Raw genomic sequence first — 57,671 nt, 5'->3', positions numbered from 1 at the left:
AACAAAAATACTGTTGTCAAACCCAACAACTTCCCAGTTAGAGAATGTTAAGTTACCATCTAAAAAGTTTTGAGCAACAGCGTTGTTATCTAACTCAACATCTTTACCAGCAGGAAACCCTTTAGCAAATACGTTGTTAGTAGCACCAGTAGCTTTACTTCTGTAATCAGCATACTCACCACCAGAAGTAGTTTCGTTACCAATTAAAGTTAAGTCGTTTATTGTAAATTTACCATCAAAATCTGCGCTTAAAGTAGCTTCAGAACCTTCTCTACCGTCAATTTCTAAACCGTGGTCAGAAACATCACCTAAAACAACAACAGCGTTTGTAATAGTACCAGAGTAACCTTGGTCAATATCTAAAGCGTCATCACCTTGAGCCCATACTAATAAGTTTGAGGCATCAACATTTCCACCAAAAAACTCAATACCATCATCAACGTTAGCAATAACTTCAATATGATCTAGAGTAGTACCAGCACCAACACCACCTAAAGTTAAACCGTTAATTTCGTTTCCTTCCCCAATTAAAGCACCACCATGACGGATAGATACGTATTGTAAAACACCAGAGTCATCATTAAGGTCATCACCACCGTAAAGACCAAATGTATCATCAGCAGGAATACCTTCAATTTGAGTTTCTTCTAAATCACCTTTTAAAGAACAAGGTGCGTAACCAAGAATTAATAAACCACCCCATAAACCTCTGTTTGCAGCAGATAAGTTTGTACCAGCAGTTTCACCTGGTTGAATGTTATCACTTTCTGAAGTGAAAATAATTGGAGCACTTGCAGTACCAACTGCATTAATTTTACCACCTCTAGCAACAATTAAAGCAGAAGCTAAAGATCCTGTACCAGCTCTACCTTTAATGATAGTACCAGCTTCGATAGTTAAAGTTGCACCAGATTCAACTACAACTTTTCTGTCTAATACATAAATTTTGTCGTTAGTCCAAGTTTCATCAAGTACAATACCACCTGCTTTAACAACAACTTCAGCGCCATTAGAACCGCCATTACCTTGGTTTATTATTGTAGTTTCTTCAATAATAATAGGTGTGTCATCATCTTTAAAACATCCAGTAAATACTAAGGTAGATGCAATTAAAAGTGTTAAAATTATTTTTTTCATGAGTTTTAAATTTTAGATAATTTTTTTATTCAATTTGATGCCGCAAAGAAAGCTACACTATGTAAATACGGTGTTACCTTGGTATTAAAGAACAGTAATAAAAGTGTTATGTTAGTGTTACTAAAAACAGGGTGTTTTGCTTTAAAACGAAACAATTTGTTAACATTAATTAACGCAGCTTTTTTGTTTTGGTGCGCGGGTAAAATATGTAGCTGAGAACAAGTGAAGCTAGGAATTACCTTAATTGTTGGTTTTAAATATGTGCTTGTTAAGTGTTAAAACAAGAGTTGAAAAATAAGTGTTACCCGTTGTTTGATGCAGTTTCAATAGGAGGTAAAGTAAAGGCGCCTAATGATAATTTAACTTCAGCAGGAAATTGCTCATTCACCTCAATTTGAATTTCTTTGGTTTCGTAACCAGCAAAGTTGCAAATTAAGGTGTATTTTCCGCTTTCTAAATTTTCAAAAAGAAAAGCGCCTGAAATATCTGAAGTAACATTTAAGTTAGTGCCTTTAATAGAAACATTAGCAAAAGCCAATGGTGTGTTATCCAGTTCTTTATCTAAAACTTTACCAACAATTAAACCTGTGTTTTGAGCACACATAACTGCTGATGAAAATATAAAGAATAAGGCTATTAAATGTTTCATTTTTAACTGCTTAAATTTTGAAATGCAAATAACTTATTTTTCTCACGTTTCAATGTTACCTAATTGTTAATGCTATTTCATTTTTAAGTTACCGTAATGTTAAGAAGTTTAAGATTTTATTTTTCGTTAATTTCTTTATCTTGCCAAAGCTTTAACCAATAACTATGAACTGGGAACAATTACTTTCTTTAAAACGCTTTGGCGATACCTATAAACGCTTACGAAAAGAACAAGACCAAACGCGTGTGGGTTTTGAGGTAGATTATGACCGAATTATATTTTCGCAAGAGTTTAGAAGCTTACAAGATAAAACACAAGTAATACCACTATCGCAAACAGATTTTGTGCACACACGGCTAACACACAGCTTAGAGGTAAGTGTTGTAGGCCGATCGTTAGGGCGTAAAGTAGGTCAAAAAATTTTAGAAAAATACCCGTATTTAAAAGAAGTACATGGTTATACAATAAATGATTTTGGTGCTATTGTGGCGGCTGCAGCTTTAGCTCATGACATTGGAAATCCGCCTTTTGGCCATTCAGGAGAAAAAGCTATTGGCGAGTTTTTTAAAACAGGTAAAGGGCAACATTATAAGGCGCATTTAACAAGCCAAGAATATCAAGACCTTTGTGATTTTGAAGGTAATGCCAACGGCTTTAAAATAATAACCCAAAACAACCTAAGGCTTAGTTATGCAACTTTAGGAGCTTTTATGAAATACCCTAAAACATCGTTGCCTAAAAAACCAACTAATCATATAGCCGACAAAAAATATGGTTTTTTTCAATCTGAAACCGCCTTGTTTCAAAGTGTAGCAGATGATTTAGGTTTGCTAAAACGAAGCAATACTAACATGAGTTATGCACGCCATCCGTTAGCGTTTTTAGTAGAAGCCGCAGATGATATATGCTACACTATTATAGATTTTGAAGATGGTATAAACCTAGGGCTTATTGAAGAAGAATTTGCCTTAGAGTACATGTCTAAAATTATTAGAAATAACATAAAACCCGAAAACTACTATAAGCTATCTAGCAAGCAAGAGCGTATAGGCTATTTAAGAGCGCTGGCTATAGGAACTTTAATAGATGAAGCAGCAAACATTTTTATGCAATATGAAGATGCTATTTTAAATGGCACTTTTGATTGTGCATTGCTTGATAAAAGTAAATACGAAGCCCAAATAAATGATATTATAAAAATTAGTATTGATAAAATTTACCAATCTGAAGAGGTTATAAATAAAGAAATTGCCGGATACCAAATTATAAATAAGCTACTAGGTGTTTATACCAAAGCGGTAAATAATAATTTTGACGGTAATGCTTCTAACTATGATAAGCTTATTTTAAAAGGACTACCTAAAACCATAGATTTCACAAATGAATCTCTTTACAATAGGCTATTAGCAGTCTGTCATTACGTATCATTACTATCCGATAGTAAAGCCATCTTAAATTTTAAAACCATTGAAGGCGTTACTTTTTAGGAAGTTGACACTAAAAAATAGATGAGAAATCTAAGTTTATAATGAGCTGAATGTTGTTTTCTCAAAAGTTATATTCAATTTCTATAAAGCATATCCTTTTTGTTTGGAAACTTAAAAAATATTTAAACTCTAAAGAGGTGTAGTTTGTAATAAAAAGCCAGACGAAGTACCAATATAATGTATTTTTAGATTCTATATTCACATAAAGCATTTTAATTTTTTTGATTAAATGCTAGTCTAACTTAAATATAATATTTCAAGTCCATCAATAGGAAGGGATAATTTTATATTATTAAATTTTCGGTAACGCTACCGTTTTTCGGAAGCGTTACCGAAAGCGTTTTTATCGATTTTATATGTGTAAATGTTTGTTTGTTAAGCGGTTGTGATTATTTTAAATCATTATAAATCTAAACTATAACTAAATAAACTAATTATGAAAACGACAAAAACATTAATTGTTGTAATTTTTATCTTATTAGCATGTAAATTTTCTTTACATGCGCAATTACCCGCAGAAATAGATAGTTCTTGGGAAATGGTATGGAATGATGAATTTAATGTTCCTAACAATCAATTAGAGCAAAAGTGGGGGTTTCAAAATGGTCCTAGTGGTCATATCTTGAGCGGTAGGTATAGAGATAATGTAACTACTAATAATGGCGTTCTAGAAATAGAATATAGACATGAACAAAAGAATGGTCAAGATTATACATCTGGGAATATGTGGACCAATCAGGAGTTTCAGTATGGATACTTTGAGTGTAGATACAAATATGCAGCAGCAGGTGCAACTAATAATTCATTTTGGATTATGAATAGGAGTTATGAGAGTATTACTCCGCCAGGTAGAGGTTTTGAACTAGATATTAATGAAGGTCATTTCCCAAATGAAGTGAATACAAATATTCATAAGTTTGATGAAGGTTTTGCAAACAGAACTACCGATTCTAAATCGTATGTATATGGTGTTGAGCCAGGAGTGAGTTTACCATTAGAAATTCCGATTACAACAAAAAAGATACGATTTTCATCCAATAATAACGCTCATTTCCATATCAGAGAACTTCGAGTGTATAATGACAATAACAGGAATTTTCCTGATGTATATTCTGAAACTGCAGACAGTGATGTGCCAGGGCTTGTTAACCATGCCAGAGCTAGTGGCACACAAATTACGGTTAGTGGCACATACAGTACTGCGTATAACCATGATAAAGCAAATATGGTTGATGGTAATGTAGCTGTTAATAGTTGGGTTAGTCAAATAAATGGCCAAAAATGGGTTGAATTAGAGTGGTCTCAAAATAAAACTGTAGGATGTGTTCAATTTATTAATGGATGGGATGGTCCAAATTGGAAAGGCCTCATATCAGATTATAAAGTTGAATATTGGAATGGTTCATCATGGGTAACAATTGCTGAGACAGATACAGCTGGCGCGACCAATTTTGCAGAGGTTTACCATACATATGGATTTAAATGGGATGAAAATGAATTTGTATGGTATTTTGATGGAGAAGAGATTCGTCGTACACCAAACACCCACGCTTATGGTTTTGCGCCAATATGGTTAAGTGGTGCAGTTATAGCATGGTCTGGTCCTGTAGTGCCTAGTGAAATAGATGGTACAAAAATGAGAGTTGATTATGTTCGTGTCTATAAAAAAAAGAATAACCCGCCAAGTGGTTCAGATACTTTAACTTCAATAAATAGTGGGGCAACTTCTGTAAGTCAAGGGCAAATAATAACCGCCACTGTAGAGTATGATGCATTAACAACTAGAGATTTGAGAGTAAACCTTAAAAGTAACAATGGAACACTTTATGGGCATCAAATAAAAACTGTTGGGGCAGGTAGTGGTACAGAAACTTTTAGTATCACAACAACTGGCGTACCTGTAGGGTCAGGTTATAAATTAGAGACTTATATGAGTCCGCAAGGGGGTGATTGGAATAACAGGGTTGCAGGAATTATTTCAACGCCTAACAATATTTCTGTTACACAACCAGCCCCTGCTACAGATGACATTGTTTCCATTACTGGACCTAATTCGTTTAGTCAAAACCAAAATATATCAGCTACTGTAAACTATAGCACTACAACAGCAAGAGATTTGAGGGTGAACTTTAAAAGTAGTAACGGTACGCTTTATGGCCATCAAATAAAAACGGTTACAGGTAGTGGCAGTGAAAATTTTAGTTTTACAACTACAGGAAATCCACCTGTGGGGAATGGATATATACTTCAGACGTATATGTCTCCTGTAGGCGGTAACTGGAATAATAGAATTGGAGATGCTGTTGAAAAAACTAATATCTCGGTAACTTCAGAGTCCTTGAAAACTAATAGTGCGAAGTCAAAATCTGCTGAAAATGATTTTGCCTTATTTCCTAATCCAGTAAAAAATGAACTTAGAGTGATGCTTCCTAAGGGTGATTTAAAAAATAATGCTTATTTGTACATTTACAATAGTTTAGGAAGTGAAGTAATGAAAAAATCTATAACTAATAGCGATATCACTTTAGGGTTAAGTAGTATTCCAAGTGGAATGTATATTATAAAAGTTTTAAATGGAAATGCTTTATTTACAGAAATTTTTATTAAAGAATAACTCCATTTAAATTAATGCTTTCCCAAGTATATTTTGGGAAAGCATTAATTCATGTAATAATAGTTGGAATTATGAGGGGTGTTTTTGAGTGTAAAATATTGATTTCGTAATTTAAGGATATAAAACACTCTGATTTAGGGTGGCTAAAGTTTTTTTAGAAGAAGAAAAACTTATAAAAATTGTTTTAGTGTAAAAGTCAAAGAATCAACATCTAAACCAACTAATTTCTGCAATTCATTTACATTACCATGTTCAATAAAATCATCAGGAATACCTAATATTTTAATGGTGTTTTGGTAATTGTGTTCCGAAGCAAATTCTAAAATAGCACTTCCTAAGCCACCTTTAATGGTGCTATCTTCAACAGTTATAATTGTATGGTATTCTTTAAAAACACGGTGCAGTAGAGCTTCATCTAAAGGTTTTAAAAAACGCATATCGTAATGTGAAACATTTAAATCTACAATAGCTTCGGTTACATTTTTAGCAACACTCCCAATACTTAAAACAGCTAGTTTTTTACCTTGTTTTAATTGAATCCCTTTGCCAATGTCTATTTTAGAGAATGGCTGTTTCCAATTTAAAGTAATACCTCGACCGCGAGGGTATCTAATTGCAATAGGCATCTTTAAACCTAATTGGGCTGTATACATTATGTGGCGTAATTCAACTTCATTTCGGGGAGCAAAAATGATAAGGTTTGGTATGCATCTTAAATAGGCTAAATCAAAAACACCGTGGTGTGTAGCACCATCTTCACCAACTAAACCAGCGCGATCTAAACAAAAAATAACGGGTAACTTTTGTAAAGCAACATCATGTATTACTTGGTCATAGGCACGTTGTAAAAAAGTAGAGTAAATGTTGCAAAAAGGAATTAATCCTTGGGTTGCCATACCAGCAGCTAAGGTAACAGCATGTTGTTCAGCAATACCAACATCAAAAGCGCGTTCAGGAATTGCATCCATCATGTATTTAAGTGAGCTGCCTGTTGGCATTGCGGGTGTAATTCCAATAATTTTTTTGTTTTCTTTGGCTAGTTCTAAAATAGTGTATCCAAAAACATCTTGGTATTTAGGTGCTTGTTTTAAATCTAGTTTTGGTAATAAATCGCCTGTTTTAGCATTAAATTTTCCTGGGGCATGGTATTTAACTTGGTCTTTTTCAGCTTGTTTTAAGCCTTTGCCTTTAGTGGTAATAATGTGCAGTAATTTGGGGCCTTCAACACTTTTTAAGCGTTCTAATTCTGAAATAATTTTATTAATATCATGGCCATTAATAGGGCCTGAATAATCAAAATTTAAAGCTTCAATTATGTTATTACGTTTATTAGTGCCTTTTTTTACGTTTGTTAAATATTGTTTTAGTGCACCAACGCTAGGGTCTATGCCAATAGCGTTATCATTTAAAATTACCAATAAATTAGCATTGGTAACTCCGGCATGGTTTAAACCTTCAAAAGCCATGCCGCTAGCAATAGAAGCATCTCCAATTACAGCAATATGGTGTCTGTTTTCGCCTTTTAATTTTGAGGCAATGGCCATGCCTAATGCAGCAGAAATAGAGGTTGATGAATGCCCAACACCAAAAGTGTCATACTCGCTTTCGGTTCTTTTAGGGAAACCGCTAATACCTCCTAATTGTCTATTGGTTTCAAAAATGGCCTTTCTTCCAGTTAAAATTTTATGCCCATAGGCTTGGTGTCCAACATCCCAAATTAATAAGTCTTCGGGTGTGTTAAAAACATAATGTAGTGCAATAGTGAGTTCAATAACGCCTAAACTGGCACCTAAATGCCCTTCTTTTGTAGCTACAACGTTTATAATAAATTGGCGTAACTCTTTGGCCAAAAGCGGTAAATCTTCTAGTGTTAAAGCACGTAAGTCTTTAGGTGAGTTTATATTTTCTAATAATTTTTTTTGCACACAACAAAAGTAAAGATTGAAATTGTATTTTTGACATTATGATACAACCTTTTGATGATACTTATTTTATGAAGAAGGCCTTACAAGAAGCGGAAATGGCTTTTGATAAAGGTGAAATTCCTGTAGGTGCGGTTATTGTAATTGATGATAAGGTAATTGCACGCGGACATAATTTAACCGAAATATTAAATGATGTTACCGCCCATGCCGAAATGCAGGCCATAACAGCTGCTGCTAACTTTTTAGGTGGTAAGTATTTGCATAATTGTACCTTGTATGTAACCTTAGAGCCTTGCCAAATGTGTGCTGGCGCTTTGTATTGGAGTCAAATTTCTAGAGTGGTTTATGGTGCTAGAGATTTAGAGCGTGGTTGTATTAATTTGAATACCAAGCTACACCCTAAAACTAAAATTGAAGGCGGTATTTTAGCTGAAGAAGCTAGCGAATTGTTAAAACGTTTTTTTGTAACGAAACGTAATTTAAATTGATTTGTCACCCTGAGTTTGTTTCAGGGTCTCACAACAAGGTCTAAAATTAATATTTTTTATCGTCTTGAGACTCGCGCATTTTGTCTAGGTTTTCCTTTGTTAACATGTAGTCTTTAACATCTTTATCTTTCCAACGGTAATATGAAAATAGCGGAAAAACACCTAAAAAAAGAATAACTACACCAAAGCCAATAAGTTTTTGCGAATATTCTAAATTTGTTAAAAAACCTGTAGCAATTAATGCAACCGAAATTAAAAAAAGTATAAGTGTAAGCTGTTTCATTTTAGTGTGTTACGTTTAATAGCTGACGGCGATAAGCACTTAATAATTTTGATTTTGATATGTAGCCATAATATTTGCCGCCTTTAATTACTGGTAAATTCCAAGCTCCCGAAGTTTTAAATTTCATCATAATATCATTCATAGAATCTTCATCATAATTAATAATGCCAGCATCGGCATGCATAAGGCTTTCGGCGTTTACTTTATCATACAAATCTGTGTTAAACATCATGTGTCTTATATCATCAAGCCTTATAACACCTAAAAATTCATTATGTTCATTTACTACTGGAAAATGGTTTCTAGATGATTTTGCTACGGCATTTTTAAGAATGTGTTCTAGTGTCATTTCAGGTGTTAAAATAACAAAGTTAGTTTCAATTACCTTATCAATTTCTAGCATCATTAACACATTTTGGTCTTTATTATGTGTTATCAATTCGCCACGATTTGCTAATTTCAAAGTGTAAATTGAATGTGAAACATAATATTTTGTAATAGCAAATGAAATGGTAGATACTACCATTAGTGGTACAAATAATTCATAGCCGCCAGTAATTTCGGCAATTAAGAAAATTGCTGTTAGTGGTGCATGCAGTACGCCTGCCATTAAACCCGTCATGCCAAGTAATGTAAAGTTTGATTCTGATACGTGAAACCCAAACCCAATATTGTTAATTACTTTTGCAAAAGCATTACCAAGTGCACTACCCATTACCAATGTTGGAATAAAAACACCACCTACACCTCCGGCTCCAAAGGTGGTTGTCATGGCAATGGCTTTAAAAATAGTAATGCCAAAAAGTAATGCAATAACAATCCATATGTTACTTAAATCTAAGCTAAAAGGTGTTTCCCCAATAGCTGCTAAATGATCTCCTTTTAAAAGGTTATTCATAATTCCGTAACCTTCACCGTAAAGTGGCGGAATAATATAAAGCATAGTGCCTATAGCTAAACCGCCAATAACTAAGCGTTTTGCTCTGCTTTCAAACTGTTTGAAAAAGTTTGTTATAGAAAAAAATACTTTTGAAAAGTAAACCGACATAAGTCCTGTAACTAAACCAAGTACAATGTAAAATAGAATATCATTAATTTGAAATTTATCAATAAGTTCAAACCGTAATAAAACATCGGTGCCTAAAAAGAAGTATGAAGTAACTACAGCCGAAACCGATGCTAATAATAATGGAATTAATGATGTAAAAGCAATATCTAAAGTGAAAATTTCAATAGCAAATACTATAGCAGCAATAGGTGCTTTAAACATTGAAGCCATAGCGCCTGTGGCTGCACAGCCAATAAGTAGCATACGGGTTTTAGTATTCATATGAAACAACCTAGCCGCATTAGAGCCTAAAGCAGCACCAACACTTACCGCAGGACCTTGTAACCCCACAGAACCACCAAAACCAACCGTTAATGGTGCGGTAATTAAACCTGCATAAATATTATATCTGGGAATAATACCATTGAGTTTTGAAATAGCGTGCAGTGTTGTAGAAATACCATGGCCAATATGTTTTTTTAGCCATGTTTGTTTTATAATATATACCAATAGCAGCCCAATTATTGGTAGTATAAAATAAAGTGAACTTTGGTAGTCTTTAAAAATGTATAGGTTGAAAAAATACCTAATATAATGTGTTAAGTTTTTTAATACTACGGTGCCCATACCAGCTAAAAAACCAACTAAAATACTAAGCATGTAAATAAACTGGCGTTCAGAAACATGTTTGTATCTCCAAATTAGAAATTTTCTTAAAAGGCTTTTGGCGTTTAAAGGCATTTTTAAAATTACTAAAAAATCCTGCGCAAAGCAGGATTTTTTTTGTTATGATTTTATATTAAGTTTTAAGCTTAATTCTTCTAGTTGTTCATCATCAATTGGTGCAGGTGCATCTATCATTACATCGCGCCCAGAATTGTTTTTAGGGAATGCAATAAAATCGCGTATGGTTTCTTGTCCGCCTAAAATAGCTACCAACCTGTCTAATCCAAAAGCTAAACCACCGTGTGGTGGTGCTCCGTATTGAAAGGCATCCATTAAAAAGCCAAATTGTGCTTTAGCTTCTTCTTCAGTAAATCCTAAATAATCAAACATTAATGCTTGGGTTGCTTTATCATGAATTCTTATTGAGCCGCCACCTATTTCATTACCGTTTAAAACTAAATCGTATGCATTTGCTTTTACTGCGCCTGGGTTGGTTTTTAACAATTCAATTTGCTCTGGTTTTGGAGATGTAAACGGATGGTGCATGGCGTGGTAGCGTTCAGTTTCTTCATCCCATTCAAGTAACGGGAAGTCCATAACCCATAAAGGTGCAAATTCATTAGGTTTGCGTAGGCCTAAACGTTCAGCCAATTCCATACGTAAAGCGCTTAATTGTGCACGTACTTTATTAGTGTCTCCTGAAAGCACACAAATTAAATCGCCTGCTTTAGCATTGGTAACTTCAGCCCATTTAGCTAAATCATCTTGATTGTAAAATTTATCAACTGATGATTTGAATGATCCATCATCATTACATCTACAATACACCATACCTAAGGCACCTATTTGCGGACGCTTTACCCAATCAATTAATTTATCAATTTCTTTACGGGTGTAACTGTTTCCTCCTGGAACTGCAATACCAACAACTAATTCGGCATTGTTAAATACATTAAAATCTTTATGTTTAGCAACGTCGTTTAATTCCCCAAACTCCATTCCAAATCTAATATCTGGTTTGTCGTTTCCGTATAAACGCATGGCGTCATCGTATTGTATTCTTGGGAATTTATCAACTTCAACACCATTAATTTCTTTAAGTAAGTGGCGTGTTAATCCTTCAAAAGCATTTAAAATATCTTCTTGCTCAATAAAGGCCATTTCACAATCTATTTGTGTAAACTCTGGTTGTCTGTCAGCGCGTAAATCTTCGTCTCTAAAACATTTTACAATTTGAAAATATTTATCCATACCACCAACCATAAGCAATTGCTTAAAGGTTTGTGGAGATTGTGGTAAAGCGTAAAATTCACCTTCATTCATACGTGATGGTACCACAAAATCGCGGGCACCTTCAGGTGTAGATTTAATTAAATAAGGTGTTTCAACCTCAATAAATCCTTGGTTAGATAAATAGTTTCTAACTTCTTGGGTTACTTTGTGCCTAAATATTAAACTGTTTTTAACAGGATTTCTTCTAATATCAAGGTAGCGGTATTTCATGCGCAATTCTTCACCACCGTCAGTGTCATCTTCAATAGTAAAAGGTGGTAAAATAGCTTTGTTTAGAATGTTTAATTCTGAAACTAAAATTTCAATATCACCTGTTGGAATATTAGCGTTTTTTGAGGCGCGTTCAATAACAGTACCGGTAACTTGAATAACAAACTCTCTGCCCAAATGTTGTGCTTGCTCAATAAGTGTTTTTGAGGTGCGTTCTTCATCAAAAACTAATTGGGTAATACCGTAGCGGTCTCTTAAATCTACCCATACAATAAAACCTTTGTCTCTAGATTTTTGTACCCAACCGGCAAGGGTTACTTTTTTATTTATGTGTTCAGCTCTTAATTCGCCGCAGTTATGACTTCTATACATTGCTAAAAAATTGAAATGCAAATTTAATGAAATACCTATAGGTTTTGTGTGAATTTAAAATGATTTTTTAATAGATGTTTAGTTTTTGAGTGACTTCTTTTGATTTTATTATTTGCGGTAAAACCGTATTATTGGTGTTAAAAAAATAAATTTTAAGCGCAATACATGGTAATATGATAAATAATTATGATATTTATAGAAACTAATTCAAAAATTATACATTATGAGTAAAGTGTTACATTTTAAAATGTATTTGTTTGTTTTGTTACTTTTTCCAATCACCATTTTTTCACAAGGAAAGATTACAGGGGTTGTAACAGACGGCGCTAACAACTTACCTTTGCCAGGAGCAAATGTTATTGTTAAAGGTACAACAACAGGAACTACCACAGATTTTGATGGTAATTTTAGCCTTAATGTGCAGGAGTTTCCTGTTACATTGGTGTTTTCTTCTTTAGGTTTTGAAGCTTTAGAAAAAGTGGTTAAAACATCGGGTGTTGTTAATGTTACTTTAAAAGAGTCTGCAACGTCTTTGGAAGAGGTAGTAATAACGGGTTTAGCTAGTTCAACAAAAAGATCCAATTTAGCCAATACTGTGGCTTCAATTTCAGCAGGAGATTTAACAGGTGTAACAGCCCAAACAGAGTTTGGTAGTTCATTGTCTGGTAAATTTACAGGTGCTGAAATTAGAGCAAATTCAGGAGCGCCTGGTGGTGGTATATCCATGAGGTTAAGAGGTGTTACTTCTATATTTGGAAACCAACAACCCTTATTTATTGTAGATGGGGTTTATGTAGATAACTCTTCAATAGGTTTGGGTAATAATATAGTAAGTGAAGCATCTGGTGGAGGTAATACATCATCTACTCAAGATGATGCTTCAAACAGAATTGCTGATATAGACCCAGAGGATATTGAAAGCGTTGAAATATTAAAAGGCGCATCAGCTGCCGCAATATATGGTTCTAGGGCAGCAGCTGGAGTTGTTATTATAAAAACCAAAAGAGGTAAGCAGGGAAAACCAAAGGTTACGTTTTCACAAACAGTAGGCTTTAGAAGCCCTACGCAATTACTGGGCTTGAGAGATTGGGATGCAGATGAGATTACAAATTTAGGCGGAGATCCAAGTATTCCTTTGAGAGATTATGAAGCTGAAATTTTTGACCATACAAGAGTATCAACAACATCTAGGTTTACCACATCTGGAGCCAATGAAAAAACAGACTATTTCTTTGGTGTTACTCATAAAAATGAGCCAGGACTTGTTGATAATACAGGATATAACAAAAGCTCTATTAGATTAAATATAGGTCAGAAATTTAATGATTGGTTAGATTTATATGTAACCACAAATTATATTAACTCTGATGCAGATAGAGGTTTTTTTAATAATGGTAATGCTAATAGAACCGTTGGTTATGCATTAGCTTTTACATATCCATGGGAAGATTTATCACCAGTTGATGGAGCTTATCCTGCAGGAGGAGCAGGGTCTAATGCTCTAGAAACAGTTGCTTTAACTACTAACGAAGAAAAAGTAAATCGTTTTATAGGTAGTGCCACTACTAATATAAGGTTATTGAACACTGATAATCAAAAATTAAAATTAGTATTACAAGGCGGTTTTGATCAGTATACATTAAGAACAAGAAGTATATTTCCTCAAGCATTAACTTATTTTAGATCGCCAACATCTTTAGGCGGTGTTTCAATTCAAGGTACTACAGTAAATACAAACTACCAGTTGTCAGCCTTTTTAGTTCATAATTTAGATTTAGATAATGGGTTAAGTTTTACAACGCAATTAGGAAACTTTTTCCAAGATTTTGATAGAAATACTTTAGTTACTGTTGCAACAGGTTTAAATGGCTCTCAAACTAATTTAGATCAATCAACAAATGTTTCAACAGATCAAACTATAATCCCTCAACAAGACACAGGTTTCTTTGGTCAAACAGAAATAAACTTTGAAGATAAAATAATTGGAACTGTTGGTATACGAGCTGATAAGTCTACAAATAACGGAGATTCTGATAAGTTTTATTATTACCCAAAAGCCAATATTGCGTTTAATTTACACAATTTTGATTTTTGGAATATTGATGCATTAAGCACATTTAAACCAAGAGTAGCTTATGGTGAGGCAGGTAGTTTTTCTAATTTTAGAGATAGATTTACAGTGTTTGATGGTGAATTAATTGGAGGGAACTCAGGGTTATCTCCAAATAGTTTATTGGGAAATACAGAAGTAGGGCCTGAAAGACAAAAAGAGCTAGAGTATGGTTTAGATTTTGGATTGTTTAATAACAAAATAAATTTTGAATTTACGGTTTATAAGAAAATGGTTGATGATTTATTGCTTGAAGTTAATTACCCATCATCATCAGGTTTTACAACTAAAATTCAAAACGCTGCCGAACTTGAGAATCGTGGTATTGAATTAGGTATAGACGCCAATGTGGTGGCAGAAGAAGACTTTACTTGGAATACAAATATAAGGTGGTGGAAAAACAAATCTGAAGTTACCAGATTAGATGTCCCTAGTTTTACTGAAGGAGGATTTGCATCCTCTTTAGGAACCTTCTTAATTCAAGAAGGAAAAAGTGCAACACAAATAGTTGGTACATATGATGCTGATGCCTATACAGCCGAAGAAATAGCAGCAAGAGACCCTGAGGGTGATGGGTTTTTTGTATATGGTAATGCTGAACCAGATTTTCAAATGTCATGGTCTAATCAATTAAGTTATAAAAACTTTGATTTATCATTTTTATGGCACTGGAAAAAAGGGGGTGATAATATAAACCTAACTACCTTATTATACGATTTAGCAGGAACTACTTGGGATTATGATGATACAGGTATCGATCCCTCAGGAACATTAACAAACGGAGCTTACAGAGCAAGCCAAGGTTTTGTTAACCCAGACCCATTTATTGAAGATGCAGGTTATTTAAGGTTAAGAGAAATAGGGTTATATTATACCTTGCCAGAGGGCTTAGTAAAATATACTAGTAAAATAAGAGTTGGTATATCTGGTAGAAACTTAATTAATATTTTTGATTATAATAGTTATGATCCTGAAGTTTCAAACTTTGGTAATAATGAGTTAGGTAATAATGTTGAGGTAACACCATATCCGGCCTCTAAGTTTGTCAACTTACATTTAAACGTTAACTTCTAAAAAAAAGATTATGAAAAAAAGATTTATAAAAAGTATATTACTTTGTACTACTTTATTGTTGATGTGTTGTGAGCTAGATGAAGTCACTAACCCCAATGCAGCAACCATAGATAGCGTGCAAAATGGAGCCACACAAGCCGATATACAGTTGTTAGCTGTTGGTTTAGAGTCTGTTATGAGAAATGATCTAGAATATCATTATGATACAGTGAGTATTTTAGGTAGAGATTATTATGATTTAACAAGTGTAGATCCCAGGTATACAGGAGAATTACTAAAAGGCCCTTTAGATAATAATGGGTTTTTAACAACCAGAGCTTATGCAGCTTGGTATAAAATTATAAAAGCTGCGAATGTTTTAATTGAAGCGGTAGAAAACTCTGCAGCAGGTTTTGATGATGAAGTTAAAAACAGTTATTATGGTTATGCTAAAACAATAAAAGCTTATGCATTATTAATGGTGGCTAACAGGCAATACACAAATGGTATTCGTTTAGAAGTTTCAGATCCTAACAACCTTGGCCCAATTGTAGATTATGCTGATGCTCTTGCAGGAATAAAAACAATGCTAGAAGAGGCAGCAACAAATTTAAGTACTGCTGGTGATAGTTTTGATTTTTCTTTAAGTTCAGGTTATGATGGTTTTAATACACCTGAAACTTTCATGCAATTCAATAAAGCTTTGCAAGCAAGACTAGCACTATATCAAAATGATAAAACTGCTGCATTAACTGCGTTATCAGATTCGTTTTTTGATATGGATGGTGATTTGTGGAATGGACCTGCTCATGTTTTTGGAGCTACAGGTAATGATATTTTGAACAATCAATTTCATATTTTAGTTAATAGTGGTATAGGTGATGCTTTTATGGTGCACCCTAGTTGGGTTAATGATGCTGAATCAGGTGATACTAGAGTTTCTAGTAAATCGCAACTTTTTGAGCCAGGAACTAGAACTTTTGATGGTTTAACTTCAGATTATCAAGTGGCTCTTTATAAAAGTAATGTAGACCCTGTATATTTAATTAGAAACGAAGAGTTGCTTTTAATTTATGCTGAAGCTCAAATAGGAACAGATGCTAATGCTGCTGTTGAAGCTATAAATGTAATAAGAAATGCAGCAGGTATAGGCAACTATACTGGAGCTACAGATGACGCGTCACTTCTTGATGAGGTCTTAAAACAAAGACGATATTCTTTGTTTGCTGAAGGACACCGTTGGGTAGACTTAAGAAGATTAAATAGATTTAATGAAATTCCATTAGACAGACCAGGCGACGATAGGATAGACGCTTTCCCAACACCATTTACTGAAACAGGTTTTTAACCTTATAATATTTCAAAATAAAAAAAGGCGGTGTTATATAACAATAACACCGCCTTTTTGGTTTTAAACTTAAGCATCTTCAAGTCTTTTATCCATATTAAACACGTGTTTTTCAGTGTTTAAATCTTCAAATACTCTGTCTTTGTATAACCACATTTTAAATTTAGTTACCAAGTAAAATAAAATAGGTACAACAATAAGTGTTAAAAATGTTGCTACTAATAAGCCATAAATAACTGTCCAAGCTAATGGCCCCCAGAAAATTACGTTGTCTCCACCCATGTAAATATGCGGGTTAAACTCACTAAATAATGTAAAGAAATTAATGTTTAAACCTGTTGCTAGTGGTATTAATCCTAAAATAGTGGTAATGGCAGTTAGTAATACAGGGCGTAAACGGGCTTTTCCTCCTTTAACAATAGCTTCTAAAAGTTCGTTATTAGGTATGTATGCATTTTCTTCTAAATCATGCTCTACCTTTTTTCTGTCAATTAAAAGTTGTGTATAATCTAATAAAACAACACCATTATTTACAACAATACCAGCTAATGATATAATACCCATCATAGTCATCATGATAACAAATGAGCTTCCTGTTGCAACAATACCACCAAATACGCCAATTAAACTTAAAAATATAGCTAGCATAATAATGCCTGGTTTAGAGATAGAGTTAAACTGAAATATTAGTATAAAGAATATTAAACCAAGACCCGTAAAGAATGCACCCATTAAAAAGGCCATTTGTTTATTTTGTTCTTCAATTTGCCCAGTATAATCTATTTTAACGCCATCTGGTTTTTCAGTAAAACCATCCATTTCATCTTGAATTTTAGAAACAATGGCGGCAGCATCAGTAAAACCAGGTGCTAATGCAGAGTAAAGGGTTACAACACGCCTAACATCTTTATGTTTAATAGCGCTAAAGCCAGAACTGTTGCTTTGTTTTGCAACGGTTGAAACAGGTATTTCTTTTACTTGGCCAGAAGCCATGTCTCTAAACGTTATTTTCTGATTGAAAAGCGCGCTAGTGTTATAGCGGTTTTCTTCATTGAAACGCACGTAAATATCATAATCTTCACCATCTTTTTTGTAAATGCCAGCTTTAGCCCCAAAGATAGAATTACGTAATTGCTGGCCTACTTGTCCGGCGCTAATACCTAATTCACCTGCTTTTTTTCTATCAACAGTTACTTGCATTGATGGTTTAGATTTGTTTACATCAATTTTAAGTTCATCAATACCTTGAATGTTTTTAGTGTTGATAAAATCACGCATTTTTTCGGCAGTTGTAATTAATTCTGCATAATCTTCACCTTCTAATTCTACATTAATAGGGTAACCTGCAGGTGGCCCAACAGCGTCTTTTTCTACAGAAATGGCTACACCAGGATAAATATCTTTTAAGTTTTCTTGTACTTTTTTTAGAAGCACATTACTATCGGCGCCATCTCTAAATTTATACTCACGCATGGTGGCCGTAATTTTTCCTCTATGTGGCATTTCAGCTTGCGATCCACCATCGGTTTGAGGGTTTCCTGCGCCTTCGCCAACTTGCGATACGGCACTTTCAGTTAAAAAATTGAAATCGCCATTCATATAAGCATCTTGGTTTATAATTGTGTAAACACGCGCTTCAATTTCTTTTGTAATAGCGTTAGTTTTTTTAATATCTGTACCTTCAGGATATTCAATGTAAACTATAATTTGATTTGGTGTGTTGTCAGGGAAAAACTCCACTTTTGTGCGTTGGCTACCAACTGAAGCGCCAAAGCCCATGAATGCAATAATTAATAATACAAACGTACTAACAGTTATTATTATTGGTTTTTTTCCGCCTAAAGCAAAACGTAATGATTTTTCGTACCAGCGTTCCCAAATGGGAAGTATTTTATTTTGAAAACTGTTTGACCAATTTCTTAAAAGTAAACGGTAAACCCACAGCATGATTACTGTAACAATCATTAGTGTGCCTAAACCACGGTAAGCGCCACCAAATATTAATATGATTAGGCCAATACCGCCAACAATAGCTGATATTTTTATGATACTTTTTAGTGGCATTTCTTTGTCTTCGGTAGTCATGAATTCTGAAACCATTACCGAGTTGAAAAAGATGGCTACAAATAAGGAAGAGCCTAATACAACAGAAAGGGTTATAGGGAAATAAATCATGAATTGCCCCATGACACCGGGCCATAAACCTAACGGAATAAAAGCTGCCACGGTTGTTGCTGTTGAAATAATGATAGGGAATGCTATTTCGCCAATACCTTTTTTAGCAGCTTCAACTCTACTCATGCCCTCTTCATCCATTAATCGGTATACGTTTTCAACTACAACAATACCATTATCTACTAGCATACCTAAGCCCATAATTAAACCAAACAATATCATAGTATTCATGGTGTAACCAAACATATTCAAAATCATTAAAGACATGAACATAGACATTGGTATGGCAAAACCGACAAATAAAGCGTTTTTAAAGCCTAAAAAGAACATTAAAACGGTAACAACTAGTATGATACCAAATATGATGTTATTTACTAAATCATCAACCTGACCAATGGTTTTTGATGACTGATCATTGGCAATGGTTACTGTTAAATCTGGTGGGAAAACGTTTTCAATGGCATCATCAACAATAACACGAATTTTATCGGCTGCATCTACCATGTTTTCACCGGCACGTTTTTTTACGTCAAGCATTACAACTTCATGACCAAACTCACGGGCATAAGTAGTTTTATCTTCGTCTTTAAAGCTTACTTTTGCTACATCTTTTAAGTAAATAGCGTTGTTGTTTTCAGATTTTACAACAAAGTTTTCTAATTCACTTGGGTTTTCAATTTCACCAATAATTCTAATGGTTCTGCGTTGGCCACTGCTAATTAAATTGCCTGCAGACATGGTTACGTTTTCACGGTTAATGGTGTTTATAATATCATCAAAACTTACTTGTGCCGCCATCATTTTGTAAATATCAACAGCTACTTCAACTTCCTTTTCTTGCGCCCCACGAATGTCTACTTGCTTTATTTCAAGTAGGCTTTCAATTTCGTCTTCTAAATATTCGCCAAATTCTTTTAATTTACCAACAGGGTAATCTCCAGAAATGTTAATGTTTAAAATGGGTATTTCTTCAGACATACTTAAGTCGAACACGTTGGGTTCTACTTTAGCGCCGTTAAATGTTGGCCAATCTTCACCTGCAGTTTCAGAGTCTACTTCGTCTTTTACCTTTTGTTTGGCAGCTTCAACACTTATGTTTTCATCAAATTCAACTACAACTATAGAGTAATCTTCTTGTGATGTTGAGGTTATTTCAATAACGTTGCTAACGGTTTTTAGCTTGTCTTCAATAGGGTCTGTTATAAGTTTTTCAATATCTTCGGCAGTGTTACCAGGATATATAGAACTAATGTAGATTTTAGTTTCTTTAATTTCAGGGAAATTTTCTCTAGGCATACTAAAATAAGCACTTGCACCTAAAAATAGAATAAGCGCTATTAAAACATACATGGTTGTTTTGTTGTTTATAGCCCAAGATGATAACCCAAATTCTTTATCTACTTGTTTGTTGTTTTTCTTTTTTGTCATTAGTCTATAGTTTTTAGACGTTTGTGAATTTAGGCCTAAATGGATAAGATTTTTACATCTTGCCCGTCTTTAACGCTTCTTGCGCCTTCATCAATAATTTCATCGCCACTTTTTAAGCCTGAAAGCACTTCAATGTTATCACCTTGTGTTTTACCAGTTTTAATTATTACCCGTTTGGCTTTTGCCATAGCGTCTTTTTTATTAGAAATAATATATACATATTGTTCGCCTTCAGCATTTTCAGAAATGATACTTTGTTTAATTAAAATGGCATTTTCGCTTGTGTAATCATTTACCTTTAGTTTTGCAGTTAGGTTAGGTTTTATGTTGTTGTTTTTGTTGTTTATGGCAACTTCAGCTTTGAAAGTTCGGTTTGCGGGATTGATAAAATTTCCTGCCTGACGAATTTTAGCCTCAATAGTTTTTCCTAAAATAGGAAACTCTACTTCAACATCTTTACCTGGAATAACGTTTGAAATGTAGCGCTCAGGCACATCAGTTTCAATATACATATCTTGTAAGTTTACAATTCTGAAAAGCATTGATTGCCCTGGAGCTACAACTGTACCTTCTTCAGTAATTACGTCATCTATTGTGCCAGTAAAAGGCGCTCTAACTAGTGTTTTGCCTACTTGTTGTTGTAATTGACTAACGGCTTGCTCTTGTGCTTCGTAAGCCGATTTTGCTTGCAAATATTGAATTTCGCTACCTATTTTTTGGCTCCAAAGTCTTTCTTGACGTTCAAAAGTAGTTTTAGCTAAATCTGTTTGAATTTTTAACTGCGCTAATTGTTGACTTAAACCACCATCATCAATTTTAGCAAGTATTTGCCCTTTGCTAACTTTTTGCCCATCTTTTACGTATACTTTAGTCAATAACCCAGAATATTCAGGGTAAATAACCACATTTTGTTTTGTGCTTACGTTTCCTTGTAGCTCAACGTAGTGGTTAAAAACAGTTTCTTTAGCGGTAAATGTTGTAATTAAAGGTACTTTTTCTAGCGGATCTAAAATTTTTATTTCTTTTTCTAATTGCTTTAATTGAGTAGCAATTTCTTGAGCAGCCACATCAAGTTCGTTTTTCTTTTTTCTAATAAGCTGTAAATCTTTTGAAGCAATAATATCTTCAACAGATTGTTTTTTGCCTCCACCACAAGATGTTAATATTATGGCGCTAAATACGGTTAAATAAATATATTTCATGATGGGTTATTGTTTTATATTTAATAAGTTTTTAAGTGTTGCTTTTTTGTTTATTACATCAATAATAGCTTGTAAATACTCTTGTTGGCTTGTGTATAGTTGGGTTTGGGCTTGCCTTAAATCAAAACTACTAGCAATACCTTCTTTATATTTTATGGTATTTTTGCGTTCAATTTTTTCGGCTAGAGCTAGGTTTTTTTGTTTGTTGTTGTAGGTATCAATAGCTAACTGGTAATCATTTTTAGCGTTTTTAAACTCAATAGATAATTGGTTTTCAGTATCAATTAAGTTGTTTTTTGCAATATCCCATTGAATTTTAGCGCGTTCTCTTCTTGCTTTACCCCCAAATGATGTGAAAATTGGAACGGTAAGTTTTACGCCTCCTGCGGTAGTAAACAACCAGTCTTGTTCTGGTTTAAAGTAGTTTGAAAACGAGTTGCTATAGCCTAGGTAGTTTGATGTAATAAAGGCATTTAGTTTAGGTAATTGTTCAGACTGTTCAAGTTTGTATTCTAAGCGTTTACTTTCAACATCATTTAAGGCTATTTTGTAATCTATATTATTACTTACAGGGTGTGTGTCACTTATTAAATTTAATGCTATGTTTTCTAGCACCAAACTATCTAGTGTGTCAGTTAGTGTTATGGTTTCGTTTTGGTTTATGCCTAATAATATTTTTAAATAGCCTTTTGAAATATCAAACAAAGTTTCTAAACTTCGTAAGTTGTTTTCTAAACTAGATAGTGTAAGTTGAAGTTGCTCTACATCTTCTTCTTCGGTTAAACCATTTTCAAATATTTTTTGTGTTTCGTTTAAGTTTTCAGTTAAAACTTTAATGTTATTTTTTGTAATAACAATGCTTTCTTTTGTTAATAAAGCATTATTGTAAGCGCTAACCACGTTAGTTTCTATGGTGTTTACAGTTTTGTCTTTTGCATTTTTTGATATTTCTAAAAATACTTTGTTAGACTGTAAACCTACAATATAACCACCATCAAAAAGTAATTGGTTTAAAGTTACGCTAGGCGTTAAATTATGCTTTGGAAATAAAAACCTAAATGGGTCATCTTCTGGTAATGTATTTATATCAAAAGGTGTTTTAATATTTATAGAATAATCTACAGCACCATTAATTTGGGGTAAGCCGCGTGCAGTGGTTTCCCAAACTTGTTGTTCGGCGGCTAAAATATCTAGCGCTGCATTTTTTATAGTTCGGTTGTTTTCTAAGGCATAATTTATGGCCTCTTGCAAAGAAAAACTATGTTTGTTTTCTTGTGCAAAAACACCATGTATACATAGAAAACTAAAAAATAATACTAATTGGTTTTTCATGTTTTTATGATTGATTTGACTTTATGTATTTGTTTAATATTTCAAAACCCTTATCGGTTACAATGGCTCTTAAATGGTATTCTAAATAACTTTCAATAAGGTATTCCATATCATATTCTGTTGAAGGAAAAAGCGATTCGTCTTTTATACCCATCATACCGTTGTAATACATTCTTGCAATAAAATCTACGTTAATACTATCTCTAAACAAACCCGTTTTTACGCCTTTTTCAAGGCTGTTTTTTACAGAGCCAAACATTTTATTAAACTGTTTAACTTTTAGCTGATTGAAAATATTGAGATAGTATTTTTTTAATTGGTATTGTGGAGATGTTTTTTCGTTTTTTAAATGTTGTAAAACAAATAACTTAATATCGTAAAGTTCTTCAATTGGGTTGGCCGATGTGTTATAAATACCATCAATACCTTGGCAAATATTCTCAAAAACAGAAAATGTTACGGCTTCAACCAATTTAGTTTTATTAGCAAAATGTACATAGATGGTTTTTTTTGATATGCCCATTTCATTAGCAATATCATCCATTGTAACGCTTTTAAAACCAAGTGTTAAAAATAAATTTGCGGCTTTATCTATAATTTTCTCTCTCATAAGTGGCGCAAAAATACTTCAGGAAACTAAAAAAACAAAAAAAGTTTCCTAAGTTTTACTTTTTTTTAACACTAACTTTACTTGAAGTGTATTTAATACGGCTAATTAATTTATTTTTGCCACATGTTATCAATAGAAAAATACCAAGAAGCCTTTTTAAATTTTTTAAAAACAAACAATTTTGAAAGGCAGCCAAAAGGTTTGTATAATCCTGTAAATTATATTTTAGGTTTGGGTGGTAAGCGCTTAAGGCCTGTTTTAACACTTATGTGTGCCGATATTTTTCAAGGCAGTTACCAAAAGGCATTAAAAGCAGCCATGGCGGTTGAGGTGTTTCATAATTTTACATTGGTACATGATGATATTATGGACGATGCGCCCTTAAGAAGAGGAAAGGTTACCGTACATGAAAAATGGGATATAAATACAGGTATTTTATCTGGCGATGCTATGCTAATTTTAGCGTACCAGCTTTTTGAAGATTATGATGCTAATACTTTTAAAGCACTTACAAAGTTATTTAGTGAAACCGCATTGCAAGTTTGCGAAGGCCAACAATATGATGTAGATTTTGAAACCAGAAATGATGTAACCATTGCAGAATATTTAACAATGATAGAGTATAAAACAGCTGTTTTAGTAGCAGCTGCAATGCAAATGGGGGCAATTATTGCTGAAGCAGATATTAAGAACCAACAAAGTATTTACCAATTTGGACGCAATTTAGGCATAGCATTTCAGTTGCAAGACGATTATCTTGATGCATTTGGAAACCCCGAAACCTTTGGTAAACAAGTTGGGGGCGATATTATAGAAAACAAAAAAACCTATTTGTATTTAAAAGCATTAGAGTTTGCTGATGCCAATGAAAAACAAAGGCTCATTCATCTATTTAATACTGAAACTACAAAAACGGAAGAAAAAATATTTGCTGTAAAAGAATTATTCAAATCTACCGGCGCTGCAAAAGCAACTAAACAAGCTGTGGCAGAATATACTAATAAAGCTTTTAAGGTGTTAGAAGTTTTAGATATTTCAGAAGATAAAAAGCAATTATTAAAAACTTTTGGCAGTAACCTAATGCGCCGTAATGTGTAATGCAGTTGCCAACTACATTTAATAATTTAATAGAAGAAGCTAATAGGCTTAATTTGTATAAAAAACTTGTAAAACAAATTAATAAAGATTTTTTATATGCTAATGTAGATTTAGATTTTCATGAAGATATTTTGCCTTCAAGTTTAAAAATTATGCTTCATGAAACTGTTTATAAACTCATACAAGAAAAATTTGCCGATTATTTAAACTTACTCTACATAGTTGATGTGTCTGAAAAAGCCGTAAAAGCTTTAAGTGGTGATGATGTTGTTAAATTAGCTGAAAACGTATCATTTCTTATCTTAAAACGCGAATGGCAAAAGGTGTGGTTTCGTAATTGCTATTAATTTATAGCGTTCTAAAATATTCAAGTATAGCCCTAGCGTCAGTTTCAGTTAAATCTTGTTTTGGCATTATTGTGCCATCAAATTCATTAAATAATGCTTTTGCAAGCGTATCTTTTTCAATCATTTCAATAGGGTTTAGTAATATGTTCATAACCCATTCAGGTGAGCGCCTTTTTAAAATATCTTTTGGTGCTGGTCCAATAAATTTTTTATCGGTTTTATGGCAAGCGGCACATAATTTTTTAAAGCGTTCTTTACCATGTGTAGCCATGGTTTGGTTTATTGTATGTTGTAGTGTAATGCTGCTAATGGGGCCAATACCCTTATTGGTTAAATGTATTTGTTTTGATGGCGGCACATTATCAGTACTTTTGTTTTGTGTTTTGGCGGTTTCTGTACTTTTTTCTTGGTACGTAAAACCATTGTTTTCTTTTTGCTTTTCTTTACAAGCTAAAACGGTTAAACAAATAACAAGTAGTAGTTTAAATAATGGTTTCATAAGTTGCTATTAGGTTTTTAGCAAATTTAAAAACATGCACAACCAAAAATTATGATAAATATCAACTTACAATTGTTATAAGCTTGTTAAAATATAGTTTGTTCTATTTGTTAAAATTTAAAATTATTTTTGCGTTATTTATCATTTGTTTTGGTAAATATGTAATTTTTATTAAAAACCATTGAAAAAGATTAAATAATTAACAATTTATAGAATGTAATTGTTAAAAGTAGTTTAATAGCTTTTAATTATTGTAAAACAAAGTCTTAATTTTTATAAAAGTTGTATTTTTGATGAATGTTTTTTAAGACGAGTTAGGATAAAAAAATAATGGACAGATATTCCTTTTTAAATGCAGCACATACGGCTTATTTTGCCGATTTGTATGAGCAATATTTACAAAACCCTGATAGTGTAGAACCTAGTTGGAGAGCTTTTTTTCAAGGGTATGATTTTGGTAGCGAAAGTTATGGTTTAAATGGTGAAATACTTGAAGGTGTTTCTACCCAAATGCCAGAGCAACTTCAAAAAGAGTTTCAAGTTGTTAAACTTATTGATGGTTACAGAATGCGCGGGCATTTGTTTACTAAAACAAACCCCGTTAGAGAAAGACGTACTTATAAACCAACTTTAGAGCTTCACAATTTCGGGCTTTCCGAAAACGATTTAGATACCGTTTTTAACGCCGGTGAAGTTTTAGGGCTAAAAGCACAAACACTTCGTGAAATACTAAAACACCTTGAGTTAATTTATTGTGATTCTATTGGTGTTGAATACATGTATTTGCGTAACCCTGAGGTTATTAAGTGGTGGCAAGACAAGCTTAATGTTAATGATAACCATCCGCAATACTCAGCCGATACTAAAAAGTATATTCTTTCAAAACTAAACCAAGCGGTAAATTTTGAAAACTTTTTACAAACAAAATATGTTGGGCAAAAACGTTTTTCTTTAGAAGGAGGCGAGTCGTTAATACCAGCAATTAGTAATGCGCTTTACAATGCAGTTGAAAAATACGGTGTTAAAGAGTGCGTGTTAGGTATGGCGCACCGTGGTAGGTTAAGCACACTAGTAAATATTTTTAGAAAACCATTACACGAACTTTTTAGTGAGTTTGAAGGTAAAGATTTTGAAGATCAAAATATTGATGGTGATGTAAAATACCACTTAGGTTTAACGTTAAATAAAACCTACCAAAACGGAAAAAACATAAAAATGAATTTAGTGCCTAATCCTTCGCACTTAGAAACTGTTGGTCCGGTTGCAGAAGGTATAACACGCGCTAAAATAGATAACGATTATAACGGCGATGACTCAAAAATACTACCAATATTAGTACACGGTGATGCCGCCATTGCGGGTCAAGGTATTGTGTATGAGGTAGCGCAAATGAGCAAGCTAAACGGCTACAAAACTGGTGGTACCATTCATATAGTTGTTAACAACCAAATAGGGTTTACAACAAACTATCTAGATGCGCGCTCAAGTACATATTGTACTGATGTTGCAAAAGTTACACTATCACCAGTAATGCACGTAAATGCTGATGATGCCGAAGCTGTAGCGCATGCTATTGAAATGGCGTTAGACTACAGAATGCGTTTCAAAAAAGATGTGTATATAGATTTGTTAGGTTACAGAAAGTATGGGCATAATGAAGGAGATGAGCCTAGATTTACACAGCCTAAACTTTATAAAAATATAGCAAAACACCCTAATCCGTTTAAAATTTATTCAGATAAATTAATTGCAGAAGGTACTATTAATAAAACATATTCTGAAGCAATAGTTGCTGAGTTTAAAGAGCGTTTAGAAAGCGAATACACTAAAGCAAAAGAAGCTGATGCATCAAAAGTGCGTGAGTTTATGGAAGAACGCTGGACAAACTTTACACGCCGCGGTTTAGATGCTATGTTAGAAGAAACAAATACAGCATACTCTGAAGAAGGATTAAAACAAATTTCAAAAGTAGTTTCAACAGTGCCAGAAGGTGTTAAGTTTTTACGAAAAGCTGAACGCATTCTTCAAGGTAGAGAAAAAATGGTTTTTGAAACCGATACTTTAGATTGGGGAATGGCCGAAACTTTAGCCTACGGAAGTTTACTTGAAGAAGGTTTTAATGTTAGAATTTCAGGGCAAGATGTTGAGCGCGGTACCTTTAGTCACCGTCACGCTATTTTACGTGATGAAATTTCAGAAGAACGTATCAATTTATTAAACACAAACCCAAATAATAAAGGCGAAATGTACATTTACAATTCGTTTTTATCTGAATACGGTGTGTTAGGTTTTGATTATGGTTACGCCATGGCAAACCCAAATACATTAACCATTTGGGAGGCTCAGTTTGGAGATTTTAGTAACGGTGCTCAAATTATTTTTGATCAATATTTAAGTGCTGCTGAAGATAAATGGAAAGCCCAAAATGGTGTTGTGGTGCTATTACCTCACGGTTATGAAGGTCAAGGTTCAGAGCATTCATCAGCACGAATGGAACGTTATTTACAATTATGTGCTAATGATAATATGATTGTGGCCGATTGTACAACACCTGCAAATTTTTTCCATTTATTACGCAGGCAAATGAAGCGTGATTACCGTAAGCCATTAATTGTTTTCACACCAAAAAGTTTACTAAGGCATCCAAAAGCTGTTTCATCAATAAAAGCTTTAGCTAACGGAAGTTTCCAAGAGGTAATTGATGATACAATTACACCAGAAACAGTTAAAAAAATGGTGTTCTGTACAGGTAAATTTTATTATGAATTATTAGAAGAAAGAGAGGCGCAAAATAGAAACGATGTAGCTATTGTTAGAATAGAGCAATTATTCCCGCTTCACACTAATAAAATACAGTCTATAATAAACCGTTACCCCAATGTAGAAAAATATGTTTGGGCACAAGAAGAGCCAAAAAATATGGGAGCATGGGGTCATATAGCACAACGCTTAAACTTAGTTAAGTTAGAGGTGTGCGCAAGACCATACAATTCAGTACCGGCCCCAGGTTCTAGCGCCAGAGATAAAGCAAGACAACGTAAAGTTATTGAAGACGTTTACAATATATAAGTTAAATAAGAGCAAATTATACAATTAAAATTATTACAGAGATGATTTTAGAAATGAAAGTACCATCGCCAGGAGAATCTATTACCGAAGTAGAAATTGCTACATGGTTAGTAGAAGATGGAGATTATGTTGAAAAAGATCAGGCTATTGCCGAAGTAGATAGTGACAAAGCAACGCTTGAGCTTCCTGCCGAAGTTAGTGGTACCATAACACTAAAAGCAGAAGAAGGTGATGCCGTTGCTGTTGGCGCAGTAGTTTGCCTTATTGATACAAGTGCTGAAAAACCAGAAGGCGATGCAGCTGCCAAAACTGAGGACAAAGACGAAGTACCAAAAGCAGAAGCTAAACCAGAACCAACAAAACAAGATACAACTTATGCCACGGGTACAGCAAGTCCTGCTGCTAAAAAAATATTAGCAGAAAAAGGTATAGAAGCTTCTACAATACAAGGTACAGGTAAAGATGGCAGGGTAACTAAAGATGATGCTATTAAAGCAGTGCCATCAATGGGAACTCCAACAGGAGGTAGCCGTGGTACTTCTAGAAGTAAAATGTCTATGCTACGCCGTAAAGTAGCTGAACGTTTAGTTGAAGCTAAAAATACAACCGCCATGTTAACAACGTTTAACGAAGTTGACATGTCTCCAATATTTGCTTTAAGAAGTGAATATAAAGAAACATTTAAAGCTAAGCATGGTGTTAGTTTAGGGTTTATGAGTTTCTTTACACTGGCTGTTGTGCGTGCATTAAAAATGTATCCGGCGGTAAATTCTATGATAGACGGTAAAGAAATGTTATCATATGATTTCTGCGATATTAGTATTGCAGTTTCTGGCCCCAAAGGGTTAATGGTACCAGTAATTAGAAATGCCGAAAACTTAAGTTTTAGAGGTGTAGAATCTGAAGTTAAGCGCTTAGCATTAAGAGCTAGAGATGGCCAAATTACGGTTGATGAAATGACAGGAGGAACTTTTACAATTACTAATGGTGGTGTATTTGGTAGTATGTTATCTACACCAATAATTAACCCGCCACAAAGTGGTATTTTAGGAATGCACAATATTGTTGAGCGCCCCGTAGCTGTTAATGGTAAAGTAGAAATTAGACCAATTATGTACGTAGCATTATCTTATGACCATAGAATTATTGATGGTAAAGAAAGTGTTGGGTTTTTAGTGGCTGTTAAAGAGGCTTTAGAAAATCCTATTGAAATATTAATGAACAATGATGTTAAAAAGGCTTTAGAGCTTTAATAACAATTGTTTAATTAATAAAAAAACCTGTTAGATTTCTAACAGGTTTTTTTATTAATTAAATGTTATAACTGATAATGGTTCATTGGCATTTAATATAAGTAAGTGCGTTTTCCCTTTAATTGTAATTTTTTCAATAGCCAAAGCATCATTATTATTAATTACTGTATTTGGGTGCAAGATATTTAATGAATTGGTGTCATTTCTTGATAGTATATAGCCTTTGCTGGCATCATACCTAATGGTTTCAACCTCTGCGTTGTAAACACCACCAATACCTATTATCTCAGGTGTTTTATCATTGTTTATATCAATAAATTCAGCATCTGATGTTGGAGCAAATTGTGCCTTTTTTGGTAGTTTTGTAAACTCTAAATTACCATTGTTGTTCTCAATAAAATATGAACTAAAACTTGTGGCTTCAAGATGAAGGGCGCTTTCTAAAGTTTCTTTACCATAAACGTCAAAAAGATTTGAATTAGCAAATTGTTTATAGGTTTCAATTTTTTCTTTTATAAATGGTGTTTGTTCAGTTGAGCATTCTTTGCCTCTAATGGGGTATAGTTGACCTTGTGAAGTTTTACTTAAAGCAAAATCATAACTGTTGTTATCGTCAAAATTATTTGCATAGATGTGAAGAGGTGATTTTTTTGATGGATGAAATTTATTGTTCTCACCAAAGTTGCCTACTAGGTAATCATCATCACCATCATTATCAAAATCAAAAGCTTTTATAGTTTGATACCAACCATTTTCAGAGTTTATATTGTGTTTAGTGAAACGGCCATTATTGTTGTTAAATACTGTTATTGGCATCCATTCTCCAGCTATAATTAAATCGTTATCACCATCGTTATCATAATCTGAAAATAGGGCATCATTAACTAAGCCTGTGTATTTTGCAGCTTCAGCTAAATTGTTTATAACATTTACAAAGGAACCATTTTTATTTTCTAATAAATATGACTGTGGAATTTTTGGATACTCTCCAGGTATAACACGTCCTCCAACAAATACATCAAAATCACCATCATTATCAAAATCATCAATAGCAATAGCTTTTGTAACGGTAAGCATTTTAGGAAGTAATCCTTTTTTAAATAAACCTTTACCGTTATTTATGTACAGTCTATCTTGTAATAGTTTGCTGTTTTTTGGTTGGCTATAATTTCCAGATGATACATATAAATCTAAATCACCATCATTATCAGCATCAAAAAATTTGGCATTATTGTCATTAAAAGCTTTATCCTTTATAAATTGAGGTTGATTTGTTTTGTTAAATGTTCCGTTTTCATTTTGAATGTAAAGTTCAGCTGGAAATCCTATGGTGTTTCCTATAAAAATATCATCAAAACCATCATTATTTACATCAGCAACAGCCAAAGCGTTATCTATGGTTGATTGTTTTTGCGGAAGTAATACTTGAAGTTTAAAATCATTAAAACGTACTTGTTTGTGTTTATATGTTATTCCAATATTTTCAGAAGGAATTGTTTTAAAAATATCATTAATTTTTGTTGGCTTAAGTATTTGTTTTTTGGCATTTTTAAATGAAAGTAGCAAAGTGTTGTTAGCTTTTACATTTTTTAGTGTTTGTGTGTTTGTGTTATTCCAAATTACTTTTACACTATCAATAGTTTTTAATTTGCCTAACCCAAAATTTAATGTGTAGCTAATTGATGATTGAAACCCCCTGCTTGGGTATTGTTCTTTTAGTTGTTTATTGTTTTTACTGTAAACAATTACTTTGGCGCCAATAGCATTTACATTGTTTTTGGGGCCTTCAAACTTTACTTTTAAATAATTGTTTTTAGTATTGTTTCTGTAAATTGAAGCAGGACTTGACTGGTTATTAATAATTAAATCTAAATCACCATCATTATCTAAATCAGCATAAGCAGCTCCGTTTGAATTTACTTTTTCATCAAAACCATAACTAGATGAAACATCATTGAAGGTGTAATCTTTATTGTTTATAAACATGTAGTTTGCTAGTTTGGTTGATGGTAGCATCTTAATGGCTTCATCTAAGCTTTCAATTTTCCCTTCTTTAAATTTTTTTCTAAAAGTTTTCCTAAAATCTTGATTGCTTATATCGTGTTTTATACCATTAGCTACAAACAAATCGTTATAACCATCGTTATTAAAATCGGCAAGTAAGGGAGCCCAACTCCAGTCTGTTTTGGCAATGCCAGCAAATTGGCCAATTTCGCTGTATAGACCTTGTTGTGTGTTTAGTTGTAGGGTGTTAGACATGTACTGATAATGAAAGCCATTTTCTACCATTAAATTAAAATTAGCAGTATTCATAGTTGCCATGTTTTCTTTACCACGTTTACGATCTGCTGCAAGCATATCTAAAACAACTAAATCAGGTAGTAAGTCGTTATTTACATCGGCAAAGTCTGAGCCCATGCTATTTGTAGAAATATGCTTAAACCTATTTAAAATATCATCAGTAAATGTTCCGTTTTTATTATTTAAGTAAAGAAAGTCTGGTTCCCAAAAATCATTAGCAACATAGATATCAGGCCAACCATCATTATTAAAGTCGCCTATAGAAGCACTAAGTCCCCAAGCATTATTCTCAATACCAGCTGACCTATTAACACTGTAAAACTTACCATTATCATTTCTTAATAGTTCGTCTGAGTCTTTTAATAGTAGCCTTTTTATATTTTGGGATGTTAAGTGTTTTTCAGAATTAAAATCTATTCTGTGGTTTACTATATAAACATCTAAATCACCATCTTTGTCATAATCAAAAAAATAAGCTTGTGTAGAAAAACTACTGCTATTTAATCTGTATTTAGCTGCTTCTTCTTTAAATGTATTATTTTTTTGGTTTATGTAAAGTTTGTTTTTTCTTGAAAATTCATTTTTTAATGAACCTGATTTGCATACATAAATATCTAACCAACCGTCATTATTAATATCAACCATGGTAACTCCTGTAGACCAGCCATTGTTGTCTTTAACATTGGCAGTTTCAGTAATATCTTCAAAAACAAAATTTCCTTTGTTAATATATAGTTTGTTGCTGTTTTGGTTTGATGTGAAGTAAATATCTTCTAAGCCATCATTATTAATGTCGCCAACCGCTACACCACCTCCATTATAGATGTATGTGTAATTAAGAAAGTTGAATGCTTTGTTTTCTTTAACTGTATTTGTAAATGCTATGTTAGAGTGGCTCTCTGGTATTAATGTAAATGCAGTATTTTTATTAGAGGTATAAGGTTTTGGTTTGTTTTTGCAATTAATAACTAATAACGCAAATACAAGTAGCGGAAGGTGTTTAATATTCATTTTAGTTTAGCTTTAATTACTTTCTGCTTAAAGTTAATAAAGTTAAATGAATTAATAATGAATGATTTAAAAAGTAAAAAGAGAATACTAGGTTGGTAGCATTCTCTTTTTTTGTTATGAGACTAACTCAAATAAAAAGTAGATAAATGTTTATGGAGATAATTATAAGTACAAGTATAGTTAACCCAACTATACAAAATTTTTGTAACACATTATTTTGTTTGTTCATCACTTCCATTAGATAATAGCATTTAGGTTTTAGGTAAAACTCTACGCCATTACAGCGTAGAGTTAAAAATAATTCTATCTCTCAAAAAAGAATTATGTATAGCTTAATAGCACCGTAAAATTATACTTTGTAGTAATGAAAACAAATAAGCAGTTGTACGTATTTTTGTGTAAAAGAGATAAGTTTTTAAAAAGCGAAAGCCCTAGGTTTTAAATAACACTAGAGCTTTCTTATTCTCCCTAAGAACTAATTAATAGCACTGTAAAACTAAGTTATATGAAGCTAAAAAAAAATACGCAGTTCTACGTATTTTTATAAATGCGCTTTATTTAGGTTGGCCCAAATAGATAATGATGTTGGTTTATTATCTAACCCAAGTTTAGCTACAATATTACTACGGTGTTTATCTACTGTTCTGACCGATATTGATAATTCTTCGGCAATATCTTGGCTTGTTTTGTTTTCTGAAATAAGTTTCACAATCCTTAATTCAGATTTTGTAAGCTTTTCTAAATCTTTTAAATGGCTATTTAAAGGGCTAGTATTAAGAAAAGATGCAATTTCTTCACTAAAATAAGGTTTATTGTTAACTACATGTTTAATACAAGTTTCAATTTCTTCAATAGCAAACTCTTTTAAAATGTAACCATAAACATTAAATTTTCTTGCTTGTTCAAAAAGTTCTTCTTCTTTATCAAAAGTTATTAAAATAACTTTGGTGTTAAGGTTGTTTTTTAAACATTCTTCGGCTATTTCTAAACCTGTTTTGTAGGGCATTCTAATATCTAAAATGGCAATTTCAGGTTTTAATTTAACTATTAAGTTGTAGGCTGCTTTACCATCGGTGGCACTGCCAACAATATTAAACCCTTTTGAGGTTAAAAAATCGGTTAAGCCTCGTAGTAAAAGCGGATGGTCATCAGCTATAACAATTGATGTATTCATTTTTAGTTTAGAGAGATAGATGTGTTGGTAAAATTCTAGAATTTAGAACTAAACCTTTAAATATAGGTATTTCTTTTGATAATCTATTATGGCTTTTCCTTTTTTTAAAATATCGGCACCAATAATGCCATCTACAGGTTTCGCGTTATGATTCATTAAAGCGGTGTTCACATGGGTTAAATTAAAAAGCACTAAAATTACTTTGTTATGGCGCCATTTGCCAATTTTAACTTTATTTTTTTTTGACACTTTTGTTTCCATATTTGTAGCGCCAGCACCAGCAGCTTTAATAACGGAATCTTCAGCAATTAATTTAAAGGTTTCAATAGCTTCAAAACCAACACAAGAGCTTGAAGCGCCCGTATCTAAAATAAAAAGTCCTTTTTGCCCATTAATTGATACTTTTATTTCAAAATGATTAGTTTTAGTGAGGTGAAGCTTTACTTTTGTGTAGCCTTGATTTAGTAAAAAATCACGAAGAGAGTTGTCCATTAAACCTTAAATTTATGCCATAAAAATACTATAATAAAAACGATTATTTTTACTAAAAATTATAAATACAATACTTTTGATAATTACTGATACCCATACACACCTATACAGCGAAGCCTTTGACGAAGACAGACATGAAGTGATTAAAAGAGCCTTGGCTGCAAATGTTTCAAGATTTTTCATACCAGCAATAGATTCAACATACACAGCATCAATGTTACAGTTAGAAAAAGATTTTCCTAACAACGTATTTTTAATGATGGGCTTACACCCAACACACGTAAAAGAAAATTTTAAAGAAGAATTATTGCATGTTGAAAACATGCTTGCTAAAAGACATTTTTACGCTGTTGGCGAAATTGGTATAGATTTGTATTGGGATAAAAGCACTTTAAGCATTCAAATAGAAGCCTTCAAGCATCAAATTGCATTGGCAAAAAAATATAAGTTGCCTATAGTAATTCACTGCCGTGATGCTTTTAATGAAATTTTTGAAGTTTTAGAAACTGTAAATGATGAAAATTTATTTGGCATTTTTCATTGTTTTACGGGCACTTTAGAGCAGGCACAACAAGCAATTGCCTACAATATGAAGTTGGGTATAGGTGGTGTTTCAACATTTAAAAATGGAAAAATTGATACATTCCTAAATCAAATAGATTTAAAACATATTGTTTTAGAAACCGATGCACCTTATTTGGCACCAACACCACATAGAGGAAAAAGAAACGAATCCTTATATATTATTCAAGTTTTAGAAAAACTATCAGAAATATATGGTGTTTCAAAAGAAACTATAGCAAATATTACAACTAAAAACTCTAAAGACGTATTTGGTATTTAAAAAATGAAACAAACAAAACCTAATATATTACTCATTTACACTGGTGGAACCATTGGTATGGTTAAAGATTTTAAAACAGGTGCATTAAAGGCATTTGATTTTAAAACGCTTTTAGAAAAAATACCCGAATTGCAGTTGTTGGATTGTAACATTGAAACCGTATCAAACAAACCTATTGACTCTAGTAATATGAATCCGGCCTATTGGGTGCAAATAGCAGAATTAATAGAAAGTAATTATAATAGCTTTGATGGTTTTGTAATATTACATGGTAGTGATACTATGAGTTATACAGCTTCAGCATTAAGTTTTATGCTAGAAAATTTAGCAAAACCCGTAATTTTTACAGGATCGCAATTGCCTATTGGGCATTTACGTACTGATGCTAAAGAAAACCTAATTACATCAATACAAGTAGCATCATTACAAAAAAATGGTATGCCTATAATCCAAGAAGTATGTTTATATTTTGAGTATAAGTTGTATAGGGGTAACCGAACCACAAAAATAAACGCCGAACATTTTCAGGCATTTGCTTCACCAAATTACACAGAGTTGGCAGAATCTGGTGTGCATTTAAAAATAAACGACGAATACTTGTTTAGGCCCCAAAAAAATGAAACTTTTAAAGTACATAAAAACTTAAACAATAATATAGGTTTAATAAAAATGTTTCCAGGTATTACAAAGCAAATAGTTGAAAGTGTTTTTAACGCACCAAATTTAAAAGGTGTAATTTTAGAAACCTACGGAGCTGGAAATTGTACTACCCAAACTTGGTTTATAAATTTACTTGAAGAAAATATTAAAAAAGGTATTCATGTAATAAATATTACGCAGTGTACAGGTGGTAGTGTTATAATGGGGCACTATGAAACAAGTAATATGTTAAAAAAAATAGGCGTAATTTCAGGAAAAGATTTAACCACCGAAGCGGCTATATCTAAATTAATGTACCTCGTTGGTCAGAATATTTCCAAAGAAATGTTCAAATCTACCTATGAAATGGCATTAAGAGGAGAAATGACCTAAAATTAACGTTGTAAAATTTTAAGGTTTAAAGAATTTTTTGTTATTTCATCCCCCGTAATTAATACGATTGAAATATTTAAAGAGAGGTGGCCGAGTGGTCTAAGGCGCACGCCTGGAAAGTGTGTATACCTCAAAAGGGTATCGAGGGTTCGAATCCCTTCCTCTCTGCTGGTATTTTTTTTACATTAATTGCTTTTTTTATATCTTTAACACTTTAACTAATAAAATTAAGATCGAGACATGAAAAGATTATTTTCTATCCTAGCCATTACAGGAATGATGGTATTTGGAACTGCTAATGCAACTACAATTGCAACTACAACTACAGCTACAACAGTGGCTACAACAATTCAAGAAGATGCAGCTGCAGATGCTGGAGAGGAACTTGGATTTCACCAAGAATTAAAAAAGAGATTTATTGAAGGAGGCCCAGGTTTTATGGGTATTGTATTGTTATGTTTAATTCTAGGTTTAGCAATTGCTATTGAGAGAATTATCTTTTTAAATCTTTCTACAACTAATACAAAGAAATTAACTCAAAACGTAGAAGATGCTTTAGCTTCAGGAGGTGTAGAAGCAGCTAAAGAAGTTTGTAGAAACACAAAAGGCCCTATCGCGTCTATTTTCTATCAAGGTTTAGATAGAACTGATGAAGGTATTGAAGCTGCTGAAAAAGCTGTTGTTGCTTACGGTGGTGTACAAATGGGACAATTAGAGAAAAACGTTTCTTGGATTTCATTATTTATTGCTTTAGCACCAATGTTAGGTTTCATGGGTACGGTAATTGGTATGATTCAGGCATTTGATAAAATTGAGGCTGCAGGAGATATGCAACCATCATTAGTTGCTGGTGGTATTAAAGTAGCACTTTTAACAACAGTATTTGGTCTTATTGTGGCTATTATTCTTCAAATTTTTTACAATTATATTATTGCTAAGATTGATAGTATAGTTAATGATATGGAAGATGCTTCTATAACATTAATGGATCTATTGATCAGAAATAAAAAGTAATAGTATAATTAAATAATATTTGAATTATGAATTCACAAAAAATAATTAGTATCATAATGGGTATTGTAGGGGCGCTCTCTGCTGTATTCCTATTTATGATCATCAGCACAGGCGATGAAGCCATTAAAGCTGGAGAAGCAAGTGGAGCAGTAAACTCATTTATGTATATTGCCTATGCTATTTTAGCACTTATTGCAGTTATCGTTTTAATTTTTGTTATAAAAGGCTTATTTGCTGGTAACATTAAAAAAACATTATTATCTGTTGGTGCTTTCTTAGCAATAGTTGTTATCTCTTATGCGATATCATCTGGTACAGATTTAGATTTAAAACCTTTTATTGAAAAAGGAGAAGATGTAACTGAGGCTACATCTAAAAACGTAGGTGCGGGCTTATATACATTTTATGTGTTAGCTATTTTAGCAATTGCATCTATGGCGTACTCAGGAGTTAAAAAAATATTTAATAAATAATAATTATGGCAAAAAGAGCAGCACCAGAAGTTAATGCGGGCTCCATGGCCGACATTGCCTTCTTATTATTAATATTTTTCTTAGTAACAACAACTATTGAGGTAGATTCTGGTATTAACCGAAAATTACCTCCAATGGAAGAGTCTGAGGACAATGTAATAATTAAGCAAAAAAATATCTTTACAGTATTACTTAATGGTAAAGACCAATTGCTTGTTGAGGATGAATTAATGGAGTTGAAAGATTTGAGAGCAGCCGCTATTGAGTTTTTAGATAACGGCGGAGACGGATCTTGTGATTACTGTAGTGGTAAAAAAGACCCAGCTTCATCTGATAATCCTGATAAAGCAATCATTTCATTAAAAAATGAAAGAGAAACCACTTATAAAACATACATTGCTGTACAAAATGAATTAGTTGCAGCTTATAATGTTTTAAGAGATCAAAGAGCTAAAAAGCTTTACGGAACTTCTTTTTCTGAAATGGAAGCAAACTATAAAGATGTTAATTGGCCAGGGAACAAAGATAAACTGAAAGAGAAGATAGACAGAATAAAAACTGAATATCCGCAAAAACTTTCAGAAGTACAATAATTTAAATTTACTAATATGTCTAAATTTAAAAAGAAAAAAAGCGGCGCTTTACCGGCTATATCAACAGCATCTTTACCTGATATTGTTTTCATGTTATTATTCTTTTTCATGGTTGCAACAGTAATGAGGCAAAATACCTTGATGATTGAAAATAACTTACCATTTGCAGATCAGGTTGAAAAGCTTGATAAAAAAGATTTGGTTATGTATATATATGCAGGAAAGCCAAGTGACAATTACAAGCAATATGGTACAGAAGCAAAAATTCAATTAAATGATAAATTTGCTGATGTTAATGAAATAGCAGCATTTATAGCAGCTGAAAGAGCTTCTAAAAGAGAAGAATTAATTCCTTTTTTAACTACAGCTTTAAAAGTTGATAGTGATGCAAACATGGGGTTAATAGGTGATATTAAGCAAGAGTTACGCAAAGTAAATGCACTTAAAATTAACTATACTACCAAAAAAGGTAGTGTGTTAGGTAACAACTAGTTTACACTCTTAATTTTATAAAAAAAGGCGTTTTGAAATTCAAAACGCCTTTTTAAATTTATAGCGTTTTATTATAATAACTTAACTGATGAAGTTTTTTATAGCCATCATTTTTATTTTAGGATTCTCATCGCAAAATGTTGCTCAAAATATTAAAGAGCAAAAGCAAGTTGTGGACTCGTTGTATAAAGAAGATCAATTTTATGCTGGTGTAACTTATAATTTGCTTGCTAACAAGCCTAAAAATATGAATCAAAACGGCTTTTCTCTTGGGTTTCATATAGGCTATATTAAAGATATACCAATAAATAAACGCCGAAATATAGCATTGGCATTAGGCTTGGGGTACTCCTCTAATTCATACAACCAGAATTTGTTAATTAGTGAACAAAGCAGTACCACTAACTATTCAATTTTAAATGATAACTCATTTTCTAAAAACAAGTTTTCAAATCATTTAATTGAAATACCTTTTGAATTTAGGTGGCGAACATCAACACCCACAGATTATAATTTCTGGAGAATTTATACAGGTTTTAAAGTTGGCTATATTTTTAGTAACTCAGTAAAGTATAAAGGTGAGTTGGGTGATTTTAAACTTAAATCTGTTGATGATTTTAATAAATTTCAGTACGGTTTAACGCTAAGTGTAGGCTATAATACTTGGAATTTACATGTGTATTATGCATTAAATAATATGTTGAATGATAATGCCACTTTAAATAATGCTACAATAGATATGAATGCCGTTAAAATAGGCCTTATGTTTTACTTTTTATAGCCAATACGGTATTAGTATTAGCTGAGGTAACAAACCAATAAACAAGCCCATTACAAGCTCTTTTAGTGAATGTGCCTTAACATGAAGTCTTGATGTTGCAACAGCACCTATTAAAACACTCATAAACGCTAGTGTGTTGTTAAGGTTTAAGCTAAAATGAATGCTTAAAGCAATAAAAAACATAAATACACCACTTACAGCAATTATATGAATACTGGCCTTAAATTTAAATAAAGCAAGTGTTAAGCAAGCCATTGTAGATATTAAAATACCCACAAAAAAATAGTAAAGTTCTAATACTTGCGTAGGCGGTATTATGCGCTGCAAAACTATAATAATTACAGCACTGTTAAGCATTAACGGATATATGCGCTCTCGGGTGGTTTTTAGGTATATAGATTTTACTAAGCCTAAAGTTTTTAGTAAGAAATAAAGTAGAATTGGTAAAACAACAGTTAAAATTGATAGTGAAACTAACTTAGCCCAAACAATATCTTTTGGGTAATCTCTTGGTGTTATTAAAAAATAATAAATAACACCAAATAAAGGCATTAATAACGGATGAAAAACATACGAAATGCTTCTTAAAATAACGTTCATTATATTTTTTTTCGAAGTCTAGCCACCGGAATATCTAGTTGCTCTCTGTATTTTGCAACCGTTCTGCGGGCAATTGGGTAACCTTTATCTTTTAAAATACCAGCTAAAGTTTCATCAGTTAAAGGCTTTTTTTTGTCTTCTTCTTCAATAACTGTTTCAAGTATTTTTTTAATTTCTCTGGTAGAAACATCTTCACCTTGATCATTTTTCATTGATTCTGAAAAGAATTCTTTAATCAATTTAGTACCATAAGGTGTATCAACATACTTACTATTAGCAACTCTTGAAACGGTTGATACATCCATATCAATTTCATCAGCAATGTCTTTTAAAATCATAGGTCGTAACGTACGCTCATCACCAGTTAAAAAATAATCTTTTTGATAATGCATAATAGCACTCATGGTTACAAACAAGGTTTGTTGGCGCTGTTTTATGGCTTCAATAAACCACTTTGCAGCATCAAGTTTTTGTTTAATGAAGATAACAGCATCTTTTTGAGATTTCGATTTGTCTTTAGAATCTTTATAACCCTTAAGCATGTTGTTGTATTCTCTAGATACATGCAATTCAGGAGCGTTACGTCCGTTTAAAGTTAATTCTAATTCGCCATCAACAATTTTAATGGCAAAATCTGGCACAATATGTTCAATTATTCTATTGTTGCCAGCGTATGAACCACCAGGTTTAGGGTTTAAATGTTCTATTTCAGAAATAGCATCTTTTAGTTGTTCTTCAGAAATATCAAACTTTTGAAGTAATTTTTTGTAGTGTTTTTTTGTGAACTGCTCAAAAGCTTTTTCAATAATATTTATGGCTAATTCTACGTGAGTCGATTTTTCTTTACGGTGTAATTGAATGCTTAAGCACTCTTGAAGGTTTCTGGCCCCAACACCGGCAGGATCTAATTGATGTACAATTTTTAAAACGGACTCTATTTTATCTTCGGTGGTATACACGTTTTGTGTAAAGGCTAAATCGTCCATGATATCAGAAATAGACCTTCGGATGTATCCGCTTTCATCAACACTTCCTACTAAAAATACAGCAATATCACGCTCTTCATCATTTAATCTGTAGGTGTTTAATTGGTTTATTAAGTGTTGTGTGAATGATGTACCTGCAGCGTAAGGCATGGTTTTATCGTCATCATCACTACTATAATTATTGGCGTGGGTACGGTAATCAGGTATTTCATCGTCACTTAAATATTCGTCAACATTTATGTCTTCGGCATTAATAGACTCGTTATCATTAAAATCATCACTATTATCAAATTCAGCATCAAAATCATCCTTAGATTCTTTACCGCCTTCAAGTGCTGGATTTTCTTCTAATTCTTGTTTTAAACGCTGCTCAAAAGCTTGTGTAGGCAGCTGAATCAATTTCATTAATTGAATTTGCTGCGGTGATAGCTTTTGCGATAATTTAAATTGTAAATGTTGCTTGAGCATATTTTGATTGGGTTTTACTCAATTTAGAGTAGTTAAAAGTATAAAAATTCTTTTAACTACAATAGCTATACCATAATCAAAATAAAAGTTAAAATTCTGCGTTATGCGGAGTTCTTGGGTATGGTATTACGTCTCTAATATTACTCATGCCAGTTGCAAACATTACTAAACGCTCAAAACCTAGGCCAAAACCAGAGTGTACAGCGGTACCGTATTTACGTAAATCTAAATACCACCAAAGTTCTTCTTCAGGTATATTTATGGCAGCCATTTTTTGTTTTAAAACTTCTAAACGCTCTTCACGTTGTGCACCGCCAACAATTTCGCCAATGCCTGGAAACAATATATCCATAGCGCGAACGGTTTTACCATCATCATTTAAGCGCATGTAAAAGGCTTTAATATTTGCTGGGTAATCAAATAATATTACAGGGCATTTAAAGTGTTTTTCAACTAAAAAGCGTTCGTGTTCACTTTGTAAATCGGCGCCCCATTCATCAATTAAATAATTGAATTTTTTCTTTTTATTAGGTTTGCTGTTGCGTAAAATATCAATAGCTTCGGTGTAGCTTACACGTTTAAAGTTATTATCAGTAACAAACTTTAATTTTTCAATAAGCGACATGTCGTTTCTTTCGGCTTGCGGTTTTGTTTTGTCTTCATCTTGCAAGCGTTTATCTAAAAACTCTAAATCTTCAGCATTGTTTTCTAGAATATATTTAATTACATATTTTAAAAAATCTTCAGCTAAATCCATGTTTCCTGCTAAATCCATGAATGCAACTTCAGGTTCAATCATCCAAAATTCTGCTAAATGGCGTGATGTGTTTGAGTTTTCGGCTCTAAAAGTTGGCCCAAATGTGTAAACTTTACCTAAAGACATTGCGTATGTTTCGGCTTCTAATTGTCCAGAAACAGTTAGGTTGGTTTCTTTACCAAAAAAATCTTGGGTGTAATCTACCTTACCATCATTGGTTTTTGGTATGTTATTGTGGTTTAAGCTTGTTACTTTAAACATTTCGCCAGCACCTTCGGCATCACTACCGGTAATAATTGGTGCATGCATGTAGTAAAAGCCGTGTTCATTAAAATATTTATGAATTGCAAATGAAAGGGCAGAGCGTAAACGCATCACAGCGCTAAAGGTGTTTGTTCTGGTGCGTAAATGAGCGTTTTCTCTTAAAAATTCAAACGAGTGTTTTTTTGGTTGAATTGGGTATGTATCGGCATCACAATCTCCTAAAATTTTTAAGGATGTAACTTGAATTTCAACACTTTGTCCTTTGCCTTGGCTTTCTACTAAATTTCCTGCAACCTGTATGGCAGCACCTGTGGTAATGCGTTTTAAAAGAGATTCATCAAAATTTTCAAAATCTACTACACATTGTATATTTTTTAAAGTAGACCCGTCATTTAAGGCAATAAATCTGTTGGCTCTAAAGGTTCTAACCCAACCTTTAATTTCAACTTCTGTATGTACAATATCTTGAGATAATAATTCTAAAACGTTAAACTGCTGCATTTATATCAAAATTTTGAATGTAAATATAAAAAAAGCCTTTCGGCTTCCAAGTTTAAAATAACTAAAAATTAAAATTCTATAACTAAAAATTAAGAAAAAGTTATTTTTTGAAATCGTCATCGGCATCATCTTCCTCAGGAATGATGTTAATTGGCGGTTTTCGTAAAACTTCTTTATTAGCAATACTACGCTCTAATGATAATAAAAGTGATGGTAGTAACAATAAGTTTGAAAGCATTGCAAAAAGTAATGTAGCAGATACCAGTGCGCCTAATGCTACAGTGCCGCCAAAACTTGAAATGGTAAATACCGAAAAGCCAAAAAACAATACAATAGATGTGTAAAACATACTTACACCGGTTTCGCGTAATGCACCGTAAACCGATGTTTTAATTTTCCAGTTATTTGCTTGTAATTCTTGTCTATATTTTGCCAAAAAGTGAATAGTGTCATCAACCGAAATACCAAAAGCAATACTAAACACTAATATGGTTGATGGTTTTATAGGTACGCCTAAATAGCCCATTAACCCAGCTGTAACTAGTAAAGGTAATAAGTTAGGAATTAGTGATACAATAATCATTCTTGCCGACCTAAACATGTATGCCATAAATAATGATATTAATAAAATGGCTAATGATAATGATATGGCTAAATTTTTAACTAAATATTTGGTGCCTTTTTGAAAAACTAAAGCTTTACCCGTCATGGTTACATTGTAGCGTTCTTTTGGGAATACTTTGTTTATTTTATTTTGAAGATTTTCTTCAATACGTTCCATTTTATCAGTGCCAACATCTTTCATAAATGTTGTAATTCTGGCATATTGCCCTGTGCTATCAACAAAATTATTAAGCAAATCTACGTTTGAAGATGAGTTTTTTGCGTATGATAAAATAAAGCTATTTTCTTGTGAGGTGGGTAATTGATAATATTTTGGATTGCCGTTGTAATATGCTTGTTTTGAGTATTTAACTAAGCTAACTACTGATATGGGTTTTGATAACTCGGGTGTTTCAATAATTAAGTCTTCTAACTCATTCATGCGTTTAAGTGTAGAGAGTTTCATAACACCTTTTTTGCGTTTGGTATCAACTACAAATTCTAAAGGCATAATGCCGTTAAATTCTTCTTCAAAAAAACGAATATCTTTAAAAAACGTTGCTTCTTTGGGCATGTCTTCTACTAAACTACCCGAAATACGTATTTGATAAATACCAATAAAACTAACGGTTAAAAGTAATACAGATATTGCATAAATAGCAATGCGCCTTTGTTTAACCATCCATTCCATCCAGTTTACAAAACCACCAATCCAGCGTTTATTTAAATGCTCTAAATGCCTGTCTTTTGGGTGTGGTAAAAAGGTGTAAATAATAGGTATTATTAACAAACAAAGTATAAATATGGCCAAAATACTTAATGATGCTACTATACCAAATTCTTTTAATAAGGTGCTTTCTGTAAGAATAAAAGTTGCAAAGCCCGATGCCGTTGTAACATTTGTCATTAAAGTGGCATTACCAATTTTAGTAATAACACGCTGTAAACTTTTTACTTTGTTACCGTGTAATTTTACTTCGTGTTGGTATTTGTTTATTAAAAAAATACAATTAGGTATACCAATAACAATAATTAATGGCGGAATTAAAGCTGTTAAAACTGTAATTTCATAATTAAATAACCCAATTATACCAAGTGTCCACATAACACCAATACAAACCACAATTAGTGAAATGAAAGTAGCCCTAAACGATCTGAAAAAGAAAAAGAAAATAACCGAAGTTACCAATAAAGCAGCAATAACAAACCAGTTAATTTCATTAATTATTACTTGAGAGTTTAAGGTGCGAATGTATGGCATGCCCGAAACTCTTACATTTAAATTGTAAGTAGTTTCAAAAGTTTCAATATCATTTTCTAAAATATTTAAAACAAAGTTTTTTCTGGCAGGAGTGTTTACAATATCTTTTTTAAGATAAATGGCGGTTCTAACTGTTTTTGTTTGTTTATTAAACAAAAAATTATCGTAAAACGGATATTGATTAAATAATTGGTTTTGAAGTTTTTCAATTTGCTGTAAAGAAGCCACAGAATCTTTAATAAAAGGCTCTAAACTAAATTTTTCGTTTTCAGTATCTTTTACAAGTTTTTGTAAATCTTTTATAGACACTACGGTTTCAACCTCGTTATATTTTTTAAAACTTTCAGATAATTTATTCCAAGCATTAAGTTTTTCAATAGTAAACAGGGTAGTATCTTTAACGCCAAGAATTATTAAGTTGCCTTCTTCACCAAAAATTTTTAAAAAATTATTGTAAGTAATATTTACCTCATGGTCATCTGGTAGTAAGTTAGCTTCAGTGTTGCTAAAGCGCATGTTATCCCATTGGGTACTAAAAAAAACTGTAGCTGCAATTATAGCTACAAGAATACCAATTTTGTTGCGCAAAATTAGTCTTGCAATAATATCCCAAAAGTCTTTGCTAAATAGTTTAAACATACCTTATTATGAAAGCAGCGCAAAGGTAGAAAAAACAATGTATTAAGCTACCCCAAATAGCCATAATGTTAGGTTAAATGTTTCAGATTAATTTTTTTTAAATAAAATTATGAAATGTATGTAATTAGTAATGAGTGTTTTAATGAAAACGAATGCTTTTTTATTTGTTAAAATACTGATATTAAGCATTTTAATTTTTTGGCATACAATTTGGTATTAAATTAATACAGCGTAAGCCGAAAAGCTTAAGAGTAGGCAAAACTAAAATACCCCAATCATGAAAACTAAAATTACTCTGTTAAGCATATTTTGCTTATTTTTTACATTAACTACGTTTGCTCAAAAAAAGCATGGTCCTTTAAGCTTTATTAAAAATAAGGTTACTATTGAAAAATACCATAATGCTGAAGATTTAAAAAATATGCCTAAAGGCGAAGTGTTGAATTTGTATATGGAGCGAGTTGAGGCTTTAACACAAATAATTCCTTACATGGCGTTTGCAACAAAACCGGGCGTTACCATGGCAACTTTAGGTATACCAAATAGTAATGAAAACAGAAAACAATTAGAGGCACAACATGAAAATGCCGAAAATTATTTAGAAGGCACTGTTGAGTTTCAAAAAGTATTATTACCGTATTCTGATACCAGTAAACTAGTTGCAGCCGTTTTGTTTTATGAAAGCATTATGAAATCTATTCACAGCTATGAAGATTTCTATTAATGGTTTCTAATACTTTATTTACCAACTATCATTGGTTTTTTTCAGTACTACAGCTGCTGTAAATGATGTTCGGTTGGTGTTAAGTTTTACTTTCTTATTATTAAGCCTTGTTTTTACATAGTTAATTATTTTAGGTTGTTGCGGGTATACGTTTACCACATTAATTTTGTGATTACCATCAATGTTAAACTTAATAATAATTTTTACATCTTTTTCTAAAAAGAAGTTAGGGTTGTTTAAAAGCATTGCAACTTTTACACGCAGTTTATGCTCGGGGTCTGTTTCACTTAAAGTATTAAAAGCATTGCTAGTAATTACATTAAAAAATAAAAAAAGTAGTAGTACACTTTTTGCCATAATTTAAGTTTTAGGTTAAGGTAGATTAAGGGTAGCGCAAATATATTTTTGTAAACTATTATTGCTATTTCTTAGGTGTTATTATACTTTAACCTAAACGTTACTTATTTATTTGTTTTTTGTAATGCTATTAACAAAAAATTTACATGGTAATATTGAAAGTGAATTTAAATGCTACATTATCAGTAAAAGAAGGTAAATGGTAAGCACCGTAACGATATGTGAAGCTTAAACCAAAACCAAACAAGAGTTTGTTTATTTCAAAGCCCGACTCTAAATAACCTTTATCTAATGTATTGAAGTTTATGTTTTCGTGTTTTTCAGGTTGTTCCATATCACCAAGGGCAAACCGTGTAATTAAAACTAGCTGTGGGTTGTTACGCTTATAAACATCAAAAGGTTTTAAAAAATGTTTAAACTGAAATGTTGTAAACTTATCAGAAAAAAACTCATTAAAATACATGGTTTCAAAACTATTTAAACCCGCTACCGAAAAGCGTTGCATAATAGTTTGTTTTGTAATATTGTTAGGGTAAGCATGGTACATATGTGTTATAGGTACATTGCCATTGGCTAAACCAGCAACTAGCGTAATTTCAGAGAAACTATCGTTATCAGTTACAAATAACCTGTGTAAAGCTCTAAAATCTATTTTAGAAAAGCTAAAATCACTATTAAAAGCGTTTCTCAAACTTTTTGAATACTGTAGTGAAAACTTTGGGTATCCAACAACGGTTTCGGCATAATCATTTTCACTATTAAAACTACTAAACGGACTCCATTGAAAAGATGCTTTTGCCATTGTTAACCTAAATTTTGTTAGGCTTGTGTTATTTAAATTGTAGCTATAGCTATATGTTGGTTCAATTTTGCTAACCGAAAACTCTACCTCAGATGTTAGTTTGTTAAATAATTGATGCTCTAAATTTACAGCTTTTGTAATGTGTTTATGAAACAAATCAATGTTTAATAATCTAGGTTCAAAAAACTGAAAAAAGCGTCCGTCAGTTAAAAATTTGGTGCTTCCTGTTTCTTGTACATCATCGGTGTATGAAATGTTTAACCAGGTGTTTGTTTTTGGTGCTATTTTTAAACCGCCACCAATACTATATTTAAATCTGTGATCATTAAAGCCGTAAACGGAATAGGCATTAATTCTAAAACTTTCAGAAAATGCTTTGTTTGTAACACCACCAATACCAGTTCTTATGCCTTCATATTGGTTGAATTTTATAAGATATCTTAAATCGAAATTAAAATATTTTGTGGGTAAGTAGCCATTTCCTAAATGTTTTAAAAAAACAGCTTTTTTTGTACTGTCTTGCTCAACAGTTGTTTCTTCTTTTAAAGATGATTGTGCATTAATTATGTTAAAACAAACTATTGCAATGCATAATAAACAATGTTTTAACATATATAAATTAAGGTGTTTAAAATTATGAAGTAAAAAAAAGCGGTTTTTTAAACCGCTTTTTTTTATATTTTTTAAACGGTCATTATTTCTTTTTCTTTTACACTGTAAATACTGTCAACCTTTTTAACGTAAGAATCTGTCATTTCTTGTATATCAATTTCAGCATTTCCTTTTTGATCTTCTGAGGCGTCTTCTAACTTTTTAATGTCGTTATTGGCATCTTTTCTAGCATTTCTAATACCAATTTTAGCATCTTCAGCTTCAGCCTTAGCTTGTTTAGCTAAGTCTTTTCTGCGCTCTTCAGTTAATGGTGGTACGTTAATTATAATGGTTTCACCATTATTCATAGGGTTAAAACCTAGGTTTGCTAGCATAATACCTCTTTCAATTTCTTGTAGCATAGCTTTTTCCCATGGTTGTACAGTAATGGTTCTACCATCGGGTGTGTTTACGTTTGCTACTTGGTTTAGTGGTGTTTGCGAGCCGTAATAATCTACCATAACGCTGCCTAACATGGCAGGACTTGCTTTACCAGCTCTAATGTTAACTAATTGTTTTTCTAAGTGTTTAATAGCACTATCCATAGATTCTTTAGTGCTGTCTAATATAAATTGTATGTCTTCGTTCATTAGTATTAATTTTTTAAAGCGAAATAGTTCAAAAATTACGCCAAATTTATACGTTAACTACGGTGCCTATTGCTTCACCTGATACTACTTTTAATAAATTTCCTTTTTTATTCATATCGAAAACAATTATTGGTAATTGGTTTTCTTGACTTAAAGTGAATGCTGTTGTATCCATTACTTTCAACCCTTTGCTTAAAACTTCATCAAAAGAAATAGAGTTGAATTTTATAGCTTCTTTATCTTTTTCAGGGTCTGCGGTGTAAATACCATCAACACGTGTGCCTTTTAAAATAACATCGGCTTCAATTTCTATAGCTCTTAAAACAGCCGCAGAATCTGTTGTGAAATATGGGTTGCCTGTACCACCACCAAAAATAACTACGCGTCCTTTTTCAAGGTGTCTCATAGCTTTTCGTCTAATAAAAGGTTCAGCTACTTCATTAATTTTAATTGCTGTTTGTAATCTGGTTGGTAGGCCAGCATCTTCTAAAGCGCTTTGTAAAGCTAAACCGTTAATTACTGTAGCTAACATACCCATGTGGTCTCCTTGTACTCTGTCCATGCCGTTACTAGCCCCAGCAACACCTCTAAATATATTACCACCGCCAATTACTACGGCTACTTCAACACCTTTATCGGTAATTTGTTTTATGTCTTTAGCGTATTCTGCTAAGCGTTCAGGGTCAATTCCGTATTGGCGGTTACCCATTAAAGCTTCGCCAGATAATTTTAGAAGTATTCTTTTGTATTTCATTACATTGTTTATGAGGTTGTGCAAATATACAAATAGATTTTACACAGAAATATTGAAAGTTTATTTTAAGAGTATAAAAAAAGCGGAATCAAAATGAATGATTCCGCTTTTTTTATATTTATAAAGTTAATTACCCTAAAGTAACACGTTTAAATCCTGAGATTTCAACATCGCCATAAGAAGCTACATATTTTTCAACTGATACTTTATCATCTTTAATAAAGTTTTGGTTTAATAAACATTGTTCTTGGTCTAAAGTTGTGTTATCAGAAATGAAACGTTGCATTTTACCTGGTAAAATTTTGTCCCAAATTTGTTCTGGTTTCCCTTCAGCTTTTAACTCAGCTTTAGCATCTTCTTCAGCTTGTGCTAATGCTTCAGGAGTTAATTGTAGTTGAGAAATGTATTTAGGTACGTTTTTAAGTGTTTTACCTAAACGCTCTAACTCTTCATTATCTTTTTCAATAGCTGCAATTCTGGCTTCAGTTTCAGAAGCAACGTAAGCAGGATCAAAATCTTTGTAAGATAATGTAGTTGCTCCCATAGATGCAATTTGCATTGCTACGTCTTTAGCTAATGTTTCAATATTATCAACTACGCTAGAAAAACCAACAACAGCAGCAATTTTGTTAATGTGTACGTATGAACCAACGTAAGCAGCTTCAACTTTTTCAAAAGCATTGATGTCTAGTTTTTCACCAATAACACCAGTTTGTTCAACTAATTTATCAGCAACAGTCATACCCTCAAAATCAGCAGCTAAAAATTCTTCTTTAGTTGCACAGTTTAAAGCAAGTTCACCTAATTTATTAGCAAGTGCTAAAAAGTTTTCGTTTTTTCCAACAAAGTCTGTTTCACAACCTAAAACTATAGCAACACCAACAGTGTTATTATCATTTACTTTTGCTACAGCAGCACCTTCACTAGATTCACGGTCTGCTCTTTTAGCAGCAACTTTTTGTCCTTTTTTACGTAAAACCTCAATAGCTTTATCAAAATCACCTTCAGCTTCAACTAAAGCTTTTTTGCAGTCCATCATACCTGCACCTGTAGCCTTTCTTAGTTTGTTAACTTCAGCGGCTGTTACTTTTACTGTAGTACTCATAGTAATTATTATAATTTAAAAAAGTCGTTCAATTTATTTCTGCAAAGAAAAGAACTAAACGACTTATTTGTGTTGTGTAAATGTTATTATTCTTCTTCCTCTGCGGCTACTTTTTTAGTAGGAGCAGTTTTTGTTTTTGAAGCACCTTCTGCTGCAGCTTCTTTTTCTGCTTTACGCTCTGCTAAACCACCAGCAACTGCTGCTGTTACATGCGTTAAAATTTTATCTATTGATTTAGAAGCATCATCATTTGCAGGTATTACATAATCAACTTGACGAGGGTCAGAGTTGGTATCAACCATTGCAAAAATTGGAATGTTTAATTTTTGAGCTTCTTTAATAGCAATATGCTCACGCTTAATGTCTATAACAAATAAAGCACCTGGTAAACGTGTCATGTCACTAATTGAACCTAAGTTTTTTTCTAACTTAGCTCTTAAACGGTCTACTTGTAAACGCTCTTTTTTTGAAAGTGTGTTAAATGTACCGTCTTTTTTCATTCTATCAATAGAAGCCATTTTTTTAACAGCTTTTCTAATAGTAACAAAGTTTGTTAACATACCACCTGGCCATCTTTCAGTAATGTAAGGCATGTTAATAGCGCTAGCTTTTTCAGCAACAATATCTTTTGCTTGCTTTTTTGTAGCAACAAATAATATTTTACGTCCTGAAGCAGCAATTTTTGCTAATGCAGCGTTTGCTTCTTCAATTTTAGCTGCGGTTTTGTAAAGGTTTATAATATGGATACCGTTACGCTCCATGTATACGTAAGGCGCCATATTTGGGTCCCACTTACGTGTAAGGTGTCCAAAATGTACACCTGCTTCAAGTAATTCTTTTACTTCTACTGCCATTTTTGTAATAGTTTACGTTCTGTTGAATTAGCAATGTTCCAGTTGGCTTTTAGTTTAAAACTATTGGCTGTTGGCTTCATTTAGATGCTAAACTAAGTCCTGCTTTTGGCAAGGAACAACAATAACTAGTTTTTTATTTGTCCTGATTTATTTCAGGAAATTAATTGTTTTAATTTAAAGTTTATTTTAAAGACACTTTTGCTAGGCATAGCGCCGTAAATAAACTTTGAAAAAGTGAATTAACGTTTAGAGAACTGGAATTTCTTACGCGCTTTCTTCTGACCGAATTTTTTACGCTCTACCATTCTTGGGTCTCTAGTTAATAAACCTTCTGGTTTTAAGATAGCTCTGTTTTCAGCGTCCACCTCGCATAAAGCACGAGAAACGGCTAAACGAACAGCTTCAGCTTGACCAGTAATGCCACCTCCATATACATTAACTGTAATATCAAAGTTGCCATCATTGTTAGTCAAAGCTAATGGTTGCTTTACTTTGTACTGTAAAGTAGCAGTAGTAAAGTAATCCGCTAAGTCTTTTTTGTTTACTGTTATGTTTCCCTGTCCTTGGGCAACATACACACGAGCAACAGCCGTCTTTCTACGGCCAATTTTGTGAATTACGTCCATTATTTGAATTCGTTTAAGTTAATTGCTTTAGGTTTTTGAGCTTCGTGTTTGTGCTCAGTACCTACAACAACTGTAAGATTACGGAATATAGCTGCACCTAATTTGTTTTTAGGAAGCATTCCTTTTACTGATTTTTCTACTAATCTTGTTGGGTTTTTACCAAACATTTCAGTAGCAGTTAAACTTCTTTGTCCACCTGGGTAACCTGTATGACGGATATATGATTTATCTGTCCACTTGTTTCCCGTTAAGTTGATTTTTTCAGCATTAACAACAATTACGTTGTCGCCGCAATCAACGTGTGGTGTGAAGTTAGGCTTGTGTTTACCTCTTAAAAGTTTTGCAACTTTAGAAGCTAAACGACCAAGCGTCTGACCTTCAGCGTCAACTAAAACCCACTGTTTATCTACAGTTGCTTTGTTTGCTGAAATAGTTTTGTAGCTTAATGTGTCCACACTAATTAATTTTATTTATTAAACATTCCTCTCTAAAAAAGAGTTTGCAAATTTACGATTATATATTTGATTACCAAATTCTAATTACATGTTTTTTTTCATTGAAAATCAGGCTGTTTAAAAAGTTTAAATAGAGGTTTGTTTATTAATATCCTTCAATTTGTCATTTACACATTTATTAAATACGTTATTAATACAATTAGCCTTGATAAAAAATGTTAGCTTTTTGAAGTTAACAGCATTTATAATTTATACTGCTATTAAAGTTATAATTTGATGAATATACAAAGTATTGAATGCTAATTCACGTAACTACTTATAACAATTATTAGAGGTATTGTGAAAAATTAGTATTACTTCAAAAAAAATCAAAGATTTATCTTTCGGCTTTTAGTAGTTTTGCGCCTTTAAAATTAAAGCTATGATTTCTGTAGATAATTTAGTTGTAGAATTTAGTGGTCACACCTTATTTAGTGATGTGTCTTTTACTATAAATGAGAATGATAAAATTGCCCTTATGGGTAAAAATGGTGCTGGAAAATCTACAATGATGAAAATTATTGCTGGTGTTCAAAACCCAACAAAAGGTAATGTTAGAGCACCAAAAGATGCCGTAATAGCTTATTTACCTCAGCATTTATTGACCGAAGATGATACATCAGTTTTAGAAGAAGCATCAAAAGCATTTAGTCACGTTTTTCAAATGCGAGATGAAATGGATGCGCTAAATAAGCAACTTGAAACCAGAACGGATTACGAATCTGATGAGTATATGAAAATCATTGAGCGCGTATCAGATTTGGGTGAAAAATATTATGCTTTAGAAGAGGTTAATTACACCGCCGAAGTAGAAAAAGCGTTGAAAGGTTTAGGTTTTAAGCCTGAAGATTTTAATAAACCAACAAGCGAGTTTTCTGGTGGATGGCGTATGCGTATTGAGTTGGCGAAAATTTTACTTCAAAAACCTGATTTAATTCTGCTTGATGAGCCAACTAACCATATAGATATTGAATCGGTAATTTGGCTAGAAGATTTTTTAGTGAATAAGGCCAAAGCAGTGGTCGTGATTTCGCATGATAGAGCGTTTGTAGATAATATTACAAACCGAACTATTGAAGTAACCATGGGTCGTATTTACGATTACAAAGCAAATTATACCCATTATTTGCAGCTTCGTGAAGATAGACGAGCGCATCAAATAAAAGCTTATCAAGAACAACAGAAATTTATAGCCGATAACCAAGCGTTTATTGAGCGTTTTAAAGGCACCTATTCTAAAACCAATCAGGTGGCATCTCGTGAGCGCATGCTAGAAAAACTTGAAATTATTGAGATTGATGAAATCGATACATCGGCTTTAAAGTTACGTTTTCCAAAAACACAACGTTCGGGCGATTATCCTGTAACGGTAAAAGATGTATCTAAATCCTATGGTGATCACGTAGTGTTTAAAAATGCAAACATGTCGATTGCGCGTGGCGAAAAAGTGTGTTTTGTTGGTAGAAATGGTGAAGGAAAATCTACGATGATAAAAGCCATTATGGGGCAAATTGATGTAGAGGGCACTTGCGCACTTGGTCATAATGTTCAAGTAGGTTATTTTGCGCAAAACCAAGCCGCACTTTTAGATGAAGACTTAACTATTTTTCAAACGGTTGATGAAGTTGCCAAAGGCGATATTCGTACGCAAATAAAAAATATTTTAGGTCGTTTTATGTTTAAAGGCGACGATATCGATAAAAAAGTTGGTGTGCTTTCTGGTGGTGAAAAAACCAGGTTAGCCATGGTGAAGTTGCTGCTGGAACCTGTAAACCTCTTAATTTTGGATGAGCCCACTAACCATCTCGATTTAAAATCGAAAGATGTTTTAAAAGATGCTTTAAAAGAATTTGATGGTACTTTAATTTTAGTATCTCACGACCGTGATTTTCTTCAAGGCTTATCAAAAAAAGTGTTCGAATTTAAAAATCAACGTGTTATTGAACATTTTGAAACTATTGATGACTTCTTAGAACGTAACCGTATTGAAAACATTAAAGCCCTCGATTTATAATTTTTTCACTAAAATATACTGCTATTGTGTTGCATTTGTGTGGTTTAACAGGCGTGTTTGCAATTAAGTAGTAATTTCTATTTACCTTTGTGCCGTTATGCAAGAAGAATTAAGACTTTCTAGTTGGTTACCTACCACAAATAAAGAGGTGAAAATTCGCGGATGGGAAGAACTTGACGTTATCCTATTTAGCGGTGATGCTTATGTAGATCATCCAACCTTTGGTCCTGCAGTAATTGGACGTTTGTTAGAGAGTTTCGGACTTAAAGTGGCTATCGTGCCACAACCCAATGTTAACGATAATCTTCAGGATTTTGTTAAGTTGGGTAAACCGCGTTTATTCTTCGGTGTAACAGGCGGTTGTATGGATCCTATGATTAGCAACTACAATGCTAATAAAAAACGTCGCGATAAAGATGCCTACACGCCAAATGGCGAAATTGGTTTTAGACCAGATTATGCATCTACGGTTTATAGTAAGATTTTAAAAGAAAAATGGCCAGATACACCAGTTTTAATTGGAGGTATTGAAGGTTCCTTACGTCGTGTGACGCATTACGATTATTGGAGCGACCAATTAATGCCAACTATTTTAGAAACCTCTAAAGCCGATATGTTGGTTTACGGCATGGGTGAGCAACCATTACGCGAAATTGTGCGATTATTGGAACGTGGTGTACCTTTTAATAGTATCAATACGGTAAACCAAACGGCAATTCTTATTAATGATGAAAACGATATCCCAAAAAACAAGAATTGGGAAGATGTTGAAATAGCTTCACACGAAACCTGTTTAAAAGATAAAAAGGCTTACGCATCTAACTTTAAGGTTATCGAGCAAGAGTCGAATAAATTAGCTGCAAGACGAATTTTCCAAAAAGTAGGTAATAAGATGCTGATGATAAATCCGCCTTATCCTACAATGACGGAAGCAGAGATTGATGCCTCTTTCGATTTGCCTTACACACGTTTACCGCATCCAAAATACAATAAGCGCGGACCAATTCCTGCTTACGAGATGATAAAAACGTCTATAAATATTCATCGTGGATGTTTTGGTGGATGCAGTTTTTGTACCATTTCGGCACATCAAGGAAAATTTATAGCGAGTCGTAGTAAAGAGTCTATATTAAGAGAAGTTGATAAAGTGGCGAATATGCCAGACTTTAAAGGCTATTTATCTGATATTGGTGGACCAAGTGCGAATATGTATCAAATGAAAGGTAAAGTACAATCCATTTGCGATAAATGTGTTGCACCAAGTTGTATTTCACCAGTAATTTGTAGCAATTTAGATACGTCTCATAAACCGTTAACCGAATTGTATCAAGCGGTTGATAGTCATCCGAAGGTAAAAAAATCGTTTATCGGTTCTGGAATTAGACACGATATGTTGGTGCCAGAATTCAATAAAAATGCTGACCCAAAAGAGTTAGATGATTATACCGAAGAAGTGATGACAAAGCATGTTTCTGGACGACTTAAAGTAGCGCCAGAACATACTAGTGATCCTGTTTTGAAATTAATGCGAAAACCGTCTTTTAGTTACTTTCATAAGTTTAAAGAACGTTTTGATAAAATTAATATCAAGAATAAACTGAACTTACAGTTAATTCCGTATTTCATTTCAAATCATCCTGCATGCGAAGCCGAAGATATGGCAAATCTTGCTGCCGAAACTAAAGATATGGGCTTTCAACTAGAGCAAGTTCAAGGTTTTACGCCAACACCAATGACGGTTGCAACGGTGATTTATTACAGTGGTTACCATCCATACACGCTTAAAAAGGTAAAGACGCCAAAAACCAGAAAGGAAAAAGACGAACAACACCGTTTTTTCTTTTGGTATAAAGATGAAAACAAAGCTTGGATAAAAAACACGCTTAATAAATTAGGAAGACAAGATTTACTTGATGTTTTGTTGCCTAAAAAAGATGAAAAATGGCGTAAAAATAAACCAGGTAAAACTAAAAACACCTTTAACGATGCTGTGCCTTTTAATCAGCGAAAAAATAAGGCTAAATTCCGAAGTAAAAAGAAGAAACGCTAACTCATAAGTATTTAAGATTTCTTAACAATAGTTGTTAAGCCTAGGTTAATCCACACTCATTTTTTGGTTTTGGTTGATATATCTGTTAGTTTGAATGGAGAATTATTAACCCAAAAAATCACAAATGATAATGGAAAATTTAGAAAAAAAGACCGTTGCAATTTTAGCAACCGATGGCTTTGAAGAAAGTGAATTAAGAGAACCTAAAAAAGCGTTAGAAGAGGCAGGAGCTGATGTGCACATTGTGTCTTTAAAAACTGGCGAAATTAAAGGTTGGGATAACGGAAATTGGAGTAATGCTTACAAAGTAGATAAAACTCTAGACGAAGTATCGCAAAGTAATTATAATGCTTTAATGTTGCCAGGAGGCGTCATTAACCCTGATATTTTAAGACGAAATGATATGGCTGTAAATTTTGTAAAATCGTTTTTTGAAAATAAGAAACCTGTAGCAGCAATTTGTCATGCACCATGGCTGTTAGCCGAAGCAGATGTTTTAAAAGGACGAAAAGTAACATCATACAATTCTATTAAAACCGATATTGAAAATGCAGGAGCGCATTGGTTAGATGAAGAAGTTGTTGTAGACGAAGGTTTAGTAACAAGTCGTTCACCTAAAGATTTACCAGCATTTAATGCTAAATTGGTAGAAGAAGTCTATGAAGGTA

General features: G+C 32.8%; 46 protein-coding genes and 1 tRNA gene (1 of these 47 running past the window's edge). 21 read left to right on the top strand and 26 right to left on the bottom strand.

Features of this window, described 5'->3' with window-relative positions; translation table 11 throughout:
* Positions 1 to 1,137 carry the 5' portion of a hypothetical protein gene (locus FUA26_RS02780; protein WP_147131271.1) on the bottom strand. It extends 204 nt beyond the left edge of the window, so the window shows 1,137 of its 1,341 coding nt (coding positions 1-1,137); its start codon is at positions 1,135 to 1,137; its stop codon lies beyond the left edge, outside the window.
* A gap of 301 nt (positions 1,138 to 1,438) precedes the next feature.
* Positions 1,439 to 1,786 (bottom strand): carboxypeptidase-like regulatory domain-containing protein, encoded by a 348-nt coding sequence (locus FUA26_RS02775; protein ID WP_147131269.1) that lies wholly within the window; start codon positions 1,784 to 1,786, stop codon positions 1,439 to 1,441.
* Positions 1,787 to 1,950: 164 nt separating this feature from the next.
* Between FUA26_RS02775 and dgt the strand changes: the two genes are divergently transcribed.
* The gene (dgt, locus tag FUA26_RS02770; protein WP_147131266.1) at positions 1,951 to 3,273 is read left to right on the top strand and encodes a dGTP triphosphohydrolase; all 1,323 of its coding nucleotides are present in this window, start codon (positions 1,951 to 1,953) and stop codon (positions 3,271 to 3,273) included.
* A 436-nt stretch (positions 3,274 to 3,709) separates the two neighbouring features.
* Positions 3,710 to 5,887: a family 16 glycosylhydrolase gene (locus tag FUA26_RS02765; RefSeq protein ID WP_147131264.1), complete on the top strand. Its 2,178-nt coding sequence runs from the start codon at positions 3,710 to 3,712 to the stop codon at positions 5,885 to 5,887.
* 170 nt (positions 5,888 to 6,057) lie between these two features.
* Here FUA26_RS02765 and dxs read toward each other — a convergent pair whose 3' ends face one another.
* On the bottom strand, positions 6,058 to 7,812 hold the full coding sequence (gene dxs / locus FUA26_RS02760) for a 1-deoxy-D-xylulose-5-phosphate synthase (RefSeq protein ID WP_147131261.1): 1,755 nt from the start codon (positions 7,810 to 7,812) through the stop codon (positions 6,058 to 6,060).
* 38 nt (positions 7,813 to 7,850) lie between these two features.
* On the opposite strand from dxs, the gene FUA26_RS02755 reads away from it, so the two are divergent.
* Entirely contained in the window at positions 7,851 to 8,300 is a 450-nt protein-coding gene (locus FUA26_RS02755; RefSeq protein ID WP_147131258.1) for a nucleoside deaminase, read from the top strand.
* 46 nt (positions 8,301 to 8,346) lie between these two features.
* Here the strand turns inward: FUA26_RS02755 and FUA26_RS02750 are convergent, their stop codons facing one another.
* From FUA26_RS02750 to aspS, 3 genes are read right to left on the bottom strand one after another with little or no spacing between them, the layout of a single operon-like run.
* Positions 8,347 to 8,583 (bottom strand): hypothetical protein, encoded by a 237-nt coding sequence (locus tag FUA26_RS02750; RefSeq protein WP_147131255.1) that lies wholly within the window; start codon positions 8,581 to 8,583, stop codon positions 8,347 to 8,349.
* A gap of 1 nt (position 8,584) precedes the next feature.
* Positions 8,585 to 10,372, bottom strand: a complete 1,788-nt coding sequence (locus FUA26_RS02745) for a chloride channel protein (RefSeq protein WP_147131253.1) — start codon at positions 10,370 to 10,372, stop codon at positions 8,585 to 8,587.
* A gap of 45 nt (positions 10,373 to 10,417) precedes the next feature.
* Positions 10,418 to 12,172 (bottom strand): aspartate--tRNA ligase, encoded by a 1,755-nt coding sequence (gene aspS / locus FUA26_RS02740; RefSeq protein WP_147131250.1) that lies wholly within the window; start codon positions 12,170 to 12,172, stop codon positions 10,418 to 10,420.
* A gap of 223 nt (positions 12,173 to 12,395) precedes the next feature.
* Here aspS and FUA26_RS02735 point away from each other — a divergent pair, with 223 nt between their 5' ends.
* A complete protein-coding gene (locus FUA26_RS02735; RefSeq protein WP_147131247.1) occupies positions 12,396 to 15,356 on the top strand; it encodes a SusC/RagA family TonB-linked outer membrane protein in 2,961 nt (986 codons plus the stop codon).
* 10 nt (positions 15,357 to 15,366) lie between these two features.
* Positions 15,367 to 16,683 (top strand): RagB/SusD family nutrient uptake outer membrane protein, encoded by a 1,317-nt coding sequence (locus FUA26_RS02730; protein ID WP_246109057.1) that lies wholly within the window; start codon positions 15,367 to 15,369, stop codon positions 16,681 to 16,683.
* A 69-nt stretch (positions 16,684 to 16,752) separates the two neighbouring features.
* On the opposite strand, the gene FUA26_RS02725 is transcribed toward FUA26_RS02730, so the two are convergent.
* The 4 genes from FUA26_RS02725 to FUA26_RS02710 are packed head-to-tail and all read right to left on the bottom strand — an operon-like array spanning position 16,753 to position 23,430.
* Complete coding sequence (locus FUA26_RS02725; RefSeq protein ID WP_147131244.1) at positions 16,753 to 20,286, bottom strand: efflux RND transporter permease subunit; 3,534 nt, start codon at positions 20,284 to 20,286, stop codon at positions 16,753 to 16,755.
* 35 nt (positions 20,287 to 20,321) lie between these two features.
* Positions 20,322 to 21,488: an efflux RND transporter periplasmic adaptor subunit gene (locus FUA26_RS02720; RefSeq protein WP_147131242.1), complete on the bottom strand. Its 1,167-nt coding sequence runs from the start codon at positions 21,486 to 21,488 to the stop codon at positions 20,322 to 20,324.
* Between the two features lie 6 nt (positions 21,489 to 21,494).
* Positions 21,495 to 22,820, bottom strand: a complete 1,326-nt coding sequence (locus tag FUA26_RS02715) for a TolC family protein (protein ID WP_147131239.1) — start codon at positions 22,818 to 22,820, stop codon at positions 21,495 to 21,497.
* 4 nt (positions 22,821 to 22,824) lie between these two features.
* Positions 22,825 to 23,430, bottom strand: coding sequence for a TetR/AcrR family transcriptional regulator (locus FUA26_RS02710; RefSeq protein ID WP_147131236.1), 606 nt, complete (start codon positions 23,428 to 23,430; stop codon positions 22,825 to 22,827).
* Between the two features lie 123 nt (positions 23,431 to 23,553).
* Between FUA26_RS02710 and FUA26_RS02705 the strand changes: the two genes are divergently transcribed.
* Together FUA26_RS02705 and FUA26_RS02700 are read left to right on the top strand one after the other, a co-directional pair.
* On the top strand, positions 23,554 to 24,528 hold the full coding sequence (locus FUA26_RS02705; protein ID WP_147131234.1) for a polyprenyl synthetase family protein: 975 nt from the start codon (positions 23,554 to 23,556) through the stop codon (positions 24,526 to 24,528).
* Positions 24,528 to 24,875: a hypothetical protein gene (locus tag FUA26_RS02700; RefSeq protein WP_147131231.1), complete on the top strand. Its 348-nt coding sequence runs from the start codon at positions 24,528 to 24,530 to the stop codon at positions 24,873 to 24,875. Before FUA26_RS02705 ends, FUA26_RS02700 begins: the two co-directional genes overlap by 1 nt.
* 1 nt (position 24,876) lies before the next feature.
* On the opposite strand, the gene FUA26_RS02695 is transcribed toward FUA26_RS02700, so the two are convergent.
* Positions 24,877 to 25,374: a c-type cytochrome gene (locus FUA26_RS02695; RefSeq protein ID WP_147131229.1), complete on the bottom strand. Its 498-nt coding sequence runs from the start codon at positions 25,372 to 25,374 to the stop codon at positions 24,877 to 24,879.
* Positions 25,375 to 25,704: 330 nt separating this feature from the next.
* Here FUA26_RS02695 and FUA26_RS02690 point away from each other — a divergent pair, with 330 nt between their 5' ends.
* Positions 25,705 to 28,443 carry a 2-oxoglutarate dehydrogenase E1 component gene (locus tag FUA26_RS02690; protein ID WP_147131226.1) on the top strand — a complete coding sequence of 913 codons (2,739 nt, stop codon included), beginning with the start codon at positions 25,705 to 25,707 and terminating at the stop codon, positions 28,441 to 28,443.
* A gap of 41 nt (positions 28,444 to 28,484) precedes the next feature.
* Positions 28,485 to 29,696 (top strand): 2-oxoglutarate dehydrogenase complex dihydrolipoyllysine-residue succinyltransferase, encoded by a 1,212-nt coding sequence (gene odhB, locus FUA26_RS02685; RefSeq protein ID WP_147131223.1) that lies wholly within the window; start codon positions 28,485 to 28,487, stop codon positions 29,694 to 29,696.
* Between the two features lie 54 nt (positions 29,697 to 29,750).
* On the opposite strand, the gene FUA26_RS02680 is transcribed toward odhB, so the two are convergent.
* From FUA26_RS02680 to FUA26_RS02670, 3 genes are all read right to left on the bottom strand, one after another.
* On the bottom strand, positions 29,751 to 33,008 hold the full coding sequence (locus FUA26_RS02680; protein WP_147131220.1) for a VCBS repeat-containing protein: 3,258 nt from the start codon (positions 33,006 to 33,008) through the stop codon (positions 29,751 to 29,753).
* Between the two features lie 541 nt (positions 33,009 to 33,549).
* Positions 33,550 to 34,182 (bottom strand): response regulator, encoded by a 633-nt coding sequence (locus tag FUA26_RS02675; RefSeq protein WP_147131217.1) that lies wholly within the window; start codon positions 34,180 to 34,182, stop codon positions 33,550 to 33,552.
* Positions 34,183 to 34,230: 48 nt separating this feature from the next.
* Positions 34,231 to 34,674 (bottom strand): retropepsin-like aspartic protease, encoded by a 444-nt coding sequence (locus tag FUA26_RS02670; RefSeq protein ID WP_147131215.1) that lies wholly within the window; start codon positions 34,672 to 34,674, stop codon positions 34,231 to 34,233.
* A gap of 76 nt (positions 34,675 to 34,750) precedes the next feature.
* On the opposite strand from FUA26_RS02670, the gene FUA26_RS02665 reads away from it, so the two are divergent.
* The 8 genes from FUA26_RS02665 to FUA26_RS02630 all read left to right on the top strand — a co-directional run bounded on the left by FUA26_RS02665 (position 34,751) and on the right by FUA26_RS02630 (position 39,903).
* Positions 34,751 to 35,518 (top strand): TatD family hydrolase, encoded by a 768-nt coding sequence (locus tag FUA26_RS02665; RefSeq protein ID WP_147131213.1) that lies wholly within the window; start codon positions 34,751 to 34,753, stop codon positions 35,516 to 35,518.
* Between the two features lie 3 nt (positions 35,519 to 35,521).
* Positions 35,522 to 36,550 carry an asparaginase gene (locus FUA26_RS02660; protein ID WP_147131210.1) on the top strand — a complete coding sequence of 343 codons (1,029 nt, stop codon included), beginning with the start codon at positions 35,522 to 35,524 and terminating at the stop codon, positions 36,548 to 36,550.
* 80 nt (positions 36,551 to 36,630) lie between these two features.
* A tRNA-Ser gene (locus tag FUA26_RS02655) sits at positions 36,631 to 36,718 on the top strand.
* A gap of 72 nt (positions 36,719 to 36,790) precedes the next feature.
* Positions 36,791 to 37,564, top strand: a complete 774-nt coding sequence (locus FUA26_RS02650; protein ID WP_147131207.1) for a MotA/TolQ/ExbB proton channel family protein — start codon at positions 36,791 to 36,793, stop codon at positions 37,562 to 37,564.
* Positions 37,565 to 37,590: 26 nt separating this feature from the next.
* Positions 37,591 to 38,037: a hypothetical protein gene (locus FUA26_RS02645; protein ID WP_147131204.1), complete on the top strand. Its 447-nt coding sequence runs from the start codon at positions 37,591 to 37,593 to the stop codon at positions 38,035 to 38,037.
* Positions 38,038 to 38,042: 5 nt separating this feature from the next.
* Positions 38,043 to 38,630 carry an ExbD/TolR family protein gene (locus tag FUA26_RS02640; protein WP_147131201.1) on the top strand — a complete coding sequence of 196 codons (588 nt, stop codon included), beginning with the start codon at positions 38,043 to 38,045 and terminating at the stop codon, positions 38,628 to 38,630.
* Between the two features lie 15 nt (positions 38,631 to 38,645).
* Entirely contained in the window at positions 38,646 to 39,122 is a 477-nt protein-coding gene (locus FUA26_RS02635) for an ExbD/TolR family protein (RefSeq protein WP_147131198.1), read from the top strand.
* Positions 39,123 to 39,210: 88 nt separating this feature from the next.
* Positions 39,211 to 39,903: a porin family protein gene (locus FUA26_RS02630; RefSeq protein WP_147131196.1), complete on the top strand. Its 693-nt coding sequence runs from the start codon at positions 39,211 to 39,213 to the stop codon at positions 39,901 to 39,903.
* Here FUA26_RS02630 and FUA26_RS02625 read toward each other — a convergent pair.
* The 4 genes from FUA26_RS02625 to FUA26_RS02610 all read right to left on the bottom strand — a co-directional run bounded on the left by FUA26_RS02625 (position 39,898) and on the right by FUA26_RS02610 (position 45,982).
* A complete protein-coding gene (locus FUA26_RS02625) occupies positions 39,898 to 40,503 on the bottom strand; it encodes a hypothetical protein (protein WP_147131193.1) in 606 nt (201 codons plus the stop codon). The two genes, FUA26_RS02630 and FUA26_RS02625, sit on opposite strands and share 6 nt — an antisense overlap.
* Positions 40,503 to 41,957, bottom strand: a complete 1,455-nt coding sequence (gene rpoN, locus FUA26_RS02620; RefSeq protein WP_147131190.1) for an RNA polymerase factor sigma-54 — start codon at positions 41,955 to 41,957, stop codon at positions 40,503 to 40,505. Before rpoN ends, FUA26_RS02625 begins: the two co-directional genes overlap by 1 nt.
* An 88-nt stretch (positions 41,958 to 42,045) precedes the next feature.
* The gene (gene asnS / locus FUA26_RS02615) at positions 42,046 to 43,479 is read right to left on the bottom strand and encodes an asparagine--tRNA ligase (RefSeq protein WP_147131188.1); all 1,434 of its coding nucleotides are present in this window, start codon (positions 43,477 to 43,479) and stop codon (positions 42,046 to 42,048) included.
* A gap of 100 nt (positions 43,480 to 43,579) precedes the next feature.
* On the bottom strand, positions 43,580 to 45,982 hold the full coding sequence (locus FUA26_RS02610; RefSeq protein WP_147131185.1) for an efflux RND transporter permease subunit: 2,403 nt from the start codon (positions 45,980 to 45,982) through the stop codon (positions 43,580 to 43,582).
* A gap of 277 nt (positions 45,983 to 46,259) precedes the next feature.
* Here FUA26_RS02610 and FUA26_RS02605 point away from each other — a divergent pair, with 277 nt between their 5' ends.
* The gene (locus FUA26_RS02605; RefSeq protein WP_147131183.1) at positions 46,260 to 46,706 is read left to right on the top strand and encodes a hypothetical protein; all 447 of its coding nucleotides are present in this window, start codon (positions 46,260 to 46,262) and stop codon (positions 46,704 to 46,706) included.
* An 18-nt stretch (positions 46,707 to 46,724) separates the two neighbouring features.
* On the opposite strand, the gene FUA26_RS02600 is transcribed toward FUA26_RS02605, so the two are convergent.
* The 8 genes from FUA26_RS02600 to rplM all read right to left on the bottom strand — a co-directional run bounded on the left by FUA26_RS02600 (position 46,725) and on the right by rplM (position 52,900).
* Positions 46,725 to 47,063, bottom strand: coding sequence for a hypothetical protein (locus FUA26_RS02600; RefSeq protein WP_147131179.1), 339 nt, complete (start codon positions 47,061 to 47,063; stop codon positions 46,725 to 46,727).
* Positions 47,064 to 47,205: 142 nt separating this feature from the next.
* The gene (locus FUA26_RS02595) at positions 47,206 to 48,477 is read right to left on the bottom strand and encodes a hypothetical protein (RefSeq protein WP_147131176.1); all 1,272 of its coding nucleotides are present in this window, start codon (positions 48,475 to 48,477) and stop codon (positions 47,206 to 47,208) included.
* 71 nt (positions 48,478 to 48,548) lie between these two features.
* Positions 48,549 to 49,106: a ribosome recycling factor gene (gene frr, locus FUA26_RS02590; RefSeq protein ID WP_147131173.1), complete on the bottom strand. Its 558-nt coding sequence runs from the start codon at positions 49,104 to 49,106 to the stop codon at positions 48,549 to 48,551.
* A 46-nt stretch (positions 49,107 to 49,152) separates the two neighbouring features.
* Positions 49,153 to 49,860, bottom strand: a complete 708-nt coding sequence (gene pyrH, locus FUA26_RS02585) for a UMP kinase (RefSeq protein WP_147131171.1) — start codon at positions 49,858 to 49,860, stop codon at positions 49,153 to 49,155.
* A 130-nt stretch (positions 49,861 to 49,990) separates the two neighbouring features.
* Positions 49,991 to 50,965, bottom strand: a complete 975-nt coding sequence (tsf, locus tag FUA26_RS02580; protein ID WP_147131168.1) for a translation elongation factor Ts — start codon at positions 50,963 to 50,965, stop codon at positions 49,991 to 49,993.
* A gap of 86 nt (positions 50,966 to 51,051) precedes the next feature.
* Entirely contained in the window at positions 51,052 to 51,819 is a 768-nt protein-coding gene (gene rpsB, locus FUA26_RS02575) for a 30S ribosomal protein S2 (protein WP_147131165.1), read from the bottom strand.
* Positions 51,820 to 52,058: 239 nt separating this feature from the next.
* Positions 52,059 to 52,445, bottom strand: a complete 387-nt coding sequence (rpsI, locus tag FUA26_RS02570) for a 30S ribosomal protein S9 (RefSeq protein ID WP_147131162.1) — start codon at positions 52,443 to 52,445, stop codon at positions 52,059 to 52,061.
* On the bottom strand, positions 52,445 to 52,900 hold the full coding sequence (rplM, locus tag FUA26_RS02565; protein ID WP_147131159.1) for a 50S ribosomal protein L13: 456 nt from the start codon (positions 52,898 to 52,900) through the stop codon (positions 52,445 to 52,447). Before rplM ends, rpsI begins: the two co-directional genes overlap by 1 nt.
* Before the next feature lie 421 nt (positions 52,901 to 53,321).
* On the opposite strand from rplM, the gene FUA26_RS02560 reads away from it, so the two are divergent.
* The 3 genes from FUA26_RS02560 to FUA26_RS02550 all read left to right on the top strand — a co-directional run.
* The gene (locus FUA26_RS02560; RefSeq protein WP_147131157.1) at positions 53,322 to 54,953 is read left to right on the top strand and encodes an ABC-F family ATP-binding cassette domain-containing protein; all 1,632 of its coding nucleotides are present in this window, start codon (positions 53,322 to 53,324) and stop codon (positions 54,951 to 54,953) included.
* A 97-nt stretch (positions 54,954 to 55,050) separates the two neighbouring features.
* Complete coding sequence (locus tag FUA26_RS02555) at positions 55,051 to 57,003, top strand: YgiQ family radical SAM protein (RefSeq protein ID WP_147131154.1); 1,953 nt, start codon at positions 55,051 to 55,053, stop codon at positions 57,001 to 57,003.
* Between the two features lie 130 nt (positions 57,004 to 57,133).
* Positions 57,134 to 57,671 (top strand): type 1 glutamine amidotransferase domain-containing protein (locus FUA26_RS02550; RefSeq protein ID WP_147131151.1); only part of this gene is annotated, 538 nt, incomplete at its 3' end.

Origin of the sequence: Seonamhaeicola algicola, assembly GCF_007997385.1 — a bacterium.
Lineage (GTDB): Bacteria > Bacteroidota > Bacteroidia > Flavobacteriales > Flavobacteriaceae > Seonamhaeicola > Seonamhaeicola algicola.
Note: the sequence above shows the minus strand (reverse complement) of the source record. Positions and strands in the feature narration are given on the sequence as shown.

Coding starts and splice junctions, on each gene's coding strand:
- FUA26_RS02555 (WP_147131154.1), top strand. CDS start 55,051: ATGCAAGAAGAATTAAGACTTTCTAGTTGGTTACCTACCACAAATAAA.
- FUA26_RS02610 (WP_147131185.1), bottom strand. CDS start 45,982: ATGTTTAAACTATTTAGCAAAGACTTTTGGGATATTATTGCAAGACTA.
- FUA26_RS02715 (WP_147131239.1), bottom strand. CDS start 22,820: ATGAAAAACCAATTAGTATTATTTTTTAGTTTTCTATGTATACATGGT.
- FUA26_RS02670 (WP_147131215.1), bottom strand. CDS start 34,674: ATGGACAACTCTCTTCGTGATTTTTTACTAAATCAAGGCTACACAAAA.
- FUA26_RS02605 (WP_147131183.1), top strand. CDS start 46,260: ATGAAAACTAAAATTACTCTGTTAAGCATATTTTGCTTATTTTTTACA.
- FUA26_RS02625 (WP_147131193.1), bottom strand. CDS start 40,503: ATGAACGTTATTTTAAGAAGCATTTCGTATGTTTTTCATCCGTTATTA.
- FUA26_RS02595 (WP_147131176.1), bottom strand. CDS start 48,477: ATGTTAAAACATTGTTTATTATGCATTGCAATAGTTTGTTTTAACATA.
- asnS (WP_147131188.1), bottom strand. CDS start 43,479: ATGCAGCAGTTTAACGTTTTAGAATTATTATCTCAAGATATTGTACAT.
- FUA26_RS02750 (WP_147131255.1), bottom strand. CDS start 8,583: ATGAAACAGCTTACACTTATACTTTTTTTAATTTCGGTTGCATTAATT.
- FUA26_RS02675 (WP_147131217.1), bottom strand. CDS start 34,182: ATGAATACATCAATTGTTATAGCTGATGACCATCCGCTTTTACTACGA.
- pyrH (WP_147131171.1), bottom strand. CDS start 49,860: ATGAAATACAAAAGAATACTTCTAAAATTATCTGGCGAAGCTTTAATG.
- FUA26_RS02660 (WP_147131210.1), top strand. CDS start 35,522: ATGAAACAAACAAAACCTAATATATTACTCATTTACACTGGTGGAACC.
- odhB (WP_147131223.1), top strand. CDS start 28,485: ATGATTTTAGAAATGAAAGTACCATCGCCAGGAGAATCTATTACCGAA.
- FUA26_RS02635 (WP_147131198.1), top strand. CDS start 38,646: ATGTCTAAATTTAAAAAGAAAAAAAGCGGCGCTTTACCGGCTATATCA.
- rpsB (WP_147131165.1), bottom strand. CDS start 51,819: ATGGCAGTAGAAGTAAAAGAATTACTTGAAGCAGGTGTACATTTTGGA.
- FUA26_RS02690 (WP_147131226.1), top strand. CDS start 25,705: ATGGACAGATATTCCTTTTTAAATGCAGCACATACGGCTTATTTTGCC.
- FUA26_RS02705 (WP_147131234.1), top strand. CDS start 23,554: ATGTTATCAATAGAAAAATACCAAGAAGCCTTTTTAAATTTTTTAAAA.
- frr (WP_147131173.1), bottom strand. CDS start 49,106: ATGAACGAAGACATACAATTTATATTAGACAGCACTAAAGAATCTATG.
- FUA26_RS02700 (WP_147131231.1), top strand. CDS start 24,528: ATGCAGTTGCCAACTACATTTAATAATTTAATAGAAGAAGCTAATAGG.
- FUA26_RS02645 (WP_147131204.1), top strand. CDS start 37,591: ATGAATTCACAAAAAATAATTAGTATCATAATGGGTATTGTAGGGGCG.
- FUA26_RS02650 (WP_147131207.1), top strand. CDS start 36,791: ATGAAAAGATTATTTTCTATCCTAGCCATTACAGGAATGATGGTATTT.
- FUA26_RS02695 (WP_147131229.1), bottom strand. CDS start 25,374: ATGAAACCATTATTTAAACTACTACTTGTTATTTGTTTAACCGTTTTA.
- FUA26_RS02640 (WP_147131201.1), top strand. CDS start 38,043: ATGGCAAAAAGAGCAGCACCAGAAGTTAATGCGGGCTCCATGGCCGAC.
- FUA26_RS02630 (WP_147131196.1), top strand. CDS start 39,211: ATGAAGTTTTTTATAGCCATCATTTTTATTTTAGGATTCTCATCGCAA.
- FUA26_RS02745 (WP_147131253.1), bottom strand. CDS start 10,372: ATGCCTTTAAACGCCAAAAGCCTTTTAAGAAAATTTCTAATTTGGAGA.
- dgt (WP_147131266.1), top strand. CDS start 1,951: ATGAACTGGGAACAATTACTTTCTTTAAAACGCTTTGGCGATACCTAT.
- FUA26_RS02735 (WP_147131247.1), top strand. CDS start 12,396: ATGAGTAAAGTGTTACATTTTAAAATGTATTTGTTTGTTTTGTTACTT.
- FUA26_RS02755 (WP_147131258.1), top strand. CDS start 7,851: ATGATACAACCTTTTGATGATACTTATTTTATGAAGAAGGCCTTACAA.
- FUA26_RS02725 (WP_147131244.1), bottom strand. CDS start 20,286: ATGACAAAAAAGAAAAACAACAAACAAGTAGATAAAGAATTTGGGTTA.
- FUA26_RS02720 (WP_147131242.1), bottom strand. CDS start 21,488: ATGAAATATATTTATTTAACCGTATTTAGCGCCATAATATTAACATCT.
- FUA26_RS02775 (WP_147131269.1), bottom strand. CDS start 1,786: ATGAAACATTTAATAGCCTTATTCTTTATATTTTCATCAGCAGTTATG.
- FUA26_RS02765 (WP_147131264.1), top strand. CDS start 3,710: ATGAAAACGACAAAAACATTAATTGTTGTAATTTTTATCTTATTAGCA.
- tsf (WP_147131168.1), bottom strand. CDS start 50,965: ATGAGTACTACAGTAAAAGTAACAGCCGCTGAAGTTAACAAACTAAGA.
- FUA26_RS02600 (WP_147131179.1), bottom strand. CDS start 47,063: ATGGCAAAAAGTGTACTACTACTTTTTTTATTTTTTAATGTAATTACT.
- FUA26_RS02680 (WP_147131220.1), bottom strand. CDS start 33,008: ATGAATATTAAACACCTTCCGCTACTTGTATTTGCGTTATTAGTTATT.
- FUA26_RS02710 (WP_147131236.1), bottom strand. CDS start 23,430: ATGAGAGAGAAAATTATAGATAAAGCCGCAAATTTATTTTTAACACTT.
- rpoN (WP_147131190.1), bottom strand. CDS start 41,957: ATGCTCAAGCAACATTTACAATTTAAATTATCGCAAAAGCTATCACCG.
- aspS (WP_147131250.1), bottom strand. CDS start 12,172: ATGTATAGAAGTCATAACTGCGGCGAATTAAGAGCTGAACACATAAAT.
- FUA26_RS02560 (WP_147131157.1), top strand. CDS start 53,322: ATGATTTCTGTAGATAATTTAGTTGTAGAATTTAGTGGTCACACCTTA.
- rpsI (WP_147131162.1), bottom strand. CDS start 52,445: ATGGACGTAATTCACAAAATTGGCCGTAGAAAGACGGCTGTTGCTCGT.
- FUA26_RS02730 (WP_246109057.1), top strand. CDS start 15,367: ATGAAAAAAAGATTTATAAAAAGTATATTACTTTGTACTACTTTATTG.